The organism is Bacillus sp. BK450 (genome assembly GCF_004364885.1).
GTDB classification, from domain to species: Bacteria; Bacillota; Bacilli; order Bacillales; family Bacillaceae; genus Bacillus; species Bacillus safensis.
Map to the genome: position 1 here is coordinate 1 of NZ_SOBQ01000005.1, position 57671 is coordinate 57671.

General features: G+C 41.4%; 59 protein-coding genes, 1 tRNA gene, 2 pseudogenes, 2 riboswitches and 1 other annotated feature (1 of these 65 running past the window's edge). Of the genes and pseudogenes, 46 read left to right on the forward strand and 16 right to left on the reverse strand.

All coding sequences use genetic code 11. From position 1 onward, the window contains the following. Nucleotides 1-13 precede the first annotated feature (13 nt). The 6 genes from EV579_RS15650 (at nt 14) to tsaD (ending at nt 3975) form a co-directional block, all read left to right on the forward strand. Nucleotides 14-90: transfer RNA gene (locus EV579_RS15650), tRNA-Asp, on the forward strand. Between the two features lie 272 nt (nt 91-362). Next, complete coding sequence (gene thiL, locus EV579_RS15655) at nt 363-1340, forward strand: thiamine-phosphate kinase (RefSeq protein ID WP_133744795.1); 978 nt, start codon at nt 363-365, stop codon at nt 1338-1340. 13 nt (nt 1341-1353) lie between these two features. Beyond that, nucleotides 1354-1830, forward strand: coding sequence for a tRNA (adenosine(37)-N6)-threonylcarbamoyltransferase complex ATPase subunit type 1 TsaE (gene tsaE, locus EV579_RS15660; protein ID WP_044335667.1), 477 nt, complete (start codon nt 1354-1356; stop codon nt 1828-1830). Further along, nucleotides 1811-2500 carry a tRNA (adenosine(37)-N6)-threonylcarbamoyltransferase complex dimerization subunit type 1 TsaB gene (gene tsaB / locus EV579_RS15665; RefSeq protein WP_133744796.1) on the forward strand — a complete coding sequence of 230 codons (690 nt, stop codon included), beginning with the start codon at nt 1811-1813 and terminating at the stop codon, nt 2498-2500. The genes tsaE and tsaB overlap by 20 nt, the downstream gene beginning before the upstream one ends. A gap of 25 nt (nt 2501-2525) precedes the next feature. Continuing rightward, the gene (gene rimI / locus EV579_RS15670; RefSeq protein WP_024424460.1) at nt 2526-2954 is read left to right on the forward strand and encodes a ribosomal protein S18-alanine N-acetyltransferase; all 429 of its coding nucleotides are present in this window, start codon (nt 2526-2528) and stop codon (nt 2952-2954) included. After that, nucleotides 2947-3975 carry a tRNA (adenosine(37)-N6)-threonylcarbamoyltransferase complex transferase subunit TsaD gene (gene tsaD / locus EV579_RS15675; protein ID WP_044335672.1) on the forward strand — a complete coding sequence of 343 codons (1029 nt, stop codon included), beginning with the start codon at nt 2947-2949 and terminating at the stop codon, nt 3973-3975. The genes rimI and tsaD overlap by 8 nt, the downstream gene beginning before the upstream one ends. A gap of 269 nt (nt 3976-4244) precedes the next feature. On the opposite strand, the gene EV579_RS15680 is transcribed toward tsaD, so the two are convergent. Beyond that, on the reverse strand, nt 4245-6167 hold the full coding sequence (locus tag EV579_RS15680) for an ABC-F family ATP-binding cassette domain-containing protein (protein WP_133744797.1): 1923 nt from the start codon (nt 6165-6167) through the stop codon (nt 4245-4247). 138 nt (nt 6168-6305) lie between these two features. Here EV579_RS15680 and moaC point away from each other — a divergent pair, with 138 nt between their 5' ends. Genes moaC through tatC form a run of 4 tightly spaced genes read left to right on the forward strand, consistent with a single transcriptional unit; the run spans nt 6306 to nt 8438 of the window. Continuing rightward, nucleotides 6306-6797: a cyclic pyranopterin monophosphate synthase MoaC gene (gene moaC / locus EV579_RS15685; protein ID WP_024424463.1), complete on the forward strand. Its 492-nt coding sequence runs from the start codon at nt 6306-6308 to the stop codon at nt 6795-6797. A 15-nt stretch (nt 6798-6812) separates the two neighbouring features. Then, nucleotides 6813-7466, forward strand: a complete 654-nt coding sequence (locus tag EV579_RS15690; RefSeq protein ID WP_008355687.1) for a redox-sensing transcriptional repressor Rex — start codon at nt 6813-6815, stop codon at nt 7464-7466. A 27-nt stretch (nt 7467-7493) separates the two neighbouring features. Then, nucleotides 7494-7673, forward strand: coding sequence for a twin-arginine translocase TatA/TatE family subunit (locus EV579_RS15695; RefSeq protein WP_008355689.1), 180 nt, complete (start codon nt 7494-7496; stop codon nt 7671-7673). A gap of 6 nt (nt 7674-7679) precedes the next feature. After that, entirely contained in the window at nt 7680-8438 is a 759-nt protein-coding gene (gene tatC / locus EV579_RS15700) for a twin-arginine translocase subunit TatC (protein ID WP_073204051.1), read from the forward strand. Between the two features lie 38 nt (nt 8439-8476). On the opposite strand, the gene EV579_RS15705 is transcribed toward tatC, so the two are convergent. From EV579_RS15705 to EV579_RS15715, 3 genes are read right to left on the reverse strand one after another with little or no spacing between them, the layout of a single operon-like run. Further along, nucleotides 8477-9103: an NUDIX hydrolase gene (locus EV579_RS15705; protein ID WP_133744798.1), complete on the reverse strand. Its 627-nt coding sequence runs from the start codon at nt 9101-9103 to the stop codon at nt 8477-8479. Nucleotides 9104-9159: 56 nt separating this feature from the next. Next, nucleotides 9160-9354: a YdiK family protein gene (locus EV579_RS15710; RefSeq protein WP_003213897.1), complete on the reverse strand. Its 195-nt coding sequence runs from the start codon at nt 9352-9354 to the stop codon at nt 9160-9162. Further along, nucleotides 9351-10085 carry a CPBP family intramembrane glutamic endopeptidase gene (locus tag EV579_RS15715; RefSeq protein WP_073204054.1) on the reverse strand — a complete coding sequence of 245 codons (735 nt, stop codon included), beginning with the start codon at nt 10083-10085 and terminating at the stop codon, nt 9351-9353. Before EV579_RS15715 ends, EV579_RS15710 begins: the two co-directional genes overlap by 4 nt. 229 nt (nt 10086-10314) lie before the next feature. Here EV579_RS15715 and groES point away from each other — a divergent pair, with 229 nt between their 5' ends. From groES to EV579_RS15745, 6 genes are all read left to right on the forward strand, one after another. After that, nucleotides 10315-10599: a co-chaperone GroES gene (gene groES / locus EV579_RS15720; RefSeq protein ID WP_024426730.1), complete on the forward strand. Its 285-nt coding sequence runs from the start codon at nt 10315-10317 to the stop codon at nt 10597-10599. A gap of 55 nt (nt 10600-10654) precedes the next feature. Continuing rightward, complete coding sequence (gene groL / locus EV579_RS15725) at nt 10655-12289, forward strand: chaperonin GroEL (protein ID WP_024424467.1); 1635 nt, start codon at nt 10655-10657, stop codon at nt 12287-12289. A gap of 386 nt (nt 12290-12675) precedes the next feature. After that, nucleotides 12676-13128 carry a MarR family winged helix-turn-helix transcriptional regulator gene (locus EV579_RS15730; RefSeq protein WP_073204057.1) on the forward strand — a complete coding sequence of 151 codons (453 nt, stop codon included), beginning with the start codon at nt 12676-12678 and terminating at the stop codon, nt 13126-13128. Between the two features lie 21 nt (nt 13129-13149). Beyond that, nucleotides 13150-13668, forward strand: a complete 519-nt coding sequence (gene paiA, locus EV579_RS15735; protein ID WP_073204059.1) for a spermidine/spermine N(1)-acetyltransferase — start codon at nt 13150-13152, stop codon at nt 13666-13668. A gap of 20 nt (nt 13669-13688) precedes the next feature. Next, nucleotides 13689-14291, forward strand: coding sequence for an FMN-binding negative transcriptional regulator (locus tag EV579_RS15740; protein ID WP_103132249.1), 603 nt, complete (start codon nt 13689-13691; stop codon nt 14289-14291). A 177-nt stretch (nt 14292-14468) separates the two neighbouring features. Beyond that, nucleotides 14469-14906 (forward strand): hypothetical protein, encoded by a 438-nt coding sequence (locus EV579_RS15745; RefSeq protein ID WP_103132250.1) that lies wholly within the window; start codon nt 14469-14471, stop codon nt 14904-14906. A 48-nt stretch (nt 14907-14954) separates the two neighbouring features. Here the strand turns inward: EV579_RS15745 and EV579_RS15750 are convergent, their stop codons facing one another. Then, entirely contained in the window at nt 14955-15422 is a 468-nt protein-coding gene (locus EV579_RS15750) for a hypothetical protein (RefSeq protein WP_103132251.1), read from the reverse strand. A 124-nt stretch (nt 15423-15546) separates the two neighbouring features. Continuing rightward, nucleotides 15547-16221 (reverse strand): hypothetical protein, encoded by a 675-nt coding sequence (locus EV579_RS15755; protein WP_133744799.1) that lies wholly within the window; start codon nt 16219-16221, stop codon nt 15547-15549. Nucleotides 16222-16430: 209 nt separating this feature from the next. On the opposite strand from EV579_RS15755, the gene EV579_RS15760 reads away from it, so the two are divergent. Next, nucleotides 16431-16799 (forward strand): RlpA-like double-psi beta-barrel domain-containing protein, encoded by a 369-nt coding sequence (locus tag EV579_RS15760; protein WP_024424478.1) that lies wholly within the window; start codon nt 16431-16433, stop codon nt 16797-16799. Between the two features lie 73 nt (nt 16800-16872). Beyond that, nucleotides 16873-17922 carry a hypothetical protein gene (locus EV579_RS15765; protein ID WP_103132253.1) on the forward strand — a complete coding sequence of 350 codons (1050 nt, stop codon included), beginning with the start codon at nt 16873-16875 and terminating at the stop codon, nt 17920-17922. Between the two features lie 214 nt (nt 17923-18136). Here the strand turns inward: EV579_RS15765 and EV579_RS15770 are convergent, their stop codons facing one another. The 3 genes and pseudogenes from EV579_RS15770 to gabP form a co-directional block, all read right to left on the reverse strand. Beyond that, nucleotides 18137-18508 (reverse strand): carboxymuconolactone decarboxylase family protein, encoded by a 372-nt coding sequence (locus EV579_RS15770; protein ID WP_044335638.1) that lies wholly within the window; start codon nt 18506-18508, stop codon nt 18137-18139. A 272-nt stretch (nt 18509-18780) separates the two neighbouring features. Next, on the reverse strand, nt 18781-20313 hold the full coding sequence (locus tag EV579_RS15775) for a multicopper oxidase family protein (protein WP_073204075.1): 1533 nt from the start codon (nt 20311-20313) through the stop codon (nt 18781-18783). Between the two features lie 89 nt (nt 20314-20402). Then, nucleotides 20403-21799: pseudogene (gene gabP / locus EV579_RS15780) on the reverse strand (GABA permease); the annotation flags it as partial. 482 nt (nt 21800-22281) lie between these two features. On the opposite strand from gabP, the gene EV579_RS15785 reads away from it, so the two are divergent. The 5 genes from EV579_RS15785 to guaA all read left to right on the forward strand — a co-directional run bounded on the left by EV579_RS15785 (nt 22282) and on the right by guaA (nt 29376). Next, nucleotides 22282-23181 carry a cation diffusion facilitator family transporter gene (locus EV579_RS15785; protein WP_044335634.1) on the forward strand — a complete coding sequence of 300 codons (900 nt, stop codon included), beginning with the start codon at nt 22282-22284 and terminating at the stop codon, nt 23179-23181. 102 nt (nt 23182-23283) lie between these two features. Next, a complete protein-coding gene (locus tag EV579_RS15790; protein WP_024424484.1) occupies nt 23284-24246 on the forward strand; it encodes an AAA family ATPase in 963 nt (320 codons plus the stop codon). A gap of 101 nt (nt 24247-24347) precedes the next feature. Then, the gene (locus tag EV579_RS15795) at nt 24348-25433 is read left to right on the forward strand and encodes a DUF58 domain-containing protein (RefSeq protein WP_243837435.1); all 1086 of its coding nucleotides are present in this window, start codon (nt 24348-24350) and stop codon (nt 25431-25433) included. Between the two features lie 9 nt (nt 25434-25442). Further along, nucleotides 25443-27647 (forward strand): DUF4129 domain-containing transglutaminase family protein, encoded by a 2205-nt coding sequence (locus tag EV579_RS15800; protein ID WP_133744800.1) that lies wholly within the window; start codon nt 25443-25445, stop codon nt 27645-27647. A 187-nt stretch (nt 27648-27834) separates the two neighbouring features. Next, nucleotides 27835-29376: a glutamine-hydrolyzing GMP synthase gene (guaA, locus tag EV579_RS15805; protein ID WP_024424487.1), complete on the forward strand. Its 1542-nt coding sequence runs from the start codon at nt 27835-27837 to the stop codon at nt 29374-29376. 79 nt (nt 29377-29455) lie between these two features. Here the strand turns inward: guaA and EV579_RS15810 are convergent, their stop codons facing one another. Genes EV579_RS15810 through EV579_RS15820 form a run of 3 tightly spaced genes read right to left on the reverse strand, consistent with a single transcriptional unit; the run spans nt 29456 to nt 32677 of the window. After that, entirely contained in the window at nt 29456-29941 is a 486-nt protein-coding gene (locus tag EV579_RS15810; RefSeq protein WP_133744801.1) for a YbaK/EbsC family protein, read from the reverse strand. A gap of 18 nt (nt 29942-29959) precedes the next feature. Further along, complete coding sequence (locus EV579_RS15815) at nt 29960-31015, reverse strand: helix-turn-helix domain-containing protein (RefSeq protein ID WP_133744802.1); 1056 nt, start codon at nt 31013-31015, stop codon at nt 29960-29962. Then, the gene (locus EV579_RS15820) at nt 31016-32677 is read right to left on the reverse strand and encodes a 2-isopropylmalate synthase (protein ID WP_133744803.1); all 1662 of its coding nucleotides are present in this window, start codon (nt 32675-32677) and stop codon (nt 31016-31018) included. A gap of 57 nt (nt 32678-32734) precedes the next feature. Further along, nucleotides 32735-32998 (reverse strand) — a binding site (T-box leader). Between the two features lie 466 nt (nt 32999-33464). Between EV579_RS15820 and EV579_RS19440 the strand changes: the two are divergent. After that, nucleotides 33465-33998, forward strand: a pseudogene (locus EV579_RS19440) (tyrosine-type recombinase/integrase); the annotation flags it as partial. A 277-nt stretch (nt 33999-34275) separates the two neighbouring features. On the opposite strand, the gene EV579_RS15835 reads toward EV579_RS19440, so the two are convergent. After that, on the reverse strand, nt 34276-35112 hold the full coding sequence (locus EV579_RS15835) for a hypothetical protein (protein WP_133744804.1): 837 nt from the start codon (nt 35110-35112) through the stop codon (nt 34276-34278). Between the two features lie 766 nt (nt 35113-35878). Continuing rightward, a complete protein-coding gene (locus EV579_RS15840; RefSeq protein ID WP_133744805.1) occupies nt 35879-36469 on the reverse strand; it encodes a GNAT family N-acetyltransferase in 591 nt (196 codons plus the stop codon). Nucleotides 36470-36610: 141 nt separating this feature from the next. Between EV579_RS15840 and EV579_RS15845 the strand changes: the two genes are divergently transcribed. Beyond that, the gene (locus EV579_RS15845; protein WP_133744806.1) at nt 36611-37180 is read left to right on the forward strand and encodes a hypothetical protein; all 570 of its coding nucleotides are present in this window, start codon (nt 36611-36613) and stop codon (nt 37178-37180) included. Nucleotides 37181-37225: 45 nt separating this feature from the next. Here the strand turns inward: EV579_RS15845 and EV579_RS19195 are convergent, their stop codons facing one another. Together EV579_RS19195 and EV579_RS15855 are read right to left on the reverse strand one after the other, a co-directional pair. After that, nucleotides 37226-37399: a Fe3+ hydroxamate ABC transporter substrate-binding protein gene (locus EV579_RS19195; protein WP_133744807.1), complete on the reverse strand. Its 174-nt coding sequence runs from the start codon at nt 37397-37399 to the stop codon at nt 37226-37228. Nucleotides 37400-37455: 56 nt separating this feature from the next. After that, nucleotides 37456-38640: an MFS transporter gene (locus EV579_RS15855; protein WP_133744808.1), complete on the reverse strand. Its 1185-nt coding sequence runs from the start codon at nt 38638-38640 to the stop codon at nt 37456-37458. Nucleotides 38641-38740: 100 nt separating this feature from the next. On the opposite strand from EV579_RS15855, the gene EV579_RS15860 reads away from it, so the two are divergent. The 21 genes from EV579_RS15860 to ablB all read left to right on the forward strand — a co-directional run. Then, on the forward strand, nt 38741-39637 hold the full coding sequence (locus EV579_RS15860; protein ID WP_044335216.1) for a LysR family transcriptional regulator: 897 nt from the start codon (nt 38741-38743) through the stop codon (nt 39635-39637). A gap of 115 nt (nt 39638-39752) precedes the next feature. Next, nucleotides 39753-39854, forward strand: a riboswitch (purine riboswitch). A 144-nt stretch (nt 39855-39998) separates the two neighbouring features. Then, nucleotides 39999-41324: an NCS2 family permease gene (locus EV579_RS15865; RefSeq protein WP_024424502.1), complete on the forward strand. Its 1326-nt coding sequence runs from the start codon at nt 39999-40001 to the stop codon at nt 41322-41324. Between the two features lie 207 nt (nt 41325-41531). Further along, nucleotides 41532-41693 carry a hypothetical protein gene (locus tag EV579_RS19040; RefSeq protein ID WP_166644707.1) on the forward strand — a complete coding sequence of 54 codons (162 nt, stop codon included), beginning with the start codon at nt 41532-41534 and terminating at the stop codon, nt 41691-41693. A gap of 11 nt (nt 41694-41704) precedes the next feature. Further along, nucleotides 41705-41884: a YezD family protein gene (locus EV579_RS15870; protein WP_024424503.1), complete on the forward strand. Its 180-nt coding sequence runs from the start codon at nt 41705-41707 to the stop codon at nt 41882-41884. Between the two features lie 222 nt (nt 41885-42106). Next, the gene (locus tag EV579_RS15875; RefSeq protein WP_133744809.1) at nt 42107-42898 is read left to right on the forward strand and encodes a hypothetical protein; all 792 of its coding nucleotides are present in this window, start codon (nt 42107-42109) and stop codon (nt 42896-42898) included. 204 nt (nt 42899-43102) lie between these two features. After that, on the forward strand, nt 43103-43657 hold the full coding sequence (locus EV579_RS15880; protein ID WP_024424505.1) for a DUF2179 domain-containing protein: 555 nt from the start codon (nt 43103-43105) through the stop codon (nt 43655-43657). Beyond that, complete coding sequence (locus EV579_RS15885) at nt 43654-43854, forward strand: NETI motif-containing protein (RefSeq protein ID WP_012009137.1); 201 nt, start codon at nt 43654-43656, stop codon at nt 43852-43854. The genes EV579_RS15880 and EV579_RS15885 overlap by 4 nt, the downstream gene beginning before the upstream one ends. Nucleotides 43855-43933: 79 nt before the next feature. Next, nucleotides 43934-44035: riboswitch (purine riboswitch) on the forward strand. A 169-nt stretch (nt 44036-44204) separates the two neighbouring features. After that, a complete protein-coding gene (gene purE / locus EV579_RS15890) occupies nt 44205-44693 on the forward strand; it encodes a 5-(carboxyamino)imidazole ribonucleotide mutase (protein WP_039183007.1) in 489 nt (162 codons plus the stop codon). Next, nucleotides 44686-45828 (forward strand): 5-(carboxyamino)imidazole ribonucleotide synthase, encoded by a 1143-nt coding sequence (purK, locus tag EV579_RS15895; protein ID WP_133744810.1) that lies wholly within the window; start codon nt 44686-44688, stop codon nt 45826-45828. Before purE ends, purK begins: the two co-directional genes overlap by 8 nt. Further along, complete coding sequence (gene purB, locus EV579_RS15900; RefSeq protein WP_133744811.1) at nt 45825-47120, forward strand: adenylosuccinate lyase; 1296 nt, start codon at nt 45825-45827, stop codon at nt 47118-47120. Before purK ends, purB begins: the two co-directional genes overlap by 4 nt. Nucleotides 47121-47192: 72 nt before the next feature. Next, nucleotides 47193-47915, forward strand: coding sequence for a phosphoribosylaminoimidazolesuccinocarboxamide synthase (purC, locus tag EV579_RS15905; protein WP_133744812.1), 723 nt, complete (start codon nt 47193-47195; stop codon nt 47913-47915). Next, entirely contained in the window at nt 47908-48162 is a 255-nt protein-coding gene (gene purS / locus EV579_RS15910; protein ID WP_003214349.1) for a phosphoribosylformylglycinamidine synthase subunit PurS, read from the forward strand. Before purC ends, purS begins: the two co-directional genes overlap by 8 nt. Next, on the forward strand, nt 48159-48842 hold the full coding sequence (purQ, locus tag EV579_RS15915) for a phosphoribosylformylglycinamidine synthase subunit PurQ (RefSeq protein WP_024424510.1): 684 nt from the start codon (nt 48159-48161) through the stop codon (nt 48840-48842). Before purS ends, purQ begins: the two co-directional genes overlap by 4 nt. Then, nucleotides 48826-51057 (forward strand): phosphoribosylformylglycinamidine synthase subunit PurL, encoded by a 2232-nt coding sequence (gene purL / locus EV579_RS15920; RefSeq protein WP_044335226.1) that lies wholly within the window; start codon nt 48826-48828, stop codon nt 51055-51057. The genes purQ and purL overlap by 17 nt, the downstream gene beginning before the upstream one ends. Then, nucleotides 51033-52463 (forward strand): amidophosphoribosyltransferase, encoded by a 1431-nt coding sequence (gene purF / locus EV579_RS15925; protein ID WP_133744813.1) that lies wholly within the window; start codon nt 51033-51035, stop codon nt 52461-52463. Before purL ends, purF begins: the two co-directional genes overlap by 25 nt. A 96-nt stretch (nt 52464-52559) precedes the next feature. Beyond that, a complete protein-coding gene (purM, locus tag EV579_RS15930) occupies nt 52560-53600 on the forward strand; it encodes a phosphoribosylformylglycinamidine cyclo-ligase (RefSeq protein ID WP_133744814.1) in 1041 nt (346 codons plus the stop codon). Further along, entirely contained in the window at nt 53597-54166 is a 570-nt protein-coding gene (gene purN, locus EV579_RS15935) for a phosphoribosylglycinamide formyltransferase (protein WP_095407892.1), read from the forward strand. The genes purM and purN overlap by 4 nt, the downstream gene beginning before the upstream one ends. Nucleotides 54167-54181: 15 nt before the next feature. After that, entirely contained in the window at nt 54182-55720 is a 1539-nt protein-coding gene (gene purH / locus EV579_RS15940) for a bifunctional phosphoribosylaminoimidazolecarboxamide formyltransferase/IMP cyclohydrolase (RefSeq protein ID WP_025092624.1), read from the forward strand. 12 nt (nt 55721-55732) lie between these two features. Next, nucleotides 55733-57007 (forward strand): phosphoribosylamine--glycine ligase, encoded by a 1275-nt coding sequence (purD, locus tag EV579_RS15945; protein ID WP_046314136.1) that lies wholly within the window; start codon nt 55733-55735, stop codon nt 57005-57007. Nucleotides 57008-57118: 111 nt separating this feature from the next. Next, the gene (locus tag EV579_RS15950) at nt 57119-57328 is read left to right on the forward strand and encodes a hypothetical protein (RefSeq protein ID WP_133744815.1); all 210 of its coding nucleotides are present in this window, start codon (nt 57119-57121) and stop codon (nt 57326-57328) included. 4 nt (nt 57329-57332) lie between these two features. Then, nucleotides 57333-57671 carry the start of a putative beta-lysine N-acetyltransferase gene (ablB, locus tag EV579_RS15955; protein ID WP_133744816.1) on the forward strand. Its footprint extends 507 nt past the window's final position, so 339 of the gene's 846 nt are visible here — the first part of the coding sequence; the start codon lies at nt 57333-57335; its stop codon lies off the right edge, out of view.

Consider the following 57671-nt stretch of genomic DNA (forward strand, 5'->3'; position numbering starts at 1 on the left):
CCGCAACCAAAATGGTCCGGTAGTTCAGTTGGTTAGAATGCCTGCCTGTCACGCAGGAGGTCGCGGGTTCGAGTCCCGTCCGGACCGCCATTTTTATGACTTGTAAACGAAAACGTATAGTTTCGTTTTTTTTTATGTCTTTTTCTTTCTACAAGTACTCACGATGCAATGAAATGATTTGTATTTGGCTACACTATATGAAAGAATAGATAGATTACTTCAACCCAGCCTGGTTTTTACACACCAGGCTTTCTTTATATCATTTTTGTTGGAACTGAGACTTATATTCGCTACACTAATACTAACTGTGTTTGACCTCATGTCTACTTAACCAATTGATTGCAAGAAGGGGCTGTCTTTTTATGGATGAATTTGATCTTATTCGCCGAATCACACCAAAAGATACATATCAGCGCTCTTTGATCATGGGCATCGGTGATGATGCAAGTGTTTATCAACCTCATTCACATTGTGAAGAGGTCGTTTGTGTTGATACAATGGTGGAGCATGTTCATTTTCGTTTTGACTTTTCAACACCATTTGAAGTTGGCTTTAAAGCACTGGCAGTCAATGTCAGTGACATCGCTGCAATGGGAGGGACCCCAAAATATTATCTTGTTTCAATTGCGATCCCGCCTCATGGTGATGAGACAATTGTTACGGAGCTTTATGAGGGAATGAAAGCGTTGGCTGACTCCTATCATATGGATTTGATTGGTGGAGATACAGTGGCCACCCGCAGTGACTTTGTCATTACCGTGACGGTCATTGGTGAGGTTTCAAAGGGAACAGCTTGTTATCGTCACAGTGCTCAGACTGGAGACGTTGTCTTTGTCACAGGTGAACTCGGTTCATCAGCTGCTGGGTTATCAATCTTAATGAACGAAGCAGCCCCTTCTAAGGCGGTCGATGCTGATTTTTTTCTTAAGCGTCATAAAATGCCTCAGCCTCATATTGCTGCTGGACACATTTGTTCAAGTTTCCCGCGTGTTACCTTGAATGATGTGAGTGATGGATTAGCGAGTGAGTTAAATGAGATAGCCGAAGCGAGCTGTGTGATGATCGAGATAGAAGCTGATAAGCTTCCAATTCATCCGGATTTACAGGTGCTGTGCAAAGACTGGCTTGAATGGGTGTTGTTTGGGGGAGAAGATTTTGTTTTAACTGGTACGATACCAGAATGTGATTGGGAAAGCTTTGAATTGCAATGTCAAAAAGAAGGCATTCAGATCACACGTATTGGACAAGTCAAAGATAATCAAGCAGCCAGTGTTATGTTAAAAGACAATGATCAACAAACAATGTTAATGAAAAAAGGATATAATCATTTTAAGAAATGAGGTGACATCAACGGTGAAATTAACATGGACGACAAAAGGTGCGGATGAGACGAAACGAATTGCCGCTGCATTGGCCAAACTTGTGATGCCAGGCGATGTATTGACATTAGAAGGAGATTTAGGTGCAGGTAAAACCACTTTTTCAAAAGGTTTTGCGGAAGGCTTAGGAATTACCCGTATCGTCAACAGCCCCACCTTTACAATTATTAAAGAATATACCGATGGCAGACTGCCACTATATCATATGGACGTGTACCGCATGGAAGATGCAGAAGAAGAGATCGGACTCGAAGAATATTTTGAGGGTGAAGGTGTATGCTTGGTTGAATGGGCACATCTTATTGAACCTCAACTGCCTTCTTCCTATTTAAAAATTGAAATGCTGAGAACAGAACGTGAAGAAGAACGGCATCTCACGTTTGATGCAAAAGGGGAGCGTTATGAGACCCTTTGTAAGGAGATGAAAGAATTTGACCATACTGGCCATTGATACATCAAACCATACACTAGGAATTGCTCTTGTAAGAGATTTCACTGTAATTGGCGAGAGCATCACGTATTTAAAAAAGAACCATTCCGTCCGAGCGATGCCTACTGTTGAAGCATTGATGAAAGAATGTGGTGTATCACCAAGTGAACTAAGTAAAATCGTTGTGGCAAAAGGACCTGGTTCTTACACTGGCGTCAGAATCGGTGTTACCATCGCAAAAACACTTGCGTGGACGCTGTCTATCCCGATATCAGCTGTTTCGAGTTTAGAAGCTCTTGCGGCAAATGGTCAATATTTTGATGGGTATATTTCACCTCTATTTGATGCGAGAAGAGGACAAGTTTATACCGGACTATATACGTTTGAAAAAGGGTTGATCAAAGAGGTCGAACCAGATCAAAATATCCTGCTCACGGATTGGCTTCATGAACTGAAGCAGACAGGAAAGCCTGTTCTATTTCTTGGACAAGATGTGCATCTTCATGAAGAGAGCATTCGCTCCATTTTAGGAGAAACGGCTGTACTGGCAGAGGGAACATTTCATAACCCAAGACCTTCAGTGCTTGCATTTTTAGGCGCAGATCGTCCTGCTGAAGATGTCCATCAGCTTGTTCCTAACTATATTCGTTTGGCAGAAGCGGAAGTGAAATGGCTTGAAGGACAAAAATAATCTTCACATAGCAGAAATACGACAAATGACAGTAGCGGACATTCCAGAGGTGTATACGATTGAAGTGCATTCGTTTACAGCGCCTTGGAAAAAGGAATCGTTCGTCTATGAGATTCTTCATAACCAATACAGCCATTATTTCCTCATTGAAGAAGATAAGCAGCCTGTTGGATATTGCGGGGTCTGGATTGTCATGGACGATGCACAAATTACGAACATTGCGATTCTCCCTGAGCATAGAGGAAAAGGCTACGGGGAAGCATTGCTTCGATATGTCATGGAATTTTGCAAAGAAAAAAAGACAGATCATCTTTCTTTAGAAGTGCGGGTTTCGAATACACCAGCACAATCCCTCTATGAAAAGCTCGGTTTCAGACCAGCTTCTATTCGAAAGAATTATTATACGGATAATGGAGAAGATGCATTAGTCATGTGGGTGAATATAAATGAGTGAACAAACAGATCGATTCATATTAGGTATAGAAACAAGCTGCGATGAAACAGCTGCGTCCATTGTGAAAAATGGAAAGGAAATCGTGGCAAATGTGGTCGCCTCGCAAATAGACAGTCATAAACGATTTGGCGGAGTTGTACCCGAAATTGCTTCAAGGCATCACGTGGAGCAAGTCACCATCGTATTAGAAGAAGTGATGGCACAGGCGGGTATGAGCTTTAAGGATTTAGATGCCATTGCTGTCACAGAAGGACCTGGCCTCGTCGGTGCCCTGCTGATTGGTGTCAATGCAGCCAAGGCACTGAGCTTTGCCCATCAAATTCCTCTTGTTGGTGTTCATCATATTGCAGGGCATATTTATGCAAACCAGCTTGTTGATGAATTGGAGTTCCCATGTTTAGCTCTTGTTGTCTCCGGCGGACATACTGAGCTTGTTTTAATGAAGGAGCACGGATCTTTTGAGGTCATCGGAGAAACTTTAGATGATGCAGCTGGAGAAGCGTACGATAAAGTGGCCCGGACGATGGGTCTCCCTTACCCAGGCGGACCTCATATTGATCGGTTAGCGCATGAAGGAGAGCCGACAATTAAGCTTCCTCGTGCATGGCTTGAAGAAGGATCCTATCACTTTAGCTTCAGTGGTTTAAAATCAGCTGTGATCAACACCTTACACAATGCGTCACAAAAGGGAGAAACGATTGCCCCAGAGAATCTGGCCGCAAGTTTTCAAGCAAGCGTCATTGAGGTGCTTGTTGGGAAAACATTGAAAGCAGCTGAAGCCTATGGCGTGAAGCAGGTCGTTCTAGCTGGAGGAGTCGCTGCCAATAAAGGACTAAGAAAAGCTTTAACCTCAGCATTTGCGAAGCTGCCAGACGTGAAGGTCATTATTCCGCCATTATCTCTTTGCACAGACAATGCAGCCATGATCGCTGCCGCTGGAACCATTGCATTTGAAAAAGGAATCAGAGGCGATATGGCGATGAATGGGCAGCCAGGGCTGCCGCTAGTCTCATATGAATGAAAACTCCTGTGGATTACAGGGGTTTTTATTTTCTATGAAAGCGATTTATTCACATGTAAACGTTATATATCCACAATTGTTAGAAAATTTTGTTTTAAAATGAAGAGGGTGTGTATAAATATGATCTTTTTTGTGGATATGTGATTAAAACTCTGTGGATAAAGTGGATAAGTCTAATGTATTTAAGAATAATCAAGAAGTTATTGTGGGTATCATTGTGGATAATAAATTTTCTTTGAAAGAAAAAAGAGTACCTTTTAGGGCACTCTTTAAGCTTCTGACAGCTCTTCCCACTCTGCAAAAAGTGATTCCAGCTCTTGATTGAGCGTATCATTTTCTGTTTGAATGGCTTGGACCTTCTCGTGATCTTGAAAAATATCAGGATCACATAGCAGCTGTTCATTTTCACCGAGCTTGTCTTCGACGACAGCAATGCGTTCTTCAATTTCTTCGATTCTGCGCTGCTTTTGTCTTTCTTTCTTTTTCAGTTCCTTTTCTTCCGCATAAGAAAGCTTTGCCTTTTCTACTGGCTGTGCAGCTTGTTTTTTAAGCGGCTCATTTTCTTGAAGTGCTTCCAGCTCTAGTTGTTCATTTTTCTTTTCAAGGTAGTAATCATAATCACCGAGATATTCTCTTGTTCCTGTAGGCGACAGCTCGAATACTTTTGTAGCGAGACGATTGATGAAATAACGATCATGTGAAACAAATAAGATGGTACCTGGATAATCGATCAGTGCATTCTCTAAAATTTCCTTACTATCTAAATCCAAATGGTTTGTAGGCTCATCGAGAATAAGAAAATTGGCTTTTTGGAGCATCAGCTTTGCTAGTGCAAGGCGTGCTTTTTCTCCACCGCTTAATGCATGGACAGGCTTTAAAACGTCATCTCCGGAAAAGAGGAAGTTTCCTAAACATGTCCGAATTTCTTTTTCATTCATATGAGGATAATCATCCCAAAGCTCATTGAGCACTTTTTTCGAGGATGTCAGTTTGGCTTGCTCTTGGTCATAGTAGCCGATCGTGACATGAGATCCAAAAATGATGTCGCCTTTTACTGGTGTTAATGTGTTCGTTAACGTTTTTAAAAGGGTTGATTTCCCGATCCCGTTAGGACCAATGAGTGCCACACTATCCTCGCGTTTAATCTGAAAAGAAAGAGAGGATAGGAGAGGTGTTTTTTCATCATAACGAATATCGAGATCATGCACCTTCAGCACATCATTGCCGCTTTGTCTCGTAATATCAAAATGAAAGTTTGCGGATTTTTCGTCACCTAAAGGCTTATCTAAACGATCCATTCGTTCGAGCTGCTTGCGTCTGCTTTGTGCGCGCTTTGTAGTTGAAGCTCTTGCCAGGTTGCGATCCACGAAATCCTGAAGCTTTGAGATCTCTTCTTGCTGCTTTTCGTATAGTTTCATATCCCGCTCGAGCTGCTCTGCTTTCAGCTCTAGATATTTACTATAGTTCCCTGCAAACTTTTTCATCGAAGTTCTTGAGACTTCATAGACGTGGTTTACGACTTTGTCTAAGAAATAGCGGTCATGGGACACGATGAGAATGGCACCTGTATAATTTTGCAAATACTGCTCCAGCCATGATAAGGTATCAATATCTAAATGGTTGGTCGGCTCATCCAGAATTAAGAGTTCTGGTTTCATTAACAAGAGCTTTCCAAGCGCTAGACGGGTTTTCTGACCGCCGCTTAAGGATTGGACGGTTGTCTCATCTTCAAAATGACTAAAGCCGAGTCCATGAAGAATGGAGCGGACATCTGCTTCATATTGATAGCCGCCTTGATCTTTAAATTCCTGCTGAAGCCTGTCATAGGTTTTCATAAGGGCTTCCAGCTCAGAACCTGTGGAGGAAGCCATTTTCTCCTCAATGGTTCTCATCTCTTGTTCCATTTCTTTTAAATGATCAAAAACCGATAATAATTCGTCTTTTAGCGTACGTGTAGACGTTACATCGGTATGCTGTGCTAAATAGCCGATCGATAGGTCTTTTGGTTTGATGATCTCACCTTGCTCGTAAGACATTTGACCGGCGATGATTTTCAAAAGCGTGGATTTGCCTGCGCCGTTACGACCTACAATGGCAATGCGATCCCTTGCTTTGACTTCCAATTTTATATTCGTTAAAACGGTATCAGCGCCAAACGATTTGGACAGCTGATTCACTTGTAGAATCATCATGTAACTTCACCTCTGCTATAATATGTTAAGTGTAGCTTATCAGCAGTAAACCGGCAAATGTTACATACAATCGCCATATTCAAATGAAAGACAGATAGGAAAAAATAGTGTATCATTTGAGTGAGGGAGCGTTGAAAGATGAGTCAATTTAGCCACTTTAACGAACAGGGAAGAGCAAAGATGGTCGACATTAGTGACAAATCGTCTACAGTGAGAACCGCCGTTGCTGTTTCAAGCGTTCGTATGATAAAAGAAGTGTTTCATAAAATAGAGCAACGTGAAATTGGAAAAGGGGATGTGCTGTCTGTTGCACAGGTTGCTGGCATCATGGCAGCAAAGCAAACATCTACCATCATTCCAATGTGTCATCCGCTTGCACTAAAAGGCGTGGATATCTCCTTTCATTGGGAGGAAGACGGAAATGCGCACATCCTGAACATACAAGTGCAGGTAAAAACAAAAGGAAGTACGGGTGTGGAGATGGAAGCGCTCACTTCTGCTTCAGTATGTGCACTGACCGTTTACGACATGTGCAAAGCGATTGATAAAGGCATGATCATCGGTCCTACCTATCTAATTGAAAAGACAGGCGGGAAAAACGGTGATTTTCACAGAGCATCTGATATTTAAGTTGGAGGACCTTATATGAATATAGATCAGTCAAAAATTCCACAAGCGACAGCCAAACGTTTGCCGCTATACTACCGTTTTTTAAAAAATCTGCATGCATCAGGAAAACAAAGGGTGTCATCAGCAGAGCTTAGTGATGCAGTCAAAGTGGATTCTGCTACCATTCGCCGAGATTTTTCGTACTTTGGTGCACTTGGGAAGAAAGGGTATGGCTATAATGTCGATTATCTCTTGACCTTCTTCAGAAAGACCCTTGACCAAGATGAAATGACCAATGTCATGCTCATCGGTGTCGGGAATTTAGGGACTGCTTTTTTACACTATAATTTCATCAAAAATAATAATACAAAAATTTCAATGGCTTTTGACGTCAATGAGAGTAAAATAGGAAGTGAGATAGGCGGCGTGCCTGTCTATGATTTGGATAAGCTTGAAGAGCATGTTCAAGAGGTAGGAGATATCCCTGTTGCGATTTTGACAGTACCTGCCGTAGCAGCTCAATCCATTACAGATCGATTGATTGCCCTTGGCATTAAAGGGATCCTTAATTTTACGCCGGCCCGATTGAATGTGCCGGAACACATTCGAATTCATCATATAGATTTGGCGGTTGAACTTCAGTCTCTTGTGTATTTCTTAAAGCATTACTCTGTTACGCAGGAGGACTGACGAAAAGGGGTAAAGGGGGTGGAGCAAATGGGTCCAATCGGTCCTGGGAGTTTGATTCTGATTGCGATTGTAGCGCTCATTATTTTTGGGCCGAAAAAGCTTCCTGAATTAGGAAGAGCAGCAGGAGATACATTACGTGAATTCAAAAATGCCACAAAAGGCTTAGCTGATGATCAGGAAGAAAAAAAGAAAAAAGAAGATCAGTAGAATAGGATGAGCTTCATGAATGTCAAAGATATGCCGCTTATGGAGCATATTGTGGAACTGCGAAAACGTTTAGTGATCATTGCGATGTTTTTTGTCGCCTTTATGGTGGCTGGTTTTTTTCTCGCTAAGCCGGTCATTGTGTATTTACAAAATACCGATGAAGCGGCAACACTCACGCTGAACGCATTTAAGCTTACAGATCCACTGTACGTGTTTATGCAGTTCGCATTTGTCATTGCTTTGGTTTTGACGTGTCCCGTTATTTTATATCAGCTGTGGGCGTTTGTGAGTCCAGGCTTATATGAGAAAGAAAGAAAGGTGACACTTGCTTACATTCCGATTGCACTGCTTTTATTTTTGAGCGGTGTGGCTTTCTCTTATTTTATTTTGTTTCCGTTTGTCGTCGACTTTATGATGCGAATGTCGAATGATTTAAATGTAGAGCAAGTCATTGGGATTCATGAGTATTTTACATTTCTGATGCAGTTAACACTTCCATTTGGCTTTTTGTTTCAGATGCCCGTCGTGTTGATGTTTCTCACAAGACTTGGCATCATCACACCGATGTTTTTATCAAAAATACGGAAGTATGCCTATTTTGTCCTCCTTGTCATTGCCGCACTCATTACACCGCCAGAGCTTGTTTCTCACCTCATGGTCACCTTGCCAATGCTCGTTTTATACGAAGTGAGCATTATCATTTCAAGAGTGACCTACCGCAAAATGCAGCAAACAGAGGAGAAAGAAAGTCATTATGTCTCATAAAAAAGCATCATGATCCAATGAGGATCACGATGCTTTTTCTATTGCGTAAGAAATTGATTGATCGCATGAAAGAGGTGCTCATAATAGGCGGGCTCATGCTGGACAAAATCATGAACACCCACTTCGATGCTTTCCTCACGTCGTTCTTCGTTTGCATCAACTTGAAAGCCCTTGATTCGAATTCTTTCACATGTTCCTGTTAACAGCTGCTGTGCATCAAGCAGCTTGGCTCTGTACAGACCAGCGACTTCTTCTTTCTGTAGATAAACTTCCATGTGCTCTTCTTGATTCATATAAAGGTACACATGGCAGAACTCACGGTCGATGAACGAAGGCATATGGATTTCATCCTGTATGAGACCTGCAAAGGTGAGGTCCTCAAAAGGGATAGAAAGACCAAGTTCTTCCTCTACCTCTCTCAAGCCATCAGAAGGCTGTTCATCTGCGAGAAGATGGCCCGCTGCGGTGATATCAAACATAGAAGGAAAATCCTTTTTTGCGGGACTTCTTAGCTGAAAATAGAGATATACGGTGCCATGCTCTTTTTTAAGAAGCCAAAAATGAAATGTTTCATGCCAAAGACCTTGGGAGTGGACATCTGAACGAGCGGCAGTTCCAATCGTTTCATGTTGATCATTGAAGATGCGAAGTTTTTCATGTTCCATGAAGACACGTCCTCCATAAAAAAACCATTTTCCAAACGCGGAAAATGGTTTTTGATTTATTTTTGCTGCTGTTTTTTGAGTTTGACAGAGAAGGCAAACATTTTAAGCGCGATATTGATATTATAGGCCGCAAACACCATCAGCAAAATGCTGTAAAATGACCACATGTCACCTGGGTTTTGAATGGCCATATAGGTGAAAGCGACACCTACGGCAAAATAAATGATGCCCCATACGACTGGGTTTCTCATGAGAAAAAGCCTCCAATAATCATTTGCATGGTTTGAGATTGTTCTTCAATCATTTTTTTCACTGGCTCAATCTGCACAAGAACGACAAGTGAATTCATCAGCATATGAGCGCCGATTGGAACAATGATTCGTTTTGTTTTCGCATATAAAAAGGCAAAGGTAAAGCCCATTGCGGTATAGAGCAAGATATGAGCAAAATCAGTGTGGACAGCGGCGAAAACCACTGAGCTGACAAGTGCCCCAATGAAGAAATTCGTTTTTTCATAAATGACTCCAAAAATGATTTTTCGGAAAATAATTTCTTCAAGTATTGGTCCAATCAGGGCGATGACAATGACAAGCCAAGGAACGGCATCCATAATGGATAAAATGGCTTGCGTATTTTCTGATTCACGGCCAATGCCGAATGCATATTGTTCAATCGCCCCCGCAATCGATTGTGCAAAGAGAGAAAGAAAGAAACCGCCAATGATCCATGCGATAGCAGAACCGATTGAAACTGGCGCTTCATTTCGCAGTGAAGCTTTTGGGACGGTTCGAAGGATGAGCAGAATAATGATCAATCCGATACAAAAACTGATGATTGTCCACGTTCCTGATAATTTTGAAAGCTCTGTTTGAGTCATCGGTGATTGAATGAATCCCAGCCATTTCATAATGAGCACATAAGGAAACGCAGAAACCTGCACCAATATATACGTTAAGATGATGTACCAATATTGTTTTTTCAAGTAACGAAAACCCCTTTACTAAAAGAACTAGATTTATTGTAACACAAGTCTCCTTTTTCGATGAAAAGGAAAGAATCTGAGACCAAAAAAGATCGTGAAAGCGTAAAAATTTTTAAAGGTTTTCACTTGAAATTGCAGAAGACATTCTTTATTATAATAAATGTGTTAGCACTCGCTGGTGATGAGTGCTAAAAAAGACTACATATAAAAATTGAGGAGGTTGTTTCTTATGTTAAAGCCATTAGGCGATCGCGTAATCATTGAACTCGTTGAATCTGAGGAAAAAACCGCTAGCGGTATTGTGTTACCGGATTCTGCAAAAGAAAAACCGCAAGAAGGTAAAATTGTTGCAGCAGGTTCAGGGCGTGTACTTGAAAGTGGTGAGCGCGTTGCGTTAGAAGTAAGCACAGGCGACCGCATTATCTTCTCAAAATATGCAGGCACTGAAGTGAAATATGAAGGCAAAGAATATTTAATCCTTCGTGAGAGCGACATTTTAGCTGTTATTGGTTAATCACATAAAAAACATTGAGATAAATTTTTAAAAAGACTGAGGAGGTTTCGTTATTATGGCAAAAGATATTAAGTTCAGTGAAGAAGCACGTCGTGCGATGTTACGCGGTGTAGATGCACTTGCAGATGCTGTAAAAGTAACTTTAGGACCTAAAGGACGTAACGTGGTTCTTGAGAAAAAATTCGGTTCTCCACTTATCACAAATGATGGTGTAACGATCGCAAAAGAAATCGAATTAGAAGATGCATTTGAAAACATGGGTGCAAAACTTGTGGCTGAAGTTGCAAGCAAAACAAACGACGTAGCTGGTGACGGTACTACGACTGCAACAGTTCTAGCTCAAGCGATGATCCGTGAAGGTCTGAAAAACGTAACAGCTGGTGCAAACCCTGTTGGCGTTCGTAAAGGGATCGAAGAAGCAGTGAAAGTAGCACTTGAAGGCTTGCACGAGATTTCTAAACCAATCGAAGGCAAAGAATCAATTGCTCAAGTTGCGGCTATTTCTGCAGCAGACGAAGAAGTCGGCAGCCTAATCGCAGAAGCAATGGAACGCGTAGGTAACGACGGAGTTATCACAATTGAAGAATCTAAAGGATTCACAACTGAGCTAGAAGTGGTTGAAGGTATGCAATTTGACCGCGGATATGCTTCACCATACATGGTGACCGATTCTGATAAGATGGAAGCGGTTCTTGAAAATCCTTACATCTTAATCACTGATAAAAAAATCACAAACATTCAAGAAATCCTTCCTGTACTTGAGCAAGTTGTACAACAAGGAAAACCATTATTGCTTATTGCTGAAGATGTAGAAGGCGAAGCACTTGCAACTCTTGTTGTGAACAAACTTCGTGGTACATTCAACGCAGTAGCAGTAAAAGCTCCTGGATTCGGTGATCGTCGTAAAGCAATGCTTGAAGACATCTCTGTTCTAACTGGCGGAGAATTGATCACAGAAGACCTAGGACTTGACCTGAAATCAACTGAAATCGGTCAGCTTGGCCGTGCGTCTAAAGTCGTTGTGACAAAAGAAAACACAACAATCGTAGAGGGCTCAGGAGATTCTGCTCAAATCGCAGCACGTGTGAACCAAATCCGTGCTCAAGTAGAAGAAACAACTTCTGAATTCGATAAAGAAAAATTACAAGAACGTCTTGCAAAACTAGCTGGCGGCGTCGCTGTCATCAAAGTTGGTGCTGCAACTGAAACAGAACTAAAAGAGCGTAAACTACGCATCGAGGATGCACTGAACTCAACTCGTGCAGCAGTTGAAGAAGGTATCGTATCCGGTGGTGGTACAGCACTTGTGAATGTATACAACAAAGTCGCTTCAATCGAAGCAGATGGTGACGTTCAAACAGGTGTAAACATCGTTCTACGTTCTCTTGAAGAGCCAATTCGTCAAATCGCTCACAACGCTGGTCTTGAAGGATCCGTTATCGTTGAGCGCTTGAAAAACGAAGAAATTGGCGTAGGCTTCAACGCAGCAACAAACGAATGGGTAAACATGATCGAAAAAGGAATCGTTGACCCAACAAAAGTAACTCGCTCTGCACTTCAAAACGCAGCTTCTGTAGCAGCAATGCTTCTAACAACTGAAGCAGTCGTAGCTGACAAACCAGAAGAAGGCGGCTCAGGCGGCGGAATGCCAGATATGGGCGGAATGGGTGGAATGGGCGGAATGATGTAACACCCTCGAAAACCCCTTGAAATATAGGGGTTTTTGTTATGTCTTCATGATTTTGGTCACATGCAATAAAAAGTATCAGGGATGATGAATTGAAACCCTTACTGTTTCTCAATCGTTAAAATATGATCAAGTGATTTCATGGGTCTTTACCGATATGGTATTTTAAAAAGAAAGCGGTGATCATATGGGCTTCACTACGTGGGTGGCGATTATTGTTGCACTGGCTGTCGTGTTTGGATTGTTTGGATCGAAGAAGCGTGATAAATAAGGAAAGAGTTGAAAACCCACTTCCAATTAAGGAGTGGGTTTTTGTTGCAAATACAACTTTTATCAGTTATATTAGCTATAATTAATTGTTGTAAATACAATAAAAGGAGTTGGAATACATGAAAGAAATATTGCGGGAGATCGGTGTGATAGCTCGCGCGCTTGATTCCATAAGTAATATTGAATTTAAAGAGTACGATTTAACGAAGGGGCAGTATTTGTATCTTGTGCGTATTTGTGAGGAGCCTGGTATCATTCAGGAAAAGCTGGCGGAAATGATTAAAGTGGATCGAACTACGGCGGCTCGGGCTATCAAAAAATTAGAACTGAATGGGTTTATTGAGAAAAAAGATGATCGTGTGAATAAAAAAATCAAAAAGCTGTTTCCCACTGAAAAAGGGGAAGCAGTCTACCCAATGATTAAACGAGAACATGATTATTCGAATCAAGTGGCGCTGGATGGGTTTTCTAAGGAAGAAGCGGAACAGATTTATGAGTATCTTCTCAGGGTGCGAAAGAATATAGAAAAGGACTGGGAAGGTGTGAAAAAAGGGATAAAGAGAGACTATTAATTAATAAGGAGGGACGACTTTATGACCGTCACTTTCATTCGGTGCAATGAACAACATGTAAAGGAGCTTCAGAAAATTGGAACCGATACATTTAAAGAAACCTTTCTGGATCAAAACAAAGTAGAACATATCGAAGCGTACGTGAAGACAGCTTTTCACCTAAACCAGCTGTTAAAGGAATTACAGCACCCTTCTTCACAGTTTTATTTTGTTCAAGTGAATGGGGAAGTAGCTGGTTATTTGAAGATCAATATGGATGATGCCCAATCAGAAGAGATGGGGAGTGACGCGTTAGAGATTGAAAGAATTTATATTAAGCAGTCCTTTCAAAAGCAAGGATTAGGCAGATATTTAATCGATCAAGCCATTGAAATTGCGAAAAATCATCATAAACTGGATGTTTGGCTTGGGGTGTGGGAGCACAATAGAGCGGCCATCGCTTTCTATCAAAAGCTTGGGTTTGTTCGAACAGGGGTGCACGCCTTTCTCATGGGGGACGAAGAGCAAATGGATTTCATTATGACCAAAACATTGAGCTGATCAAAAAGGAGGAAGGGTACATGCATATCCCATCATTTTTTCGAGTGAAAGATATGGAGAAAATCAAATCATTTATTCAATCTCATTCATTTGCTACAGTTGTGACAACAATGAATGAAAAGCCCATTGCGACACATATTCCAGTGAGTTTTCATCAAGTTGGAGACTCGTATGTGATCTCAGGGCATATGGCGATTGGGAATCCTCAGTGGAAAACGTTTGAAGAGAGCGAGAAGACGCTCGTCATTTTTCAAGGGCCACATGCCTACATATCTTCTTCATGGTATGAAAAAGAAGCAGTACCAACATGGAATTACCAGGCTGTTCATGTTTATGGAAAGGCGGAACTGCTTGAAAAATCGGAACTGGTTAAGGAATTAACCACAATGCTGGAGACATACGAAAGTCACAGAGAACAGCCGGTGCTATGGGATACGTTGTCTGAGGAACTGTTAGAGAAGCAAATGAAAGGCATTGTAGGCTTTAAGATCATCATTGATGAAGTTCAGGCTGCTTTCAAATTAAGCCAAAATCGCCACGAAAGGGATTATATCCGCATCATTGAACAGCTGGAAGCAGAGGGTGAAGTGGAAATGGCTGAGGCGATGAAAGAAAGATTATAGGAAGTATGAGAAAAAGCACTCTTATGATCAAGAGTGTTTTTTGTTTGAGAGATATGAGATATCTTGGCTTATAAAGTCACATTTTCTTTAAAATTACATAAAAAAATCCACTATTTCCATAAAAGATCAGATCAATTCCTTATAATAAAGGTATCTGAGAATGGGGAGTGAGTCGAGATGGACCAAAACTTGCTGCAAATGAATCAAGTAAGATCAGAGGACGAATTAACGGTTGTGAATATTTCTTCTACAGAGATTGGTGCGCTATCAAAAGAAACAGCGGAGCGGATTTTACAAGCGAAGGATACGGATTATATTCATCAGCTGATGTATGTTCCGATTGAAAAGAAAGAAGATTTGAATTGGTTGATTCAAAGTGTCGGAGAGGCGTTAGACGATGAGGATGAAGATGACGCTGCACTTGAATTCGCTGATTTGCTCTATTTCTTTGTCATTCCGTTATATGAGGAGTATATAATGAGAGATCATCATTTGTATGAGTATTTAGAGGATTTGCTGGTACGTTTAGCATCAAGGGCTCACTCAGATATTCACGCACTGGTCGATGTTATGAGAGACGATTTAACCGAGATGAACATTAAAAAAAGCTTGTAGATTGCTTCTCTACAAGCTTTTTTAGTTATAAAAAAATTCATCAAACAGTTATTGGGCTCTTTCCCAAGTAATTTTTGTTTCATTTGTTTTTTTCGTTCCCTTTGCCAGCATCTTGCCGTTTTCTTGTTTCACGGTGATGTTTAGGTCATAAAAGGAATAGAGGGCACCGAGGCTGTCATTTTCCGGTTTATGCAGATTGTTTTCTTTTTCAGTTGATGCTCCAATGGCCAGCGTTTTTGCAAAGTTTAAACCGATGACTTCAGCATAATCACTATTGGTATCAGAAGAAGCTGTTACGTTTAAAGAAATGATTTTTTTCTTTTGATCCACGGTGATGTCAGTGTCTTTGATGAGTTTAGACTGCTCCATCACTTCTTTCGTTTCCTTTTGAATGCGTTCATTAATCGTTGGAAGTGCCTTAGATTCTGGTTTTTGTTCTTTTGTCGTATTTGAGCAAGCTGCTAGAATGGAGAGACTTGCAACTAGACTCATGAAAACAAGTAGACTTTTTTTCACGTTCGTTCTCCTTTTTTCGTCGAATGTTGTATGTTTATGTTACCACGAATCTTTGTTTTGATTAAAAGAGAAGTGTTGATAAGCTGTGAACAATAAAAAGCACCCAATGGAGGGTGCTTTTTTCTTATTGTGCTGAAAGGCTTGTACTTAATGGGATAGAAGAAATGACGGTGAATTTAGGAGCTGCGGCACCGGATTCTAAATTTTTACGTAAAAGTGACGATTTGATTGACCCGTCCCAATTTTTATAGACACTTCCTGATGTATTTGCACGAAGCTGTACATTCGAAAAGATTGCTTGTGAATAGCTGTTTGTTCCATTATCCTGTACGCCATGTACCATTTTGACAACATCAAGGTTTTTCAGACGGCTAGGGTTGTAAACAGGCTGCTTATAGCGCAATTTCCCATTGACATATAGTGACACCGTGCCATCACCATTGTTGATGAGCTTTAAGTTGATACGTGCGCCATCTTTAATACTTGTATCGTATTCGCTGTTCCAGTATTTACTGCCGCCTTGTGAGCCGCTGCCCAGAAAAACTTTATAGCCAGAAGACGTTTTTGAAATACCGCTCTCTACAACAGCAGAGCCGAGACCGAGATACCAGTCCGCATAGCCGTTTTTAATGGTGGCTGTTTTCGGCAGGACAATATCAGCAGAGATACCTGACCATTTGGCTTCATCTGTTTGCGTCACAATAGCGCCGTGACGAGGACTAGCCGCTGAGGCAGGAAGACTTGAAAACATCAAAACGAAGGCCAAACTTACAATCAAAACGGTGAAACACTTTTTCATGAAAATTCCCCCTTAAATTTGATTCACTTTTATTATATAAAATGAAAGAGGGGGGCTGCTTACAATGTTCTGACTGTTTATGGTAGTATTTATGAACTTTATCGGTCATAAAGTGGTCAACTTGTATTTGAATTGTAATGTGTCTGTAAAATAACTGGGTTCATCTTCATGTATAATGAGTGCAGAAACCAAAAACGGAGGATTTCTTAATGAATAAAAAGCTTATCACGACAATCGTAACAGTAGCTAGTTTATTTTTAGCATTCAGTTTCTCACATGGAGCAAGTGCAAAAAAAGTAAGCGGCAATATTACTTGGTATAATGGTGTCGGCAAAAAAGGCGCAGATGGAAAAAAACTCGGTCATTGGGATGCAGCAACTAAAATGGGCTTTGACGTACCGAAAAAAGGTACAAAACTAAGAGTGACAACAAAAGCGAAACCACATAAAGTGATTACAGTATATAAATATGATGTAGGCAGAATGCCAAATGCTGTATTAGACGTAAGTCCAAAAGCATTCAAAGCACTTGGGTATAAAACAAGTAAAGGTGTCGTAAAAGGGCATTACACTTATTAATACATAGGCATGCAAAGAAGCGGGAAAAGTTCATTTTCTGGCTTCTTTTCTTGTAGAGAGGGTCTGAAAGGCAATGAAAAAATCAACATGGTGGATCATCACAGTTATTGGCATCGCAGTGATTGCGGCAGTTATTTTCTTCATGATGAAGCCTGGGCAAGAGGCAAAACATGCAGGGAAAGTCAAAACAAACCAAGATGCAAAAGACGAATTGCTCGTTTCATTTACAGATCAAAAGTTAAACAATACTTATTACTTGCACGATCGGGCGCTTCATACGGAGAAACTGACAGCATATCCTTCGATTGCTTATGATTCTACGAAACAGGTTTTATATTACACGTATACGGATGAAGATACGCAAAAGGTGAGTATTCGGGAATTAAATGTGAAATCTGACGAAGAAAAAACACTGTTTACGAGTGATGATTCTATCGACAGTATGAGGCTGTCTGGTGACGGAAAGAAGTTATTTCTAAGGTATAACAAGGATTCTGGAGAGCAATTTTATGTCGCATCTTTTGATTTGAAAACACACAAAATGAAAGAGCTGTATCCGGGAAAAAGCAAGGATGATACGGTGAGTTCTTTTGCATATGATCCGACTTCGAATGATTTGGCGATCCAACATTATTCTTTAAAAGAAGATTATCAAAAAACCGATGAAGCAAATGAAAAGGGCAGAGATCCTGAACCAACAACCATGAAAATCACCCTTCAAACAGGTGAGAAGGGGAAACGCATTGCACGTATCTCACAAACGATCAATGATATTTCATTTTCTCCAGATCATAAGAAATTGATTTATACAGAAGTAAAGGTTCGTAAAGAAAAAGAAATATCCTCGATTAAGTTGCTTGATGTAGAAACAGGAAAAACGACGACACTCGTTAAAAACAGCCAGGATGTTCATATTTTAAGTGCTGCACAGCCGCAATTTTCTACGGACGGGTCGTCTGTTTATTTCTTAGGTGTTGCAAAAGACGCAGAAGAATTAAAGGATGACACCGGACGAAAGGCGAAAGTAAGAACGATTTTTGAATACAATATGAAGAAGAAAACAGTGGAAGCCGCTTGGGAGAAGGATGGCGGAATCGTTAATAATTTCACTGTCAATCGATAAAGGAAACGTTCAGTTATTTATATAACTGGACGTTTTTTTATTTTGTCACTTGATATGCTGGAGAAATGGTGGATTTATAGAAGGAAAATCAGTTTTTATGCAGGGATACGAGTGCTATTTTCGTATTTTGCTTATGTGACAGAGGAAAAGAAAAAGAGTAATATGAGTGAACATAAAAAAACGAGAGGACTGATGACATCTCGTTTTCTCTGTTTTATTTGTTTTCATCTAATAAGTTTTGAAAGATAAACAGGGCATTAATGGAGTGAGGGAAGCCAGCAACCTTTGTACAGTGTTTAATAATCTCCATAATCTCTATAACAGAAAGTCCGATATGTAATGCTTGTTCAAAATGAGTCTTTAAGTCTTCATCACAATTGCCTTTTGTGATGAGGGAAGATAATGTGCTGATGGCCTTTTGTTTTTCATCTAATATGAAGTGATTGAATTCTTTTTGTTCACTGAGTTCAATGGTTAGTTGTTCAATGTTTGACCGAATGCTCTCGTTTTCATAAATTGAAAGCTTCTCTCTGTTACCTGCCGCTGTTTCTTGTTTGACCTGGCAAGTCTCTTTTTCTTCATTCAAATTGAACTCCTCCGTTTTTTATCGCAATTTTCCATTTGTTCGTTCATTATGGCTTATGTGCCTTTTGATAGATGTAATGGGTATATAGTAGTATTATCGGTTGCTGCGTCAACTTTTTAAGTATGGAACGCTCTTCAAAGGAATGATTCATGCGATTTATTTTTCCATTTTGAAATGGATCATAAAAGGGCTAATGACTGGATGTCCGTTAGCCCCTTTGTAATCAGCAGTTTCATAAGTTCTACGCATTTAGTGGAAGAGTGGTTTCATTTTTACTGAATGATATCCATCGGCCTCATCATGTCATAATCTTCATGCTCTAAAATATGACAATGCCACACATACCGGCCGCTGTATGGAACAAATCGAGCAACGATCCGAATGACTTCACCTGCATGCGCCTGAATGGTGTCCTTGTAGCCTTGTTCATGTAAAGGAGGCGCTTCGTTTGGTCCGGTATACACGATTTCTCCTGTCGATTGATAGACTTCTGTATCAAATGGTCTTCTGTCTAAAACCCTAAATTGAACAAGGTGCAAATGAATAGGGTGTGTCCCTCTGGTTGGATTGACGATAGACCATACCTCTAGACTGCCAAGACGAGGATTTTCAGTGACAGGGTCATTCCAAAATTGGTTATCGAGCAATAGGATAGGGCGGCCGTATTTATCCTGTGTGCCGGTAAGTGTGAGTGTACGCTCTCTATCAGCTCGACTTGGCCGAAGCGGCGGCAGCGGTTTGAAAATCGGACGTAATGTTTTAGGTACTCTCCCTTTTAGCGGACGTGTGACTTTGAATTGCATAATGTTCGCATCTGTTTCAGGGTTCACATCCTGTCCGCAGCCGGCTGTATTTTTGAGAGTGATCGTTTTGTTTTCGTAAGCTGAAAAGTCGATGATGACATCGAAACGTTCAGCAGGCGCGATGCTAAAGGATTGATGGCGAACGGGTCTTGGCAAAAAGCCCCCATCGGAACCAATTTGCAAGATTGTAGCGTCGTTATCTAGATGCAGCTCGTAAGTTCTAGTATTGGACGCATTTAAAATGCGAAAACGGTATTTTCGCGGCTCTACTTCTAAATATGGCCATACTTTTCCATTGACTAAGATCGTTTCTCCACAAAAAAAGGGCACGATGGATGGGTCTGGTATGTCACTGTCCTCTGGCGTATCGTTTGGTCTGCTAGGATAAAACAGTGAGCCATCCTCCTGAAACGTCCGGTCCATAATCATTAAAGGAATGTCATAGTCATCTTTCGGAAGCTCTAAAGACTTTTCAAATGCATCTGAGATCAAATAAAACCCAGCTAAACCGGCGTACACATTTAGTCGTGTCAATGCCATCGCATGATCGTGATACCATAATGTGCAGGCTTGCTGATGATTTGGGTAGACGTAAGTCTCTCTTTCAAAAAAAGGGCCGGTTGCTTCATAATCCCGTGAAAACCAGGCCTCTGGGTAGCCGTCACTGCTTGCTGGTGTGACGCCGCCGTGCAGATGAACGACTGTTTTGACCTCTGGTTCATCGTGTTGCCCATGGTGAATAGTGTGATCGACAGGCAGAAAATGTTTCAATGGCAATTTGTTCATCCATTTCACTTTGACCTTTTCATTTCGATTGGCTTTAATGGTTGGACCAGGCAAGCTGCCATTATAGGTCCATAGCTTGGTTGGGGGCAGGTCTCTATGAACTTTTAAGAATACCTCCTCCATAGCAATTTCATAATACGTTTGTCTTGGGTTCTTTTTGACGGGCTTCGCGACTTCTGGAATTGGAAGCTCGTCAACAAATTTTTCTAGGTTCATGTTGACTAATCCTCACTTAAATTCAATTTGATACAGTATAAGTGCGGACATCCAAATAGGTGAATAAAATAAAAAAACCCGCTTTTCAGTGGGAGAATTACGGGTGTTTATTTTCAAGCGCCGCATTTGCAGGCACTTTTTTATTCGGTTTAAAGATGAAATAAGCAGCCAGTACGCCAAAGGTAATGATACTCGTCAAAATGAGCTGTGGCCGCATGGATTCGATAAACAGCATCGATGCCAAGATGGCGCAAATGACCAAAATGGTAAAGTACGTGAGGTATGGGAACAGCCACATTTTGATTTTGAGCTGTTCTGGATTTTCTTTTTCGATTTTGCGTCGCATTCTTAATTGTGAAACGGCAATGACCAAGTAAACAAGAAGAGCAATGGCACCAGATGCGTTGACTAAGAACAAAAAGATGGTTTCAGGATAAAAGTAGTTCATCATGACGGCAATGTAGGAAAAGAAGGTACCTGCGACTGTAGCCGCTACAGGAACACCACGTTTGCTGATTTTCATAAAGCGTTTCGGCGCTTCGCCTCTTTCTGCTAATGAATAAAGCATTCTGGACGTTGTGTACAAACCGGAGTTTAAACAAGATAGAACAGCTGTTAAGACAATGACGTTCATGACTTGAGCGGCTGATGGAACACCAATGTATTCTAATACCGCAACGAACGGGCTTGTTAAAATACTTGCGGAATTCCAAGGAAGCAAGGTGACAACGACAGCAATTGATCCGACATAGAATACGATAATACGCCATACAACAGAGCGGGTGGCTGTCGTCACAGATTTGACTGGGTCTGCTGATTCACCGGCCGCTATGGCCACAATCTCCGTTCCCATGAAGGAAAAGATGACGACGACGATTCCGAGTAACACAGAGCTGAATCCATTTGGAAGAAAACCGCCGTTCCCTGTTAGATTGGCAAGACCTGAAGTATGATTACCGCCAAAACCAAAGATAAATGCAAAACCAATGAGTAGAAAGAGAATGATGCTGACGACTTTAATCAATGAAAACCAATATTCAAATTCGCCAAAAGATTTAACAGAAAAGATATTTGTTAATGTTAAGAGGATTGTGAGGATAAGACTTGTGAGCCAAACAGGTGCATCTCCATACCAATATTGAATAATGGCAGCACCGGCAATGGCCTCGATGGCGATGACGATCACCCAGAAGAACCAGTAAAGCCAGCCGATTGTAAAACCGGCCCATGGACCGATGGCATCGCTCGCATATTGTGAGAAAGAACCGCTTGTCGGATAGGCACATGCCATTTCTCCAAGCATTCTCATAATAAAGATCACCAGAAGTCCGGCAAAAGAATAGGAAAGAATGGATCCAGGCCCTGCAGAATGAATGACAGCGCCACTACCAACAAATAGCCCTGCCCCAATGACCCCAGCAATGGAGATCATCGAAATATGTCTTGTTTTAAGGTTTTTTTGAAGACCGTTTGTCATGTTGGACATTTCTTTACCTCCAAACATTTCTCATGAATAGAGAATTTTTTTTTAGAATATTTTAAATTTTATCATACTGAATTGTCATTCAGCATTGGACAGGTTATCAAACTGACATTTCAAACCTCTTAACATGATGTTAAAAAGTAGAAAGGATTTGAGAGATTATGTTCCCTCTTTTCCCTCTGTTTATTTTTAAAATAGCATAAAAAAGGAAGGAGGGAAGTTGTGTCTCAAAATAAAATTATTCTGATAATTTACCAGAGAAGAGTGATTTGACGATATGTCCATTTCGAAGAGAATTGGAAAAAGGTTGATGGGAGTAGGTCTTGAGGTCATTTGACCTTGTAAAAATAAGTTTACTTAGGTCAACACATTTCTATATATCCTATTTTGCTGACATAAGCGAATCATGTTGCTGTAGACCCACACGGGCTTTGCTTTGTAAGATAAATAATAGAAAAGTGATGTGTGAGGAGGCGCGGTTCAACATGGAGCGCTATAACGAATTAAGACAAGGTGAAACAGGTGCTTGGGTCAGCATCATTGCCTATGTGATCTTATCTGCGGTCAAACTCATTATTGGGTATGTGTTTCATTCAGAGGCTCTTTCAGCAGATGGATTGAATAACACGACGGATATTATTGCATCCCTTGCTGTGTTGATTGGGCTGCGTATTTCTCAAAAGCCGCCTGATGAAGATCATCCGTATGGTCATTTTAGAGCGGAAAATATTGCGTCTCTTGTGGCTTCCTTTATCATGATGCTTGTTGGACTTCAGGTTTTGCTGAGTGCAGGCCAGTCGCTCTTCTCATCTGAGCATCAAACGCCGGATATGATCGCGGCTTGGACGGCAGCAGGAAGTGCTGTTGTAATGTACGGTGTGTATATTTATAACCGCAATCTGTCCAAACGAATTAATAGCCAGGCTCTCCATGCGGCAGCTGCTGATAATAAATCAGATGCGTATGTAAGTATTGGAACATTTGTAGGAATCATGGCCTCTCAATTTCAGCTGGCATGGATTGATACGCTAGCAGCCTTTGTCATTGGCTTAATTATTTGTAAAACTGCGTGGGAGATTTTCAGAGATGCCTCTCATTCGTTAACAGACGGTTTTCATATCAAAGATATGTCTAAATACAAAGAGACCATAGAAGCAACACCAGGAGTAGGCGATTTAAAGGATATAAAAGCGCGTTATCTTGGAAGTACAGTCCATGTGGATGTAGTGGTTGAGGTCGAGCCTAACTTGAACATAGCAGAAAGCCATGATATTGCAGATGAAATTGAACGAAGAATGAAGCAGGAGCATGATATTTTACACTCTCATGTTCATATGGAGCCAGCAAGTAAGTCAAAAGAAGAGAAGAAGTCTTTCCCATCGTGAGAAGGCTTCTTTTTTATACGTGCTGATGTTATATGCAAATGCGCGTTGTATGGTAAAGTTAGACTATATGAAATTTGACAGAAACGTGATAGGAGGATCAGGATGGCATTTGATGAACCGATGCATTCAGATTTACAAAAAATCGTAGATAACATCAATAAAGTCATGGTTGGGAAAAAAGACATTGCGATATTAAGCCTTGTAGCGATTTTGGCGAAGGGACATGTGCTGCTCGAGGATGTGCCTGGTGTAGGGAAGACGATGATGGTTCGTGCTTTGGCAAAATCCATTGGCTGTGAGTTTAAGAGAATCCAATTCACTCCTGACCTTTTGCCTTCAGATGTAACAGGCGTGTCGATTTACAATAAAAAGACGAATGAATTTGAATTTAGGCAAGGACCGATCATGGGGCAGATTATTTTAGCTGATGAGATCAACCGGACTTCTCCTAAAACACAATCAGCATTGCTTGAAGCGATGGAGGAAGGCAGTGTCACAGTGGACGGAGAAACGATGCCGCTTGCGGATCCTTTTTTCGTCATGGCGACACAAAACCCAGTGGAATATGAAGGGACTTATCCGCTGCCAGAAGCGCAAATGGACCGGTTTTTATTCAAACTGCAGATGGGATATCCGACCATGCTCGAGGAGCTGGAGGTGCTCAACTTGCAGGAGAAGCAATCCCCGATTGATACGCTCCAAGCTGTCATGACAAAGGAACATATCCATGCGTTGCAGCAGGCTGTTCAGACCATTCATGTGGATGCATCCATTAAAGAATATATTGTTGAAATTGCTCAAGCGACGCGTAAACACCCATCTGTTTATCTAGGTGTGAGTCCAAGGGGATCGATCGCCTTGATGAAAGCGGCACAGGCGTATGCACTTTTGAATCAGCGCGATTATGTGATTCCTGATGATGTACAGTATTTGGCGACTTATACATTACCGCATCGTATGATTTTGACATCAGAAGCGACATATGAAGGGAAGAAGGCGGAGACACTGCTGCGGCAAATGCTTGAGCAAATTGGCGTGCCAGTTCAAAAGTCGATGACTCAATGAAGTCACGTCATCGTGTAGCAATTTCATTATGGTTAAGGGTGATGATGCTCATCATTCTCACTGCGGCAGCCTTTTGTTATGCCATGTTTCAGGGAGGGTTTGTGAGTTGGTTCCTTTTTTATGCATTTTTACCATATGCTTTGTATGCATTGCTGTTTGCACTTATTCCGCTTCGCGCGACAGCCAAGAGGACAATACAGCAAACAAGCTTAAAGGCGGGGGATGTGCTGTCCGTTGACCTTGAAATCAAGCGGACCCATCCATTTCCGTACGTTTACGTCATGATAGAGGATGCTCCGCCAGAGACCTTTCACTTACAGGAACAGATTGAAATGAAGCAAATGCTTTTTCCTTGGTTTCGGAAAACTTGGCGATTTTCCTATCAATTGAATGATGTCATGCGAGGAGAGCATCATTTGACAGCGGTTAGAATCAAAACGGGTGATATGTTTGGGTTTGTTGAAAAAGAAATCATCATTCCGCTAGAGAAAAAACTGCTTGTCTACCCAAAAGTGCTGGATATCCCTGTAGAGCCTGCTGAGTCACTGAGTGAAAATGGAGGCAAAGCGGTTCACTCGTGGTTAAATGAACCGACCCATGTGACAACAGGCATACGAGAATACCAGCAAGGAGACCGTTTTGCTTGGGTAGATTGGAAGACGACGGCCAGAAGAGGCCAGCTGATGACGAAGGAATTTGAACAGAATCAAGCAAAGGACCTTGTCGTGTTTGCTGATTTTACTGATCAAGCTGTTTTTGAAACAGTTGTCTCTATTACATTCTCTGTTCTTCAAACGGCTGTGAAAAAAGGAGTGCCGTCAGGTCTTGTCCCTCTAGGAGATCAGCATGTCTTTCGAGTCGATCAAGGAGAACTTCATTTACAGGACATGCTTTATTATTTAACAAGGGTGCAGCATCAGCCTTCCCGCGCACTAGAATATAAACCGTTAGCAGCAAGTGAGTATCAGCATTCAGGAAAATATGTCGTCACAGGTCAGCTGCAGGAGGAGCTTGCGGCAAGTCTCTTTGGAAATCGAAATAGAAAGAACATCACCGTGCTTTTAGTGAAGAAAGCCGTTGACCGTTTGACGACAAAAGAAAAACAGCTTGCAGACCGGCTCAAGGCCTCTGGAATACGCATCACCCTTTTATTTGAAGACCGGCTGCACGAAAGAACTGTGAGGTGACAAACATTTATGCTGCATACGCATCTGCGGCAAAGCCGTTTTGAATTGTTCATCTATTATGCTGTAGCTTTTCTGCTGCTATGGGAGTGGCTGCGTCCACTTCAAGATTTTACAGAGACGAGCCATACGTCTTATTTCATCATTTTTATCGGGCTTACGTGTTTGTTTACGTTCTTTCGTCTGAAGTGGTATGTGACGTTTCCTATTTGTGCTGGACTGATTTTGCTCGCCTTATATTTGATCTTTTATCAATCAGCGCCAGGCTATCCGGCAGCTTTGTTTGCTGATATCAAGGATAATATCACGTTAATGAGCATGGGCATGTGGAGTGACATGTATCCGTCTTTCCGCACATTGTTGTTTTATATTTTGCTGTGGCTGCTTGTCTACTTGCTTCATTATTGGGTGGTCTATCAGCAGCGTATCTTTTTCTTTTTACTGATGACGATTGTGTATGTCACGATTCTTGATACGTTTACGCCATATGATGCGACTTTTGCGATCGTTCGTATTATGGTATTTGGCTTTTGTTTGCTTGGATTGCTGTATTTCGATCGACTGCGTTCGGCTGAGGGCGTTCGGGTGTCACAGAAAGCGCGTCTAAAGTGGTTTTTGCCTATGCTGGCGCTTGTCCTTCTATCAGCGGCACTGGGTGCTTCTTTGCCGAAGTCAGATCCGAAATGGCCCGATCCTGTCCCGTTTTTTAAGGCGGTCACGAATCAAGATGGGGCAGCTGGGCAGAATAAAGTGGGATATAGTGCAGATGATTCGGCGCTTGGCGGCCCGTTTAGTGAGGACCGTACACCAGTCTTTAAGTGGAGCGGAAAGGAGCCGACTTATTTTCGTGTAGAAACAAAAAGCATTTACACAGGAAAGGGCTGGGAGGATGCATCAAAAGATACAAAGCCTACTCGGTTAAAGGACGAATCTGTGCCGAATCGGTGGTTTACCGAGCGTGTGAAAACAGAGGTGCATGAAACGAGAGTTGATATAGAATCGGACTATCGATTTAATCATGCTGTGTATCCTATTGGAACGATCATGCTGACACCAATGCAAAACATTCCGCTGCAAATCATGGGCAAAACGGAGAAAATTGTCCCGTCTATTCAAAACCCACCCAAAAATTTAGGGAACTATCAAGTCAGCTTTTTATCTCCTACATTTATCCTGGAGGATTTGCAGAGAATCAAAGTACCGACAAAGAAGCAGGTGAATCAGCAGGTTGGCCGTGAATACTTACAGCTTCCATCGTCACTTCCAGAGCGTGTGAAAACTTTGGCAAACAGCTTAACGGAAACGAAAGATAATATGTATGATAAAGCGAAAGCCATCGAGGATTATTTAGGATCTGCGAAGTTTTCATATGAAACGCAGAATGTCGCTGTGCCTGGTCGTAATGAAGATTATGTGGATCAATTTTTATTTGATACGATGATCGGCTATTGTGATAATTTTTCAACCTCTATGATTGTAATGCTTCGTTCGATCGGAATTCCGGCGAGATGGGTGAAAGGGTATACGTCTGGCCAGTTATATGAAACACAAACGGATGGAAACAATGTGTATGAAGTGACCAATAACAATGCGCATTCATGGGTAGAGGTTTATTTTCCAAACAGAGGATGGGTCACCTTTGAACCGACAAAAGGATTTACAAACCCAGAGACATTTACGAATGAAGCTGTTTCAAGCGATCAACCGGATGATCAAAAGGAAGAAAAAGATCAGTCTAGTTCTGATGCAAGTGAAGATCAGCCGCAAGACCAGCCGCAGCAGCAGGAGACAGAGCAGCCGGCACAACCAAAGGAGCGAGCAGCGCAGGCAAAGCCAAATATGGTGCATGTTGGTTGGGTTATAGGTTATGCGGCAGGAGCTATTGTCCTGCTTGGATTCATCAGCTGGATGCTTTATCGATTCAGAGCCAGATGGCTGCCATTCTTTATTGTAAGAAAGGTGAAACGTCTGCCAGAGGATGAAGCATTCTTCTATGCGTATGCAACTCTATTAAAGCAGCTAGGGCGCAGAGGAATCGAGAAAAAGCCAGGTATGACACTAAGAGAATTCGCTTCTTTGATCGAGGAGAAGGATGGAGATCATCACATGTCAGAGCTGACGCAGTTTTATGAACGTGCGCTCTACCGACGAGAGGATGCCTCGGCGCTTTGGCAGCAATCGGCAAAGTTATGGGAAAATTTAATAAACAGGAGATAGTCTTGACCGCGTACCTTCCTGTTGTTAGAATAGGTGAATATTAAAACCTTCTAAAATACATGAAATTGAAGCGTTCGGATGTGAGTCTGGGCGCTTCAAAAGCGTGATTCACTCTGAGAGCAGGTTTTCTCCTCTCATTTTTTCTGTGCGTTTATAAAAAAACTATATTGGACATAGAGGTGACACCATGACAAATTTAGTAAATGAAATGATTTTGGTTCTCGATTTCGGCAGTCAGTACAATCAGCTGATCACACGCCGTATTCGTGAATTTGGTGTGTACAGTGAGCTTCATCCGCACACTTTAACTGCTGAAGAAATTAAAGAAATGGCACCTAAAGGAATCATCCTTTCTGGTGGACCAAACAGTGTTTATGATGAAGGATCTTTCCGCTGTGATGAAAAGATCTTTGATCTGGACATTCCGGTTCTAGGTATTTGCTACGGCATGCAGCTTATGACTCACTATTTAGGCGGGAAAGTAGAAGCGGCCAGCCAGCGTGAATATGGAAAAGCAGATATCCATATTAACGGAACACCTGCTTTATTCAAAGACCTTCCAACTGATCAAGTCGTTTGGATGAGCCATGGTGACCTCGTTGTTGAAGTACCAGAAGGCTTTACAGTCGATGCAACAAGTGCACATTGTCCAAACTCAGCCATGAGCTTAGCTGAGAAGAATTTCTATGGCGTTCAATTCCACCCAGAGGTTCGTCACTCTGAGTACGGAAATGACCTATTGAAAAACTTTGTCTTCGGCGTGTGTGATTGCGATGGCAAATGGTCAATGGAGAACTTCATTGAAATTGAAATGCAGAAAATCCGTGAAACAGTAGGCGACAAGCAAGTATTGTGCGCACTAAGCGGCGGTGTGGATTCATCTGTTGTGGCGGTATTGATCCACAAAGCCATCGGCGATCAGCTGACATGTATTTTCGTTGACCACGGTCTTCTTCGCAAAGGCGAAGCAGAAGGGGTTATGAAAACATTTAGCGAAGGTTTCAACATGAACGTGATTAAAGTAGATGCGAAAGATCGTTTCTTAAACAAGCTAAAAGGTGTGTCTGATCCTGAGCAAAAACGTAAAATCATCGGTAACGAATTCATTTATGTATTCGATGACGAAGCGGACAAGCTAAAAGGAATCGACTACTTAGCACAAGGAACACTTTACACAGACATCATTGAGAGCGGAACAGCAACGGCACAAACAATCAAATCTCACCACAACGTAGGCGGTCTTCCAGAAGACATGCAGTTCGAATTGATTGAGCCACTCAATACTCTATTCAAGGATGAAGTCCGTGCCCTAGGTTCAGAGCTTGGCATTCCTGATGACATCGTCTGGAGACAGCCATTCCCAGGTCCAGGACTAGGTATCCGTGTACTAGGTGAAATTTCTGAAGAAAAACTAGAAATCGTCCGTGAATCTGATGCGATTCTACGCGAAGAAATTGCCAACTTCGGCCTTGAGCGCGACATCTGGCAATACTTCACGGTTCTCCCAGACATCCGCAGCGTAGGTGTCATGGGTGACGCAAGAACATACGACTACACAATCGGCATCCGTGCTGTTACATCTATTGATGGTATGACGAGTGACTGGGCAAGAATCCCTTGGGACGTGCTTGAAAAGATCTCAACTCGTATCGTCAATGAAGTGAAGCATATTAACCGCGTGGTGTATGATATTACGAGTAAGCCGCCTGCTACGATTGAGTGGGAATAATTGTAAAAGAGCTAAAAACCTTTGTGTATCAAGGGTTTCTAGCTCTTTTTTATTTTTAACTGCACTTTTCCCTTCCATTTTAATGTGTTAATGAATCATTCCATCCCTTACACACATCAATCCATTGTGAATAACCGGAGTATTTTTCTAATTGTTTTATTGTGAGTTCAATAGCACTGTTACTGCTCCCGCAGGCTGGATAGACTGTCTCAAAACGTTTGAGTGAAATATCTAAATAAACAGAAACGCCATTCTTTATAGCAAAAGGACATACTCCGCCAATTTCATGACCGACCAAGTCAACGACCTCATGAGGAGAAAGCATTTTAGCTTTTGTTTTAAAATATTCCTTGAATTTTTTGTTATCAATTTTTGCATCGCCAGAGGTCACAATTAAAATAGCTTGTCCATTTACTAGAAAGGAGAGTGTTTTTGCGATTCTTTCTGGTTCGCAGCCCAATGCAGAAGCAGCCAAGTCTACAGTTGCACTAGATACTGAAAATTCTTGGATTCGAGTATCCATATCATATTGTTTAAAATAATCTTTTACTTGTTTGATGGACATGATCATTTCTCCTCTTTATTATCTATTATTTAATCGATATTGATGTGGTGTTAGGTGATACTTTCTCTTAAATAAACGAATGAAATGCTCTACATTTTGATAACCAACGGCTGCCGCAATATGATCTACTTGTGAATTGCTGCCAGTGAGCATTTCGCAGGCTTTTTCTAATCTTATTTCTTGTCGAATCTCACGAAATGATTTGCCAAGCTTACGAGCTATATATTTTGACAGGTAAGACTGTGAAAGGTTAAATTTCTCTGCCATCTCCTGGATGGTGATATGCTCACAACATTGCTGAATATATTGGAGCATTTCAATAATACGTATATCACGATATTGTTTGACCTGATTTACGTTCATATGAATTGGTTTGAATCTTAATAAGAGACATAATAATATCTCAAACAAATTATTCATAATCAACTGGTAACTAGGAAACCGATTATAATTTTCTGTAAATAGTTGAAGAGAGCAGTCTAGCAAATGTTTATCCAAGTGACTATGGAAAATAAGAATATTTTTATTTTCTTTTATATACAATGCATTCAAAAAGAATTCTGAAATGACATTGTTTCCTTTTAACATTTTAAAAAACACTCTTTGAAAAGTACTCTTACGGATCATGATTTGCATGGCGATTGTATTCTCCATCACAATTGGCTTGTGTATGGTGTCAGGTGGAATAAAGGCAATATCTCCTGATTTTAAAGTCATTTTGTTATCTTCCACTTCTACATACATCTCATTTTCCAGAACATAGATCATTTCAAAGAAATCATGGATAGCCGACAATTGAGGCATAAAACGGCTATACTTTCTCACTTCGATATCTTTCTCCTGACCTAACCACATGGTATCTTCCTTTTCAAATTCGTTCTGCCCTTTTTGCAAAAATTCTTCTATATATATTTGTTTATGCATTAAATTGTGCTTATCATAATCCTTCAAAAATAATTGCAATGATTGATTGTCATGCTTTTTCTGTTGGTATTGTTGATAAAAGATTTCTTGTTCGTTATATTCTCTTAAATATTGCATCACTTCATGTTTTTCAAGTTTATCTTTTTCCATCTACATCCAAACCTCTAGTTTATTTACTGCAACTACCAGGGCCTTCACTGTTGCTTCTATAATATCTTTATCAATTCCAGCACCCCAATGCATGTTTCCTTGAGATGAAATTCCAATCTGTGCACAGGCTTTTGCTTGGGAATCTTTGCCCAAAGAATTCTGTTCATAGACTTCCAAAACATATTCGAGATGAAAATATGCTTTTAACGCATTACTGATGGCATCTAAACTTCCAGTGCCAGTTCCTTGTATTTCAATTTGTTGATCATCTCTCAGCAAAGTTAAGGTGACTTCCTGCTTCTCTCCTTTATGAAATTGATAATCAAGCAGCTGGAAATGAGGGTGAAAATCAACATACTGTTCTTTAAAAACATGATATATTTCTTCGACAGACAATTCCCTATTTGTCTGATCAGATACTTTCTTCGCTGCATATCCCATGGCTTCATTCATTTGATAAGGAAGTTGAATGCCATAATTTGTTTCTAGTATATAGCCTATGCCGCCTTTTCCAGACTGGCTATTGATTCGAATCACATCCGTTTGATAATTCCTCCCCAAGTCAACTGGATCTACTGGGATATACGGAACGTCCCATTTATCAACTTTATTTTCTTTTCTATATTTCATACCTTTAGATATCGCATCTTGATGTGACCCAGAGAATGCGGTGAAAACCATTTCCCCAGAATAGGGCTGCCTCTCAGGAACAGTGATTTTTGTTAGTTTTTCATATTTTTTACGAATCGCTTCTAGGTTATTGAAATTCAATTTTGGATCATAACCTTGTGAATACATATTCATCGCCAAGGTAATCAAGTCAACGTTCCCTGTACGTTCACCGATACCAAATAATGTACCTTCGACTCTTTCTGCGCCAGCTAGAACACCAAATTCTGCATCACTCACCCCAGAGCCGCGGTCATTATGAGGATGAACAGATAATGTCACACTGTCTCGGTAAGACAGATTTTTGTGTATATACTCAATCTGACTTGCAAAGATATGAGGCATTGAATATTCAACTGTTGTCGGAATATTGATGATGGCTTTATGAGCTGGTGTCGGTTTCCAAATGTCTAAAACACTATTACAAATATCTAACGCATAATCAACTTCTGTTCCTGGAAAGCTTTCAGGACTATATTGAAAATAAATATCACTATTTGTTTTTTCGGCAAGTTCTTTTACTAAAATAGCTCCATCAATGGCAATTTGTTTAATTTCATCTTTTGTTTTCTTAAATACCTGTCTGCGCTGCGCTTCTGAAGTCGAATTATATAAATGAACAATCGCTTTCGGTACTCCCTTAATGGCTTCGAAGGTTCGGCGGATAATATGCTCTCTCGCTTGTGTGATCACCATAATCGTGACATCGTCTGGAATCATATGATGATCAATCAGTGTCCTTAATAGCCTAAACTCCGTATCAGAAGCAGCTGGAAATGCGATCTCAATTTCTTTAAAACCTATCTCTACTAATAACTGAAACATTTCCAATTTTTCTTCTAAGTTCATAGGAATAGGTAATGCTTGATTACCATCCCGTAAGTCCACACTGCACCATATCGGAGCACTTTCTAATGTTTCTTTCTTCACCCAATCATAAGTAAGGTTCGGTGGCAAAAAGTATTTCTTTTCGTATTTTTTGTGGTTAAACATCATCGATTCCTCCTAGAAAATAGAATATAAAAAAAGCCTTTCATCCCCAATATTTACCTTGGAGACGAAAGACTTCTTCTTACGCGGTACCACCCCTGTTTCATGATAAACAAACATTATCATGCCCTTATTCGGATACAGATTGTTTGATCTTATATCCTTCCCATATAACGGTGGGAGCCGTCCTTAACTACATTGATACTTTTCATTTCACTAAGGCTACTCTAAGGTGAGTTCCCTGCCTTTTTGTTATTGCTTCTCATCAGCCAGCAACTTTCTGAAAACATTTCGGCAAGTACTATTCCTTATCATCGCATTCTCATTTTTCTGATTTTTTCTATTATACCAAGTCTATAAAAAAGAGATAGTGATAGGGATATCTTTTTCAATTGATTTTTTTTGTTCTATGGGTGCTTATCTTCATTTTTAATTTTTTTCTTTGAGCCTTTAACCAATCTATTTTTGTCTACACAAAACCTTACCAGAATTTCGGTATAGTTTTTCTTTATTTTACTTCTGTTTTAATGGTGAAAGTGAAATCTAGAATAACTAGCGTGTTTTGCTAGAGTTTGAAGATGTAAATCATCTTTCAGATGTTGTTCAATATAATTTAATGTTTCTTGAATCGTTTCTCATGTTCTTGCTAGGACAATCGAGCACCTCTTTACCTAACGAGTTTTAGTATAGCGGAAATACTTTTTAGGAAACTAGATTTTTTCTGCTTTTGCAATACTAGAATGGACCTTCTAGTAGGAGGTAGCAGTATGATAGGTGAAATTTCTGATAAAGAGAATATTCTAAGGTAAACAGTTATTCTAACTATAAACAAATTATGAATAGTGTTTATATACCTTATGAAACGAATGTTGAGGAAAGTACATTCTCTGTTCTAAAAAGGATATTGGAGAAGAGCAGAGCCGAGATAGATTTGCTTCTATCCCGCTTCGTTCCAATTCACTAAAAGATAGCATTTTCGCACATGGTTATTAACAAGTAAAGAAAAATGGTGGTGCGAGGTACTCAAAATATTATGCAAGTCTAGTATTTGGAACGTTCCGTAAAAGTTTAGATAAAGCTGTTGAAATGCAATACTAGAAATGAACATATTTAAGAAAGTTAGAGCTATTCCTTAAGGTAAGGCGATTGTGTCTATTGGACAACAATAAATATATTAACAATATGGCGAAATTGATAATTGGAGATAGGGTTAGGTAATTCAAAAGATTATATTTTTAGTTATGATTGGTTTCCAATGATTAAATCGACAATAGGCAGTATCATTAAACGCTATTCTCAATTCGCAGGAGTAACAAGGATTCAAGATAACTTAATTATATGCTTAAGTAGGTCTAGTAAAATGCTTTTCACTCAAGTTTCAGTAGTGTTGCAGTCTAGTATCATTTATTCCGAATAAAGAAAATTGTTCATTTAAATAGGCGTATGTCAATTATATTTATTTGACATACGCCATAATTTTAATAGCTAATACAAGAAACTTCTAATGATCATATCTATTGCTTGTCAGTTTTTCGTTTTTGCTGGAATTGCTAGCGTTGCTGTATCTATGGAGTTTGAATAGTTCAGTATTTTAATGGAAATTATTTAAAGTAAATATCTTTATAAACTTTATCATTAAATGATTCGAGTTTAGTGCCTTTATTAATTAACTTTCCCCTAAAATAGACAGTTGTTAAATTTTCTTTGTCAAGATAGACTAGTAACTTTGAAGTAGTTGGGCGTTTTGACATAATTGTGATATTAGAATATATTTTTGGAAGATTACTATTTTGAAATTCAATTTCTAACATGTTTTTCCCAAATGAGGCCGTTCTAATCAATGCCTTACCATAAAAAATTCTGTTTGTTTCCTCGGGGAAATAGTGATTTTTAGCAGAGAGAAATAATTCATCGAGTGATATTTTTGAATTATCAATAGATATAAATTGATTGAGATTATCTACAGTTGTATCTTCATAAAGGTCAACAAAACTGGCAATTGAGTAAAGGTGTCTTGATTCTCTACGTGTTTTGTTATTAGGCGTTGATAAAATAGCATCTGAATTTTTAGAACTTGAAACACCTTCAGTTACAGTAATTTTACTAGCTGTTCTGCTAATAGATTTTGTCATTTGTATTATTCCATTTTTTTCAATTACTTCCTTGGCTGAGTCTGCTTCTTTTTTTGCTTGGTCTTTTGCCTCGGATATAGACATCTCTGTACAACCAATAATATGCAGTTCATCTAATGATGATGGGGTGAAATAATACCTTTTACCATTTTTACCCCAATTAGTGCATGTCAATCTTATGTTACAATTGGTATCACTACAACGAAATTGCCTTTCATCAAGTAACTTTCCTTCACAAGATAATTTACTTGCGTATTTTGCACTTATACTTTCTTTTAATTCTAAACTATACGCTCTTTCGGCCACGATATACCTCCTTACAAATATAGATAATATTACTATTTTATCATTAAATGACATTTTTATTTAGTAATGAAAATTAATTTCAAGAGAATTGATTAGTGTATAGAATTGACAAATGAAATCATAATTGTTAAATTAGGTGGTCTTCATCATTATTTACATAAGGTGGACGAATTTTTTCCAACATCCCATAGGTTTGAAAAATTCAAATAGTGATTGAAATGTTACACCCCAATAATCTTGAGAAAATAAATAACGAACTGAATTCATCCATTGTGGTAATACAGATAAATTTCCAATAGAGTGAGTGAAAGTAGCTAATTTTTCTAACGCAACAATATGCATTTCAATCTATTCAAGCCTTTTGAAATCCTCATTATAAATTAATAAATGATATTGATCTATAAGAGCCCTTTCTGGATTAATGAAAATTTTATCGTATACAGTGTTTTTATTTTCTGAGTTGATCACATTGTTTTTAATCAAAAACGAATTTTTTGTTTCTTCGCGGATCACTTTATCTGTACCTAAATTACATCAAAAATGGAGAAGAGTCCTTATCGCAATCTGCTTACTACCGATTTTTCCCGAAGTATTAAAACTCCCGACTTATTTAATTTACCAATCTTATACTCTAATATGAGCCTAATTGGTGATGTAACTTTTATTGATTCTTTGAAATAATTTTTTTAAAATCCCATTCCTAGGGCATTATTTCTAAATCTTCGAACTTTTTAAATCAGTTTTCTATCTACATGTTATTCATTTTTTACTTCTCCTTTGTACAACAGGATTTTTCGTAATCCCTCTTCAAAATCGAATACATAAACACATCATCAAACCCATTCTGACCAAGATCATACTCCCTTAATAAACCCTCTCGTACAAAATTAACCTTCTCCAATAATTGAACAGAAGACGTATTAGCTGGATCAATAATCGCTTCAATCCGGTTCAAATTCATTTCCTGAAAACCATATTTTAACACCGCAGCAATCGCTTCCTTCATTATGCCTTTTCTCCAATGATCGTGATGCAATTCATAGCCAATTTCCGTGCGGCAGTGCTGTTTTTCTAGGTTGAGAAAGCCGCAGCTGCCGATGATCGCAGGATCATCTTTTAGAGAAATGCCCCAGCGGATGCCTGTTTGTTCTTTGAAGATGTCGTGATACCACTTGATTTCTCCTTTTGTGTCTTCAATCGTTTCATGAGCATCAATGCCCATGTAGCGGCACACGGTTTCATTGGATAAGTAGATGTGCATATCCTCAGCGTCTTCGATTGTTGCTTGTTTTAAGATTAGTCTTTCGGTATGTATGGTTGGAAATGATTGCGGGAATATCAGTTTATGTCTATACATATTTTTCTCCTCGTGCAATTTTATTTAAATTATACCTGTACTGGTCGATTTTGTGTAATGCTTTGGTATAATATGTGAGAATGTGATTGAGGGGATAATTCACAAACAGAATTCGATTAAAAGCAAAAGAGGATAATTGAAATGGGTATTTTTCTAATTATGATCGTCATCGTGATGATCATCGTATCTTTAGCGATCTATTTGTTTAAAAAGGGAATCATCCATTCTAAAGTGTTAGTGATTGTAGGTTCTGTTTTAGGAGGAACCGCACTATTTGTTTGGGTGGCTATGTTTTTTAATTTTCACTCTGTATCTTTAATAAATGAATCGCTAGGTCATTTTAAGATCGGTGAAAAATTTGAGGGAGATCATACTTTTGCGGAGAATACTCAATTCTCTCATCCTAAACAGAGGGTCTATATGGAAAAAGAAAATCAAGATTTTGTAGTTTCAGCTGATCAATATCATCGAATTACATCTATTTACAATCAGTCAAAACAGAAAAAACTCAAAACATCTAAGGGAATCACTATTGGAGACGATTATTCATCTGTGATACAAACATATGGAGATCAATTCAAGAAGCTCTGGTTTGTCGAAGGGTATAGCAAAGGTATACAATATCAAGATCAATCAAATGGTATCATTCTAGAGTTCTTTTTCAATGACAATAAACTAGCACTCATTGAACTTCGTAGTAAACGGAAATAAAAAAGTAGAAAGTAAAAACAAGCATTTCAATTGAAATGCTTGTTTTTATGTTTCTTTTCCATAACATGTCTTACAATAAAAAACCCCTTCATTCCTGAGCCAAGCCTTTACCTCTGTCATTCCTTTTCTTTTTGGATAGACCAGCTTGACGTACACTTCTTCGTTTCCTTCTATCTTTTTCTGACAGCTAGCACACATGGGTTCTTTAAATGGAAACAAATGGAAAATTCCTTTTAACTCAGTTTCTTCCATCATAACAAAAATTGAAATGTTTTCTATTGGTTTTCCGGTGTCTTTCGTTGGGCACGTTTGTGTAAATAAAAAGAATACCGAATCAACATCAACGCCACAAAACTAGCTATCCCGCCAATCCAACTTAAATTCGTTACATTTGTATACTGTATAATCACGCCGCCCATTGACGATCCGAGCATCATGCCGATGTTCATAATCGCTGTATTAAAGCTCAGCACGGTTTCTGATGCTTGGGGTTTAAGGGAGATCAGATAGTATTGCTTCGCTGGTGTTGTTGTCCATGTGGCGATGCCCCAAATAGCGAGTGTGATCAAGACGCTAATTGTAGAGAATTGCGTAAAGAATAAGGCAAAGAGAGCGAACATCTGGATCATGATGCTGATCGAGATGGTTCGGTTTGGTCCCCATTGATCGACGGCGAAGCCGCCAAAGCGTGAGCCAATAAAAGCAGAAATGCCTAAGACGAGCAAGGCCATGCTTGTCATTTCAAGTGAAAAGCCGGCGGTCTGTCGTAATAAAGGAGAGATATAAGCAAAGACCATCGTGTAGCCTAAGATCCAAAAGACCGTCGTGGCTAATCCGCTGATCACTCTGCGGTCTTGAAGGATGTGTAATTGCTGCTTCAATGGCAGATGAGAATGTCCCTCTATGCGTGGCAGCAATTGATAAAGAAGCAAGAAGAGACAAGCAGTACCTAGTGCAATGATGAGAAAAATATAGTGCCAATCCACATGGCCTGATAGAAATGTTCCAATCGGCACACCAAATACGAGTGAAACAGTGAATCCAGTGATGACAGTCGCCATTGCGCTTCCCTTTTTTTCTGGCGGGGCGATCTGCGCTGCATAATTCGTGGCGACGACAATATATAAGCCGCCGCTCATGGCCATGATGACCCGAGAGAGCAGGAGCAGCACAAAATGATGGCTGAAAAAGGCGAGCATATTGCCTAAAATAAACACAAAAATAGCTGATAACAAAACCTTTTTTCGGTTTAGCTTCGACGTTGCCATGACTAAAAAGAGAGCGCCTACTGCATAAAAAAGAGAATAGACGGTGATGAGCTGACCGGCAGCAGGAATGGAGATGTGTAAATCAACAGCAATGATATCTAGAATGCCTGACACGACGAATTCTGACGTGCCTGTGACAAAAGAACCGACAGCTAAAAGAACAATCAATAGCTGATGAGAAGTATTTTTCATTTTGAACCCTTCCTTCATGTTGATACGTTGTCTTTAGTTTAAATTCCGTGCTAACATAAGTAAAATTGATGTTTTTCATGAAGGAGATGAGTAAATACTCATGAGCTTTGTTCGCTTTGATATTATCGCAAAAGTTGTGGAGCTTGGCAGTTTTACAGCAGCAGCTGAAGCATTAAATATGACGCAGTCCGCTGTCAGTCATGCAGTGGCGAATTTAGAGTCAGAGTGGGGTGTGTCTTTATTCATTCGCGACCGAAAAAAGGGCATTATGCTGACGGACATTGGTCAAACGCTTCTCCCGCATATTAGAGAAGTGTTAAATAGAGTGGAGAAAATTCAGCAAGAAATTGCGTTAACGAAAAATATTGAAACAGGCTTGATTCGTATCGGCACATTTGCCAGTGCCTCGGCTTGTTTACTGCCTAAACTGCTTGTGAGCTATCAGAAAAAACATCCGAAAATCGAATTTAAATTTTATGAGGGAACGTATGAAGAAATATTGGAGTGGCTGGATTCAGGCATCATTGATGTTGGATTTGTTGTGAAAGGCCATGCGGATGAAGCCTTTGATTTACTGCCGCTTATGAAAGATGAGATGGTGGTCGCCTATCACCCAAATCATCGGTATGAACAGCAGCCCATTGTAGATATAACAGATTTGGCAGATGAACCATTTATTATGCCGACTGGCATGTATCAATCACATGTAGAGGATATTTTTTCAGAGGCGCAAATGAAGCCAGCTGTTTTATTTGAAGTACATGATTGTACGACCATTGCCCGTATGGTCGGAGAAGGACTTGGCGTCACAATAGGCCCTGAGTTATTTTTAAAAACGCAGCAGCTTGTGCATATTCGCCAGCTGAATGTCTCTCATCATCGTGAGGTTGCGCTTGCCTGTCCGTCGCTCTCTCAAGCTTCTCCGGCAGTGAAAGAGTTTTTCCATGTAGCCGAAGCGGTTTTTGCAAAAGAGAAGGATTTGGAGAAGGGTGTATAAAGAACTAGATATGAATTTCCAAATTCGTGTAATAAGCCGAATGAAGCGGACATTTCTTTGAAAAATGTTCGCTTTTCGTATTGTGTTTTAAAAATGAAGTTGGTACAATAGACACAGAAATCAAATAGATAGAAGTCGTATAATCGCGGGGATATGGCCCGCAAGTTTCTACCAAGCTACCGTAAATGGCTTGACTACGTCAATTCACACTCGTTTGATATAAATCATGCATTGTTCTTGTTTTATGTCACAGTCTGAATTCACATATGTAGTCAAGCGTCCCAAAATTGTTGGGGCGTTTTTTATTTGACTAGTGAATGGGACAGACTAAAGCAAAAGGACATGAAGGGAGTCAGTTGGCTTGAAACAGTTTTTTCAGTTTGATGAGTTAGGTACGAATTACCGCAGAGAGATCATCGGTGGTTTAACCACATTTTTGTCGATGGCTTACATTCTGTTTGTTAATCCGATCACACTTGCATTAGTGTCTGTGCCGGATTTTCCAGATAAATTACGAATTGATCAGGGGGCAGTCTTTACAGCGACGGCGTTAGCTTCTGCTGCAGGGTGTATTCTGATGGGATTGATCGCCAGGTATCCGATTGCGATTGCACCCGGTATGGGTCTGAATGCGTTCTTCGCCTTTTCGGTTGTGCTTGGCATGGGCATCAAATGGGAAGCTGCACTTTCAGGTGTGTTTGTTTCAGGATTGATTTTCGTTGCCCTTTCTTTAACAGGTTTCCGTGAAAAAATCATCAATGCCATTCCGGCTGAGCTGAAGCTGGCGGTTGGGGCAGGTATTGGTTTGTTCATTACGTTTGTTGGTCTTCAAGGCTCTGGCATTATCGCCAATAATGATAATACGCTCGTTTCGCTTGGAAATATTCATAGTGGTCCTGTTCTGTTAACGGTATTTGGTATCGTTGTGACGGTCATTTTAATGGTACTTCGAGTGAATGCAGGTGTCTTCATTGGGATGCTTGTGACAGCTATTGCCGGGATGATTTTTGGTCTTGTGCCAGTACCATCTCAAATTGTGGGAAGTATTCCAAGCTTGTCTCCAACCTTTGGTCAAGCCTTGATTCACTTACCAGAAATTTTCTCCATTCAAATGCTTGTCGTGATTTTAACGTTCCTATTCGTTGGGTTCTTTGATACAGCTGGTACACTTGTGGCTGTGGCAACACAGGCTGGTTTAATGAAAAATAATGAGCTGCCTCGTGCAGGAAGAGCGCTTCTGGCGGATTCTTCTTCTATTGTTGTAGGTTCTATTCTTGGTACATCTACAACGACATCTTATGTTGAATCTAGCTCAGGTGTTGCTGCTGGTGCGCGTTCTGGTTTTGCAGCTGTCGTCACAGGCATTTTCTTCTTGCTTGCGATGTTCTTCTCACCACTTTTATCCATCGTTACATCGAATGTGACAGCACCTGCTTTAATCATTGTCGGTGCGCTGATGGTTGCTCCGCTGGCGAAGATTGCATGGGATCGTTTTGAAATTGCGGTACCAGCTTTCTTAACGATGATTATGATGCCACTGACATACAGTATTGCAACAGGGATTGCGGTTGGCTTTATTTTCTACCCGATTACGATGATCTTTAAAGGGAAAGCGAAAGAAGTACATCCAATTATGTACGGATTGTTTGTCATCTTTATTCTATATTTTGCTTTCTTAAATCATTAATTGAACATTTGAAACAGCAGCTCATGGAAGCTGCTGTTTTTTGTTAAAAAAATCAAAACATAGTTGACTTATAGGAATTATGTGTTTATGATAAAAAGACATAATTCGCTGATTGGATCACCAAAGGCGCTTTGATTTCCTTTTTTAATAGAAGGTTTCAGGGTGCCTTTTTTTCTTGCAGACATTCAAAAGGGGAGGAGATGTCTTTTGTCACGCTGGCTTCGACAGGTGATTGAACGAAAAAAGCAGGTGCTGATTCAAAAGCTCCTTTTATGGGGGCATGAAGAAAAACAGGAAGCGCTCATGCATTATACAATTCATGAGCTGGAAAATGAGGTTCTCTATTTAAAAGAGCGAAAACAAAAATAGGGGGATGAGCGATGGATGAACAAAAGCTGAATTATATTTTATCTGCCTTAAAAGGGATCGACTATGGATCAGTGGTCATCACCATTCATAATGGACATATTACACAGGTTGATACGACCAAGAAGACTCGGTTCCCCGCTCATCAGGAGAATCTCCGGGTCCAGCAAGGAAAGCGGAGTCAATATCGTTGACCATGAATTTCAACATTGATAAAAAGCTGATGGAGGCCGTCAGCTTTTTTGTTTTGTCTTATTTTCTCTCCATTTTAAAACCTCTGCTGCCTTTTATCCGTCTATTCGTATGAACGTCAAGGAATCTTGACTGAATAGAGAGACTCCGCTACTTTAAGAGGAGTCATCCGAACAGTTCATGCACTTTTAGCACTGTAAGGATTGGATAGGAGTTGATATGAGATGTTAGAGAAAGATCAAGATCAGGGGACATCTGAAAAGAAAAATGAAGAGTCATCAATAGATCAAGAAACAAGGCAATCCCGCCTCAGCCGCAGCGCTGCAAAACGTGGAAGAATCTCAAAATCAGCGGATGATGAGCGTTCAGCTATCCAGCGTATACTGCAAGGTGTAGGAGGCGCGTTTAAGCGTTATGGTTCATATGGACTGGCGATGTTAAAATCACCGAGCCAGGCCATCAATCAAGCGGAAACATTGCGTATGAAGTACGCCTGGATCTCGATTGTGTTATTCAGCGTGTTTTTTGCTTTAGGCAACTATGTTCAATTAAAGGCGTCAAAGACCCGTTTATTAGGCTTTGGCATTCATTATTCTTTTGGTGACGCCTTTTTGAGGATTGCGGTCTTTACACTCATTTTGTTGACATTGATGATGCTTACCGTCTGGATGCTCGGAAAGTACATGCTAAAAGGCAACATATCACTGAAAGAAGTGATCATGAAGTTTGGTGCTGCGCTTGTGCCGGTGTTGGTTTTATCCATCCTTTGGCTTGTATTTGCCATGCTGAATATTCCATATGTGACCGTCATAATATCCGTAATGATGTTTGTCGGTCTTCAGTTGATTGCGGTCGTGCTCTTTCGCTCGATTCAATCGGAGCATGATGCCGTACGTGGAGATTTGATGTATGCAGGCTGGGTCTTTTTATTGGTTGAGCTTGTCATCATTGCGCTGCTCTGGGGCATAGTCGGGGAGTATTTGATTCCATCACTTGTTCCTGTTCGATTCGGATAAAATACACTGAAAACCTCCTTTTTTGAAAAAGGGGGTTTTCATGTTGAGAAGAGAAAAAAACGGGTAAACTCTTGGTAATAAAGACCACCCTTGTTGTCGAAAGATATATGTGTTTTGATCGCGTAAATTTGATTGTATCAAGGTATGTTCTCTAGTAGAATATGGGGTGCTTTATTTGATTTTTTAGTGCAGGGGGTTCGAATCGTGCTTCAACAACTTTTATCCAATGCGTTCACCATGGTTTTAATCATTTTAGTGATTAATATTGTTTATGTTTCTTTTTCCACCATGCGTTTGATTTTAACGATGAAAGGCAGACGATACGCAGCTGCTTTTGCGGGTACGATCGAAATGCTCATTTATGTCATTGGGTTAAGTATCGTTTTAGATAACTTAGATCAAATACAAAATGTCATTGCGTATGCGCTAGGTTATGGGATGGGAATCATTGTCGGGATGAAAATTGAAGAGAAGCTGGCACTTGGCTACACAACTGTTAACGTGATCACAAAAGAATTGGATGTCGATCTTCCAAGACAATTGAGAGAAAAAGGATATGGTGTCACCAGCTGGGTAGCAGGCGGTCTTGAAGGAGACCGGACAGCACTGCAAATTTTAACACCGAGAAAATATGAACTGCAATTATATGAAACGATTAAGACGCTGGATTCAAAGGCATTTATCATTTCATATGAGCCCAAATCGATTCACGGCGGCTTCTGGGTGAAGGCTGTGAAGAAAAGGAGAATTAAAGAATGACCGCAAAACCAAAGAAGAAAAAATTCTATGTGGAAGACAACATGACGATTGATCAAGTGTTGTCCCAGATGGCAGCGGAAGGCTACTCGCCTGTCCGTCGAATGGAGGAACCGATTTTTCAAGAAAAGAAGGAAAATGGGTCGATTCAGATCATTCCGATTGGGAAAAAAATCGTATTTGAAGGAAAAATAGTCTAAATCCGAACATTAAAACGACGACTTCATAGATTGTTCGATAAATCCGTTGACATCATGAACATCCGTTGTTAAGATAAACATGAAATCAAAACACGAGCCTCATATAATCTTGGGAATATGGCCCATAAGTTTCTACCCAGTTACCGTAAATGACTGGACTATGCAGGATAGTGAACAAAACTGACATGGCGTTTCAAAAGCGAACAGCGCTTACCATGGCCCGGTTTGTGTTGCTTCCTAACATTGCAATACAGACCGGGTCTTTTTGTTCGGCGTTTGACAAGCTGCTTAGGTTTGGGAAGCGTGTCAAACGATACAAAATCGAATATCAGCTTAAAGGTGGGGACAAAATGAAGCCGCTTGTAGGTGTCATCATGGGAAGTACATCTGATTGGGAAACAATGAAAAATGCGTGCGACATCTTAGAGGAATTAAACATTCCGTACGAAAAACAGGTAGTATCCGCACACCGGACACCTGACTTGATGTTTGAATATGCGACTGAAGCAAGAGGTAAAGGACTAAAGGTCATCATTGCCGGTGCTGGAGGCGCAGCACATTTACCGGGGATGGTCGCAGCAAAAACGACACTGCCGGTCATTGGTGTGCCTGTACAATCAAAGGCACTAAACGGGCTGGATTCTTTATTATCCATCGTTCAAATGCCAGGCGGTGTACCAGTTGCTACAGTAGCAATTGGCAAAGCCGGTGCAACAAATGCGGGCCTTCTTGCCGCACAAATGATTTCAGCATTTGATGAAACGATCGCAGCTCGCCTTGAAGAAAGAAGAGAGCAGACAAAACAGACTGTACTAGAAAGCAGTGATCAGCTTGGCTAAGCAGACCATTTTTCCAAACGCAACCATCGGGATCATTGGCGGCGGACAGCTTGGCAGATATATGGCTGTCAGCGCAAAGCAAATGGGGTACCGGGCAGCAGTTCTAGACCCAGTCGCACAATCTCCTTGCGGACAGGTTGCCGATAAAGAAATCACAGCCGCTTATAGTGACCTTGAAGCGATTCGAAAGCTGGCAGACATCAGCGATGTGGTGACTTATGAGTTTGAAAATATTGATTATGATGCACTCGATCAGCTGAAGGAAGAAGCCTATTTACCACAAGGAAGCGACCTTCTCCTTTTAACTCAAAATCGTGAGACCGAGAAAAAAGGAATTGTAGACGCAGGCTGTGAAGTAGCGCCTTACCGCATCATTCATGATGAAAAAGAGCTGGAAGACGCAGTGGACGTGCTCGGTTTGCCAGCCGTGCTGAAAACATGCAGAGGCGGCTACGACGGAAAAGGACAGTATGTCATTAAAGAAAAAGGACAGCTTCAGGAAGCAGCTGCACTGCTCACACATGGAACTTGTATTTTAGAAAGCTGGGTTCCATTCCAAATGGAGCTATCAGTGATTGTCACTCGTTCTGTTCATGGAGAGATTGCAGTATTCCCAGTCGCTGAGAACATTCATAAGCATAATATTTTGTTCCAAAGCATTGTACCTGCAAGGGTAGAGAACCGCATTCAGGAGAAGGCGAAAGAACTGGCAACAACACTGGCTGAAAAGCTGGGGCTGGTTGGTACTCTTGCTGTAGAACTGTTCCTGACAAATGACGGAAAGCTGCTCGTGAATGAACTGGCACCACGCCCGCATAATTCTGGTCATTATACACTCGATTTATGTGAGACAAGTCAGTTTGAACAGCACGTCCGCGCTATATGTGGTCTGCCGCTTGGCGGTACAGCCCTTTTATCAGAGGGAATGATGGTGAATTTATTAGGCGATGAAGTGGACATTCCAAAAGAGCATCCTGAGCTTCTCAAAGAAGCGAAGCTTTATCTATATGGAAAGCATGAAGTAAAAGCCGGCCGCAAAATGGGGCATATGACGTTTATGAAACAGCTCGATGATGAATGGATGACAAACATCACAAAGATATGGACTGAAAGAGATGGAGGAAACGGGAAATGATCGAACGTTACGCACGACCAGAAATGTCAGCAATCTGGACAGAGGAAAACAAATTTAATGCATGGCTTGAAGTAGAAATTCTCGCTTGTGAAGCTTGGGCAGAGCTTGGCGTCATTCCGAAAGAAGACGTTGTGACAATGCGCAAAAATGCAAGCTTTGATATTGGACGTATTCTGGAGATTGAACAAGACACGCGCCACGACGTGGTTGCCTTTACGCGTGCTGTATCTGAATCTCTAGGAGAAGAAAGAAAGTGGGTTCATTACGGATTAACATCGACAGACGTAGTGGATACGGCGCTTTCATATCTATTAAAACAGGCGAATGATATCTTGCTCAAGGACATTGAGAGATTTGTTGACATACTAAAAGAAAAAGCAAAAGAGCACAAATATACCGTCATGATGGGCCGTACACACGGTGTACACGCTGAACCGACAACATTTGGCCTGAAGCTTGGTCTTTGGTACGAAGAAATGAAGCGTAACCTAGAACGTTTTAAACAAGCAAAAGCTGGCATTGAATACGGCAAAATCTCTGGAGCTGTTGGCACATATGCGAACATCGACCCGTTTGTTGAGCAATATGTATGTGAGAAGCTTGGCATCAAAGCTGCACCAATTTCAACCCAAACCTTGCAGCGTGACCGCCATGCAGATTACATGGCTACTCTTGCTTTAGTCGCAACGAGCATTGAGAAATTTGCTGTTGAAATTCGTGGTCTTCAAAAGAGTGAAACACGTGAAGTAGAAGAGTTCTTTGCCAAAGGACAAAAAGGATCATCAGCGATGCCGCATAAGCGTAACCCAATCGGTTCTGAGAATATGACGGGAATTGCCCGCGTGATTCGTGGATATATGCTGACAGCTTATGAAAATGTACCACTTTGGCATGAGCGTGATATTTCTCATTCATCTGCTGAGCGCATCATTTTACCAGATGCAACGATTGCACTGAACTATATGCTCAACCGTTTCTCAAACATCGTGAAAAACTTAACGGTTTTCCCTGAGAACATGAAACGCAACATGGACCGCACACTTGGCTTAATTTACTCACAGCGCGTTCTTCTTGCATTAATTGATACAGGCATGGCACGTGAAGAGGCATATGACACGGTTCAGCCAAAGGCAATGGAAGCGTGGGAGAAGCAAGTGCCGTTCCGTTCATTAGTAGAAACAGAAGAAAAAATCACGTCACGTTTAACACCGGAACAAATCGCTGACTGCTTCGATTACAACTATCATTTGAAAAATGTCGATATGATTTTCGAACGTCTAGGTCTTGCGTAAGAAATGGGCCGCCTGCTTGACAGGCGCCCAATCCTGAAAATTGCCAACATTCAAATTAGGAGGCCAACCTGAATGACTGTGAAACAAGAACTTCTCTACGAAGGCAAAGCGAAAAGAATCTATCAGACCGATGACGAGCATATTTTATATGTCGAATATAAAGACTCAGCTACAGCATTTAACGGCGAAAAGAAAGCCGAAATCGAAGGCAAAGGCAGACTGAACAACGAAATTTCGAGCTTAATCTTTCAAATGCTGCATGAGAAAGGAATCAACAATCACTTTGTGAAACGCCTTTCTGAAACAGAGCAGCTCATTCAAAAGGTACAGATTGTTCCGCTTGAAGTGGTTGTACGAAATGTGGTGGCAGGCAGTATGTCAAAACGCCTTGGCATTCCAGAGGGAACGAAACTGGACACACCTTTGATTGAGTTCTACTACAAAGATGATGCACTCGGCGATCCGCTCATTACAGAAGATCATATTCGCATCTTACATGCAGCGACACCTGAGCAGGTCGAGGAAATGAAACAGATCACAAGACAAGTGAATGAAGAGTTAAAGCAAATCTTCTCAGACTCCCATGTGAATTTAATTGATTTTAAGCTTGAATTCGGAATAGATCACGAGAATCGTATTTTGCTAGCTGATGAGATTTCACCTGATACGTGCAGGCTTTGGGACAAAGATACAAACGAAAAGCTTGATAAAGATGTGTTCAGACGAAACCTGGGCGGCTTAACGAATGCATACGAAGAAATTTTCAAAAGACTTGGAGGCCATAAACATGTATAAAGTGAAAATTTTTGTCAGCTTAAAAGAGAGCGTTCTTGATCCACAAGGAAGTGCCGTGCAGCACGCTTTGCACAGCATGTCTTATCAGGAAGTAAAGGATGTCCGTATCGGGAAATACATGGAGCTTGTCATTGAAAAATCAGATCGTGATTTAGACACAGTCGTCAAAGAAATGTGCGAAAAATTACTTGCCAACACGGTGATTGAAGATTACCGCTATGAGGTGGAGGAGGTTGTCGCACAGTGAAGTTTGCAGTGATCGTCTTGCCTGGCTCTAACTGTGATATCGATATGTACCATGCGATTCAAGATGAGTTAGGTGAACAAGTTGAATATGTATGGCACGACGAAACGAGTCTTGACGGATTTGACGGTGTACTCGTACCAGGCGGTTTCTCTTATGGGGATTACTTAAGATGTGGTGCGATCGCCCGCTTCTCAAACATCATGCCGGCAGTGAAAAAAGCAGCTGAGGAAGGAAAACCTGTTCTTGGTGTTTGTAACGGGTTCCAAATTCTTCAGGAGCTTGGCATTCTTCCGGGTGCGATGAGACGAAATAAAGACTTGAAATTTATCTGTCGTCCAGTTGAACTCATTGTAGAAAACAACGAAACGCAATTTACAAGCGGTTATCAAAAAGGCGAATCCATTACGATTCCTGTAGCGCACGGTGAAGGCAACTTCTACTGTGATGAAGACACTTTAGCGAAGCTCATTGAACGCGGCCAAATCGCTTTCACTTACGGAGACGATATTAACGGCAGTGTGAATCGTATTGCAGGTGTAACGAATGAAGAGGGCAATGTACTCGGCATGATGCCGCACCCTGAGCGCGCGGTTGATTCATTACTAGGCAGCGCAGACGGACTTAAATTGTTTCAATCTATCGTGAAAAATTGGAGGGACACTCATGTCACTACTGCTTGAACCAAGTCACAAGCAAATTAAAGAAGAGAAATTGTATCAGCAAATGGGATTGAGTGATGAAGAATTCGCTTTAATCGAATCCATTATTGGCAGGCTGCCAAACTACACAGAAACGGGCATTTTTTCTGTCATGTGGTCAGAGCATTGCAGTTATAAAAACTCAAAGCCTGTTTTAAGCAAATTCCCGACAAAAGGAGAGCACGTCCTTCAAGGTCCTGGGGAAGGCGCTGGGATCGTTGATATTGGAGACAACCAAGCGGTTGTATTTAAAATCGAATCACATAACCATCCATCTGCGATTGAACCGTATCAAGGAGCGGCGACAGGTGTCGGCGGAATTATCCGTGATGTATTCTCCATGGGTGCGCGTCCAATTGCTGTATTAAACTCTCTTCGTTTTGGTGAACTGACTTCACCGCGCGTGAAGTACTTGTTTGAAGAAGTAGTGGCAGGGATCGCAGGCTATGGAAACTGTATCGGAATTCCAACAGTCGGCGGAGAGGTTCATTTCGATCAAAGCTATGAAGGCAACCCGCTCGTAAATGCAATGTGTGTTGGATTAATCAACCATGAAGACATCAAAAAAGGGCAGGCCAAAGGTGTCGGCAACACGGTCATGTACGTTGGTGCCAAAACGGGACGTGACGGAATTCACGGTGCAACATTTGCATCTGAGGAATTTTCTGATGAATCAGAAGAAAAACGCTCAGCAGTTCAAGTCGGTGATCCGTTCATGGAAAAACTGCTGCTTGAAGCGTGCCTTGAAGTCATCAAAAACGATGCACTCGTTGGAATTCAGGATATGGGAGCGGCTGGCTTAACAAGCTCAAGTGCGGAAATGGCGAGTAAAGCAGGTTCTGGTATCGAGATGAATCTAGATCTCATCCCGCAGCGTGAAACTGGCATGTCAGCATACGAAATGATGCTGTCTGAATCTCAAGAGAGAATGCTTTTGGTCATTGAAAAAGGCCGTGAACAAGAAATCATTGATATTTTTGAAAAATACGATCTTGAAGCGGTATCAGTCGGTCATGTGACAGACGATAAAATGCTTCGTTTACTTCATCAAGGTGAAGTGGTATGTGAGCTTCCTGTTGATGCCCTTGCAGAAGAAGCGCCGGTTTATCACAAGCCATCAAGTGAGCCTGCATACTATCGTGAGTTTTTAGAAACAAAAGTTGAAGCACCTGCTATCACAGATGCAGCCGACACGTTAAAGCAGCTTCTCCAGCAGCCAACAATTGCAAGTAAAGAATGGGTTTATGACCAATATGACTACATGGTTCGGACAAATACAGTCGTTGCACCAGGCTCTGATGCGGGCGTTTTAAGAATCCGCGGAACGAAAAAAGCCCTTGCGATGACAACCGATTGTAACGCACGTTATCTCTACCTTGATCCAGAGGTCGGCGGGAAAATCGCAGTCGCAGAAGCAGCACGTAACATTGTGTGCTCAGGCGCTCGTCCGCTTGCAGTAACAGATAACCTGAACTTCGGTAACCCCGAAAAACCAGAAATTTTCTGGCAAATTGAAAAATCTGCTGACGGTATTAGTGAAGCGTGCCGCAAGCTAAGCACACCAGTTATCGGTGGTAACGTCTCTTTATATAACGAATCAAATGGAACAGCGATTTATCCAACACCAGTTATTGGGATGGTTGGTTTGGTTGAAGATACAGCTCATATTACGACGCAGTCGTTCCAGCAGGCTGGCGATGTGATTTTCGTCATTGGTGAGACGAAGGAAGAATTTGCAGGCAGTGAGCTTCAAAAGATGACAGAAGGCCGTATTTACGGAAAAGCACCAGAAATTGATTTGGATGTAGAGCTCACGCGTCAGGAAGCCCTTCTTGCTGCGATTCAAAACGGACTTGTTCAATCAGCTCACGATGTGTCTGAAGGCGGTCTTGGTGTAGCACTTGCTGAAAGTACATTTGGAACAGACGGTCTTGGCGCTCATATCCAAATTGATTTAAACAGTGAAGCTTCATTATTCAGTGAAACACAGTCACGTTTTGTCGTCACAGTGAAACCAGAGCACCGCGAAGCATTTGCTGCGGCTGTCAAAGATGCGAAAGAAGTTGGAACGGTCACAAATGATGGGGTATTCACTGTCAAAAATCAAGAAGGACAACAATGGATTCATGCAGCGGTCAACGAGCTTGAACGCGCATGGAAAGGAGCGATCCCATGCTTGCTGAAATCAGAGGCTTAAACGAAGAGTGTGGCGTCTTTGGGGTTTGGGGACACGAAGAAGCCCCGCAAATCACATATTACGGATTGCATAGTCTTCAGCACCGAGGACAAGAGGGTGCGGGAATCATTGCAACAGATGGTGAAAACCTGACGGCACATAAAGGCCTTGGACTGATTACGGAAGTCTTTCAAAACGGTGAGCTAAAGGATTTGAAAGGAAAAGGTGCGATCGGACACGTTCGGTATGCGACAGCAGGCGGAGGCGGCTTTGAAAATGTGCAGCCCCTCTTCTTCCGCTCGCAAAACAACGGCAGTCTTGCCCTTGCTCATAATGGGAACTTAGTGAATGCAACGCAATTAAAGCAGCAGCTAGAGAACCAGGGGAGTATATTCCAAACATCTTCTGACACTGAAGTGCTTGCTCATTTAATTAAGCGCAGCGGCTATGTTGAATTGAAAGAGCAGATCAAAAATGCCCTGTCCATGCTTAAAGGCGCATATGCTTTCTTAATTATGACGGAAACAGAAATGATTGTGGCTCTTGATCCGAACGGCTTACGTCCGCTTTCACTTGGTATGCTTGGGGACGCGTATGTTGTTGCTTCTGAAACATGTGCATTTGATGTTGTCGGTGCCACGTATTTACGAGATGTTGAGCCTGGAGAAATGCTGATCATTAATGATGATGGCCTGAAATCTGAACGCTTCTCCATGAACATTAACCGCAGCATGTGCAGCATGGAATACATTTATTTCTCAAGACCTGACAGCAATATCAATGGCATCAACGTGCATAGTGCGAGAAAGAACCTTGGCAAAAAGCTTGCCGAGGAAGCGCATGTCGAAGCAGATGTTGTGACAGGTGTACCAGATTCGAGTATTTCTGCAGCGATTGGATATGCCGAAGCAACAGGTATTCCATATGAGCTCGGTTTAATTAAAAACCGTTATGTCGGCAGAACCTTTATCCAGCCGTCTCAAGCATTGCGTGAGCAGGGCGTGCGCATGAAGCTGTCAGCTGTGCGCGGGGTCGTCGAAGGAAAACGTGTCGTGATGGTCGATGATTCCATCGTACGCGGAACTACGAGCCGCCGCATTGTGACGATGCTAAGAGAAGCGGGTGCGACGGAAGTCCATGTCCGCATTAGTTCACCGCCTATCGCACATCCTTGTTTTTATGGAATTGATACGTCCACACATGAAGAGCTGATTGCTTCTTCTCATTCAGTGGAAGAAATTAGACAGGAAATCGGTGCAGACTCCATTGCATTTTTATCTGTAGACGGTTTAATGGACGGGATTGGCAGGAAGTATGATGATCCTCAGCGCGGTCAATGTTTAGCATGCTTTACTGGGAAATATCCGACTGAAATTTATGAAGATACTGTTCTTCCGCATGTGAAGGAAACAGCACTGACGAAATAATCGAATAAAGGAGCAGCAGTCAAGATGATTTGATATGCTGCTCTTTCATTCTGCTGAAAATAAATGGAAGAGAAGCAGCTAAAAGGAGTGAATGGGATGTCAGAAGCATATAAAAACGCCGGTGTCGACATCGAAGCAGGATACGAAGCCGTCAAACGAATGAAAACACACGTAGAACGTACAAAAAGAGCAGGTGTCATGGGTGCTCTAGGCGGATTTGGCGGTATGTTTGATTTATCTGAGCTGCCATACAAAAAGCCCGTTCTTGTCTCAGGAACAGATGGTGTCGGAACAAAATTAAAGCTTGCCTTTTTAATGGATCAACACGATACGATCGGCGTAGATGCCGTGGCAATGTGTGTGAACGATGTGCTGGCACAAGGGGCAGAACCGCTCTTTTTCTTAGATTACTTAGCAGTAGGAAAAGCAGATCCGTTAAAAATTGAATCAATCGTCAAAGGTGTTGCTGACGGCTGTGAGCAGTCTGGTTCAGCGCTTGTCGGCGGAGAAACAGCAGAAATGCCGGGTCTTTACACAGAAGATGAATATGATATTGCTGGTTTTTCAGTAGGCGTCGTTGAAAAGGATGAAATCGTCACAGGAGAGAACATCCAGGAAGGGCATTTGCTGATTGGACTCAGCTCTAGCGGAATTCATAGCAATGGTTATTCTCTTGTACGAAAAGTATTGCTTGAAGATGCGGGTCTAGATCTTCACCAAACGTATGAACCTTTTACAAGACCGCTTGGAGAAGAGCTTCTTGAACCGACCAAAATTTATGTGAAGCCTGTTCTCAAACAAGTGAAAGCCGGCAAGATTGACGGCATGGCACATGTGACAGGCGGCGGCTTTATTGAAAATTTACCGCGTATGCTGCCTGAAGGGCTTGGCGTTGAGATTGATAACGGCTCATGGCCAGTACCGCCAATTTTCTCCTTTATTCAAGAAAAAGGACAGTTAAAGGCAGAAGAAATGTTCAACGTGTTTAATATGGGCATTGGTTTTGTCTTAGCGGTAAAAGAAGATGACCTTGTCGAAGTGATCAGAGGACTTGAAAAAGACGGAGAGAAAGCATTTCTCATCGGCCGTGTTCAAAAAGGAGAAGGTGTCACATTCGGCGGTGGAAGCCTCTCATGAAGAAGTTTGCGATCTTCGCCTCTGGAAGCGGGACGAATTTTCAAGCCATTATAGATACATTAAAAAAAGAACAGTGGCAGGCAGAGGCCGCCATTGTGATTTGTGATAAACCGGGTGCAAAGGTGCTGGAGCGTGCTGAGAAAGAGGGCATTCCCTCCTTTGCCTTTACACCGAAGGCTTTTCCGAATAAAGCCGCTTTTGAACAAACGATCATTGAACAGCTTAGGCTGCATGAAGTGGAATGGATTTTCCTTGCTGGGTATATGAGACTGATTGGTCCGACATTACTTGAAGCATTCAGAGGGAAAATTGTCAATATCCACCCGTCCTTGCTGCCAGCCTTCCCAGGGCTGGATGCCATTGGACAAGCCTATCAAGCAGGCGTCAAAGTGGCGGGTATCACCGTCCATTTTGTCGATGAAGGCATGGATACAGGTCCGATCATTGACCAAGCGTCGATTTATATCGAACAAGGGGAAGAGCTTGAATCGATTGAAAAAAGAATGCATGAACTAGAACACACACTATATCCAAAAGTGATCAAATCACTTTTAGAATTATCTTAATGAGGTGACGAAGGCATGACGATCAAACGCGCATTAATCAGTGTTTCCGATAAAACGAATCTTGTACCTTTTGTGAAAGAATTAACAGAACTTGGCGTTGAAGTGATTTCAACTGGAGGTACACATAAGCTTCTTCAAGAGAACGGCATTGATGTCATTGGAATTTCAGAAGTCACTGGATTCCCTGAAATCATGGACGGACGACTCAAAACACTTCACCCGAACATTCATGGCGGACTTTTAGCAGTGAGAGAAAACGATGAGCATATGGCACAGATTGAGAAGCATGGCATTCAGCCGATTGATCTTGTTGTCGTGAATCTCTATCCTTTCAAAGAGACGATCTCAAAAGACGATGTGACGTATGAAGAGGCGATTGAAAACATTGATATTGGCGGACCGGGAATGCTTCGTGCGGCATCAAAAAACCACCAAGACGTCACAGTGATTGTCGATCCTCGTGACTATGATACAGTCATCCAGCAAATCAAAGAAGGCGGCGTGTCACTCGAGAAAAAACGTGAGCTCGCTGCAAAGGTATTCCGTCATACGGCTGCATACGATGCTCTGATTGCGGATTACTTAACAAATTTTGTGGGCGAAACAGAGCCAGAACAGTTCACTGTCACGTTTGAGAAAAAACAATCCCTTCGTTATGGAGAAAACCCGCACCAAGCGGCGACTTTCTATGAAAATGCTCTTCCAGCCAAAGGTTCTTTGGCTACTGCAAAGCAATTACATGGAAAAGAACTTTCCTATAACAATATTAAAGATGCAGATGCAGCACTCCAAATCGTACGTGAATTCACGGAGCCGGCAGCTGTCGCTGTGAAGCATATGAACCCGTGCGGCGTTGGTACAGGAGAAACGATTGCAGAAGCATTTGACAGAGCATTCAAAGCAGATGAGACGTCTATTTTTGGCGGCATTGTGGCACTTAACCGTGAAGTAGACAAACAAACGGCTGAGGTGCTGCATACGATTTTCTTAGAAATTGTCATCGCCCCATCGTTCAGCCAAGAAGCGCTTGACGTGTTAACGGCGAAAAAGAATCTTCGTCTATTAACATTAGATGTAGAAGCGGATCTCGGGAAAAAAGAAAAGCAGCTGACAAGTGTCCATGGCGGACTGCTTGTTCAGGATATTGACACGTACGGCTTAGAGGAAGCAACGATTTCTATTCCAACGAAAAGAGAACCAACAGAAGACGAATGGAAAGACTTAAAGCTTGCTTGGAAAGTAGTCAAGCATGTGAAATCAAATGCCATTGTCCTTGCGAAAGATCAAATGACAGCAGGAATCGGTGCTGGTCAAATGAACCGCGTGGGCTCAGCTAACATTGCAATTGAGCAAGCTGGTGAAAAGGCAAAAGGAAGCGCACTAGGCTCTGATGCATTCTTCCCAATGGGCGATACAGTGGAAGCTGCTGCAAAGGCAGGCGTCACAGCGATCATTCAGCCAGGCGGATCTATTCGTGATGAAGAATCGATTCAAAAAGCAGATGAATACGGCATCGCCATGGTCTTCACTGGCGTTAGACATTTCAAACATTAAGGGGATGACAGTGTGAACGTATTAATTATCGGCAGAGGTGGAAGAGAGCATACCATCGCATGGAAAGTGAATCAAAGTGAACTTGTCAGCCAAGTATTTGTCGCACCCGGCAATGATGGAATGACAGATGCTGCGAAGCTTGTACCAATCGACGAAGGCGATCATGAGTCATTAATTCGTTTTGCAAAAGAAAACGAAATCGGCTTAACCATTGTCGGTCCAGAGGTCCCTTTAATCGCAGGTGTCGTTGATGCATTTGAAGAAGCAGGTCTAAAAGTATTTGGACCGAATGCAAAAGCTGCGGTCATTGAAGGCTCAAAGGAATTTGCAAAAGACTTAATGAAGAACTACGATATCCCAACAGCCGCTTACGCTGCCTTTACATCGTTTGAAGAAGCAAAGGCATATGTGGAAGAAAAAGGTGCGCCGATTGTCATTAAAGCAGACGGGCTTGCCGCAGGAAAAGGCGTCACAGTGGCTATGACGCTTGAAGAGGCGGTCGATTGTCTGCATGATTTCTTAGAGGATGAAAAGTTTGGCGATGCAAGTGCATCTGTTGTCATCGAAGAATTTTTAACAGGCGAAGAATTTTCACTCATGGCTTTTGTCAACGGGGAAAAGGTGTATCCGATGGTGATTGCGCAGGATCACAAACGGGCCTTTGAAGATGACAAAGGGCCGAACACTGGCGGAATGGGCGCTTATTCACCAGTTCCGCAAATTTCAGATGAAGTGGTTCAGAAAGCTGTGGAAGATGTTGTCAAACCGGCAGCTCGCGCGATGGTGCAGGAAGGGCGTCCATTTACAGGCATTTTATATGCAGGTTTAATGCTGACACCAGAAGGCTCAAAGGTGATTGAATTCAATGCACGCTTTGGCGACCCTGAAACGCAGGTGGTTCTCCCTCGTCTTGAATCAGATCTAGTCCAAGTATTCCTCGATATTCTTGATGGAAAAGATGTGGACTTACAGTGGAAAGACACTGCGGCTGTCAGTGTGGTTCTTGCATCAGAAGGATACCCAGAAGACTATGCAAAAGGCACACCGATCGGTGCCTTGCAAACGACTGTGTCTGATGTTGTGACCTTCCACGCAGGAACAAAAAAAGAAAACGATCAATTCGTCACAAATGGCGGCCGTGTAGCAAATGTAACCGCATTTGACGACACATTTGAAGCGGCAAGATCAAGAGTGTATGAAGCGGTTGAAGAAATCATACAGCCAGGTCTATTTTATCGCCGTGACATCGGTGCCCGTGCGCTGAAAGCTGCGGGGAAAAACGTTTAATCAAAACACCTTTCTATCTGACGAGATGGAAAGGTGTTTTTTGTTCATGAGAAGGGATGCCGGCGGAATATGAAGAAGTAGTATGGGATGACGAGTTTATGAGGAGGCAGCATGGTCATTCAAGGAATCATTCTATTTGCAATCGTGTTACTTATTTTATTTGTACTGTTCTCAAATCTCATCATGTATGAAGCGAGAAAGCAAAACAAAGCCAAAAAAGGCTCAGCCATTCGGTATATGATCATGTCGATTTTTTCTGGTATCGTCATTGTTTCATTTTCCATTTGGATTTTTTTATTAGCTGATTATAAGAGAGGATGAGTATATGGTGCAATTGAAGGAACTTGCGAACGAGCGTTTTTCTGCCTCGATCTGTATTGATTCATTTAATGAGCGAATCCGTTTGGATGACTACAGCGGCAGGGTGCGGGATGTGATTCAGTCGGTTCTTCAGGAAGCTGCAGACTCCAAGGCTTCTAAGGTCATTGTGAAAGTCAGGCGTGAGCATATGCCTCTTTTTTTAGAAAAAGGCTTTCGGCTTGAAGGCGTGTTTTCTCATTATTTTCTTGGAAGTGATGCGTACGGCATGTCGCTCTTTCTGATGGAGGATCGGATGAACAGCCCGTATTGGCTGAAGGAAGATGAAATTGTTGCGTCTATTCAG

Coding starts and splice junctions, on each gene's coding strand:
- EV579_RS15785 (WP_044335634.1), top strand. CDS start 22,282: ATGGAGCGCTATAACGAATTAAGACAAGGTGAAACAGGTGCTTGGGTC.
- EV579_RS15950 (WP_133744815.1), top strand. CDS start 57,119: ATGGTCATTCAAGGAATCATTCTATTTGCAATCGTGTTACTTATTTTA.
- purF (WP_133744813.1), top strand. CDS start 51,033: ATGCTTGCTGAAATCAGAGGCTTAAACGAAGAGTGTGGCGTCTTTGGG.
- tatC (WP_073204051.1), top strand. CDS start 7,680: ATGAGCTTCATGAATGTCAAAGATATGCCGCTTATGGAGCATATTGTG.
- EV579_RS15775 (WP_073204075.1), bottom strand. CDS start 20,313: ATGAACCTAGAAAAATTTGTTGACGAGCTTCCAATTCCAGAAGTCGCG.
- paiA (WP_073204059.1), top strand. CDS start 13,150: ATGACCGTCACTTTCATTCGGTGCAATGAACAACATGTAAAGGAGCTT.
- EV579_RS15815 (WP_133744802.1), bottom strand. CDS start 31,015: ATGGAAAAAGATAAACTTGAAAAACATGAAGTGATGCAATATTTAAGA.
- EV579_RS15840 (WP_133744805.1), bottom strand. CDS start 36,469: ATGTATAGACATAAACTGATATTCCCGCAATCATTTCCAACCATACAT.
- moaC (WP_024424463.1), top strand. CDS start 6,306: ATGAGTCAATTTAGCCACTTTAACGAACAGGGAAGAGCAAAGATGGTC.
- purN (WP_095407892.1), top strand. CDS start 53,597: ATGAAGAAGTTTGCGATCTTCGCCTCTGGAAGCGGGACGAATTTTCAA.
- groL (WP_024424467.1), top strand. CDS start 10,655: ATGGCAAAAGATATTAAGTTCAGTGAAGAAGCACGTCGTGCGATGTTA.
- purS (WP_003214349.1), top strand. CDS start 47,908: ATGTATAAAGTGAAAATTTTTGTCAGCTTAAAAGAGAGCGTTCTTGAT.
- EV579_RS15870 (WP_024424503.1), top strand. CDS start 41,705: ATGGATGAACAAAAGCTGAATTATATTTTATCTGCCTTAAAAGGGATC.
- EV579_RS15680 (WP_133744797.1), bottom strand. CDS start 6,167: ATGATGATTCTACAAGTGAATCAGCTGTCCAAATCGTTTGGCGCTGAT.
- groES (WP_024426730.1), top strand. CDS start 10,315: ATGTTAAAGCCATTAGGCGATCGCGTAATCATTGAACTCGTTGAATCT.
- purH (WP_025092624.1), top strand. CDS start 54,182: ATGACGATCAAACGCGCATTAATCAGTGTTTCCGATAAAACGAATCTT.
- rimI (WP_024424460.1), top strand. CDS start 2,526: ATGACAGTAGCGGACATTCCAGAGGTGTATACGATTGAAGTGCATTCG.
- purL (WP_044335226.1), top strand. CDS start 48,826: ATGTCACTACTGCTTGAACCAAGTCACAAGCAAATTAAAGAAGAGAAA.
- purB (WP_133744811.1), top strand. CDS start 45,825: ATGATCGAACGTTACGCACGACCAGAAATGTCAGCAATCTGGACAGAG.
- EV579_RS15790 (WP_024424484.1), top strand. CDS start 23,284: ATGGCATTTGATGAACCGATGCATTCAGATTTACAAAAAATCGTAGAT.
- EV579_RS15845 (WP_133744806.1), top strand. CDS start 36,611: ATGGGTATTTTTCTAATTATGATCGTCATCGTGATGATCATCGTATCT.
- EV579_RS15705 (WP_133744798.1), bottom strand. CDS start 9,103: ATGGAACATGAAAAACTTCGCATCTTCAATGATCAACATGAAACGATT.
- EV579_RS15740 (WP_103132249.1), top strand. CDS start 13,689: ATGCATATCCCATCATTTTTTCGAGTGAAAGATATGGAGAAAATCAAA.
- EV579_RS15820 (WP_133744803.1), bottom strand. CDS start 32,677: ATGTTTAACCACAAAAAATACGAAAAGAAATACTTTTTGCCACCGAAC.
- purE (WP_039183007.1), top strand. CDS start 44,205: ATGAAGCCGCTTGTAGGTGTCATCATGGGAAGTACATCTGATTGGGAA.
- EV579_RS15855 (WP_133744808.1), bottom strand. CDS start 38,640: ATGAAAAATACTTCTCATCAGCTATTGATTGTTCTTTTAGCTGTCGGT.
- EV579_RS15760 (WP_024424478.1), top strand. CDS start 16,431: ATGAATAAAAAGCTTATCACGACAATCGTAACAGTAGCTAGTTTATTT.
- tsaD (WP_044335672.1), top strand. CDS start 2,947: ATGAGTGAACAAACAGATCGATTCATATTAGGTATAGAAACAAGCTGC.
- EV579_RS15690 (WP_008355687.1), top strand. CDS start 6,813: ATGAATATAGATCAGTCAAAAATTCCACAAGCGACAGCCAAACGTTTG.
- EV579_RS15730 (WP_073204057.1), top strand. CDS start 12,676: ATGAAAGAAATATTGCGGGAGATCGGTGTGATAGCTCGCGCGCTTGAT.
- thiL (WP_133744795.1), top strand. CDS start 363: ATGGATGAATTTGATCTTATTCGCCGAATCACACCAAAAGATACATAT.
- EV579_RS15745 (WP_103132250.1), top strand. CDS start 14,469: ATGGACCAAAACTTGCTGCAAATGAATCAAGTAAGATCAGAGGACGAA.
- EV579_RS15710 (WP_003213897.1), bottom strand. CDS start 9,354: ATGAGAAACCCAGTCGTATGGGGCATCATTTATTTTGCCGTAGGTGTC.
- EV579_RS15875 (WP_133744809.1), top strand. CDS start 42,107: ATGTTAGAGAAAGATCAAGATCAGGGGACATCTGAAAAGAAAAATGAA.
- EV579_RS15885 (WP_012009137.1), top strand. CDS start 43,654: ATGACCGCAAAACCAAAGAAGAAAAAATTCTATGTGGAAGACAACATG.
- EV579_RS15860 (WP_044335216.1), top strand. CDS start 38,741: ATGAGCTTTGTTCGCTTTGATATTATCGCAAAAGTTGTGGAGCTTGGC.
- EV579_RS15765 (WP_103132253.1), top strand. CDS start 16,873: ATGAAAAAATCAACATGGTGGATCATCACAGTTATTGGCATCGCAGTG.
- guaA (WP_024424487.1), top strand. CDS start 27,835: ATGACAAATTTAGTAAATGAAATGATTTTGGTTCTCGATTTCGGCAGT.
- EV579_RS15755 (WP_133744799.1), bottom strand. CDS start 16,221: ATGAAAAAGTGTTTCACCGTTTTGATTGTAAGTTTGGCCTTCGTTTTG.
- EV579_RS15695 (WP_008355689.1), top strand. CDS start 7,494: ATGGGTCCAATCGGTCCTGGGAGTTTGATTCTGATTGCGATTGTAGCG.
- purM (WP_133744814.1), top strand. CDS start 52,560: ATGTCAGAAGCATATAAAAACGCCGGTGTCGACATCGAAGCAGGATAC.
- purC (WP_133744812.1), top strand. CDS start 47,193: ATGACTGTGAAACAAGAACTTCTCTACGAAGGCAAAGCGAAAAGAATC.
- EV579_RS15810 (WP_133744801.1), bottom strand. CDS start 29,941: ATGTCCATCAAACAAGTAAAAGATTATTTTAAACAATATGATATGGAT.
- EV579_RS15800 (WP_133744800.1), top strand. CDS start 25,443: ATGCTGCATACGCATCTGCGGCAAAGCCGTTTTGAATTGTTCATCTAT.